The sequence below is a fragment of the Anabaena sp. CS-542/02 genome (assembly GCF_028331085.1).
In the GTDB taxonomy this organism is placed as follows: domain Bacteria; phylum Cyanobacteriota; class Cyanobacteriia; order Cyanobacteriales; family Nostocaceae; genus Anabaenopsis; species Anabaenopsis arnoldii.
The window spans coordinates 1-55881 of record NZ_JAQMTM010000172.1 but is presented as its reverse complement, the minus strand read 5'-3'; the positions used below and the strand labels follow the sequence as shown (position 1 = coordinate 55881).

Genomic DNA, 55881 nt, shown 5'->3' with positions numbered 1-55881 from the left:
TTTGAAGGAACATTGAATGTTTTTGTACCAATGGCAGCTGCTCGGGATGGAGCAAACAACGAGCTAGTACCGGCTCTCTTCACTACCTTGCTGATTCCTCAACCTCCTACCGGTGAACAAGGTCCCACCGGTCCACAAGGTTCCACCGGTCCAGACGGACAACCAGGCGCACAAGGTTCCACCGGTCCACAAAGTCCCACCGGTACACAAGGTCCCACCGGTCCAGACGGACAACCAGGCGCACAAAGTCCCACTGGTCCACAAAGTCCGGTAGGTTCCCAAAGTCCAGGAGGTTCACAAGGTCCACAAGGTCCGGTAAGTCCTCAATGTCCAGGAGGTCTTCAAGGTCCGGTAGGTCCGGTAGGTCCACAAGGTCCGGTAGGTCCCCAAGGTCCAGGAGGTCCAGGAGGTGAACCAGGCACTCCCGGACAACCAGGTACTGTAACTATCATCGACCAGAACACCAGAACACCTCTACAGCAACCCTTTGATACTTTCAAATTACCAGATTTAATCGTCAGCGACATCACACCTGCTGTCAGAGAAGTCAGTTGGGGAGAAACCCTTAACATCTCCTGGACAGTTACCAACCAAGGTAGTGGTAACACTACTAGTAGTTGGTACGATAATATCTACTTCTCAGTGGATGACAACTTTGACCCCAATGAAGATACATCCCTGGTAGGATATTGGAACTACAATAACCTAGTAGCGGGGTCAAGTTACACCACATCCACTACTGTTACCTTACCCAACAGTCCCATTGAGGGTGTGAATAGTGGTTACCTATTGGTAGTCAGTGATATTTATAATTACCAGTTAGAAACAGATGAGAATAATAATGTTTCTGCTGTAGCTATTGACTTCAAATTACCAGATTTAAATGATACCCCAACCTTAGTTAATCCCATTGACGACATCAGCACCCTAGAAGATGAAAGCTTTAACTTCACCTTAAGAGAAAACACCTTCAACGATATAGATACTGGAGATCACCTCACTTACACAGCTACCACACCAAGTTGGTTAAACTTCAATCCCGAAACTCGCACTTTTAGCGGTACACCGAGTAATGAAGATGTCGGTACTGTTGATATTACCCTCACTGCTACAGATACATCAGGTGAAAGTGTCTCTGACAGCTTTACCCTGACAGTAGTAGACCTGCTCAATCCCACAGATATTGATGGTAACGGTAGGGTGACCGGTGCTGATTTATTGTTCATTGACCAATATCTGCTGTTACGGAATAATCCTAACGTCGATGTGATTCTCCAAACTTCCTTTAATCTCTTTAGCACTGAAACCGTGGGAGCCACAAACACCACAGGTGCAGCTTTAAGGAGTGCGATCGCCGATGGGGTCAACAAATTAGCTTTTGACGTTGATAGTAATGGTCAAGTTACAGGAGGGGATATTTTCTTGATTCGTCAAGGATTGTTACTCAGGAATAATCCTAACGTCAATGCCATTCTGCAAACTACCTTTAATCTATTTACCACTGAACTCACAGGACAGAGAAACACGGGAGCCGAAATCAACGCTTTCATCTCGGACTTGCTACTGGGGTAAGAGCCGCTGCTAATGCTAACTTAAGAAGAAGTGAAAGTTATCAATTTCCAATGGCAAAGATGCGGGCGTTATTGTCTGGGTATTATGGTAAAGGTAATGGTGGTGACGAGGCTTTATTGGCTACCCTTTTGCAAATGCTACCACCTCATGTTACACCCGTGGTGCTTTCTGGCAATCCAGAGGAAACCCGCCATCGTTATCATGTAGAATCTCACAATCGCATGGCTGTTGCGCCTGTATTGCAAGCCCTCCGTTCCAGTGATATTTTCATTTGGGGCGGGGGGAGTTTAATTCAAGATGTTACCAGTACCATGAGTCCATTTTATTATGGGGGATTAATGGTATTCGCTCAGAAAATGGGTTTAAAAACTATTGCTTGGGCGCAAGGTCTAGGGCCGTTACTACGTCCACAAACTCGCTGGTTAGCAGAATACTCCTTCGGACATTGTAACACAGTTACCGTGCGCGATCGCACCAGTGGTGCGTTATTAGGAGATTGGCAAATTCCCTGTTTAGTCGCCCCTGACCCGGTGTGGGCTTTGCAAAGTAAGCCAGTACCAGGGCTTGAGGATTTACCAGCGCCGAGAGTGGCTGTAACTTTAAGAAATCACCCCCAACTCACAGAAAAACGTTTGGCTAACTTGACTCGCGCTTTAGTCGAGTTTCAAAAAGCTACCCAAGCCTTTATTTTACTGTTGCCATTTCACAAGAGTGAAGATTTACCGATTGCAACAGCCATTCAACCCCAATTACCAGATGTGAGCCAAATTCTGCTTTTAGAAGATCCGCAATTATTAAAAGGTGTTTATCAAGGTGTGGACATGGCTATTGGGATGCGTCTACACAGCTTAATCATGGCTGCGGCTGAAGGTTGTCGCTGCTTTGCTCTCAGTTATGACCCAAAAGTCAATCGCCTCATGGAAGAATTAGCCATCCCAGGGTGGGATTTAGCCACTTTACCAGATGACCCCAAGGTCATTACTAGAACTTGGCTACAACATTATGACCATGGTATTCCCCTATCATCTGAGCAAATTCAGTCTTTAGTAGATCGCGCTCTCATCCACCGCCACATCTTGACTAATGTATGAGTCTAGCTACCTATTAAAAAACCTGCCAGTCTTTAATCAAAAACTAGCAGGTTAGGTCTTGTGTTTATCGGAGCGGCGGGATTCGAACCCACGACCTCCACTACCCCAAAGTGGCGCGCTACCAAGCTGCGCTACGCCCCGATTCAGAATTATCATTCTACTGCAAATCTCTGGAATAATCAAGGGGTGAATTTAAAAAACTTTTAGCATCCCAGCTGCTTGCAATAACTCCGGCACTGCGACACTATCCCATTTACCTTCTACACCCCGTCCTGTATTGAGGATGAGGCGTAAACTGTAGCTATGGGGATAGCCTTCTACCTCCATCCATAATAAATCACTTTCGGCTTCACAGGCAATTTTCTCTTCATCCATTAATTCCGCCGCCAGTTGTTTCATTGTGTCTGCTAGCTGTGCCAATAGTCGGCAAAAATCATTTAACTCGGCTTCGGTTAATTCTATTGCCCAATCATCTGTACCTACTAATCCTTTGAATGTGGCTGCGTTGGGCTTCCAGCCAATTCGCCAACCAGCACCGCTTTTAATCAGATGTTCCATAGATTAATTGTTTTGAAAATCCCCGGGTCTATGGCCACGCCATGTAAGCTGTCAGACCGGGGAATGTCAAGATAAGATTAATATCCTGATTTCTCATCGCCAATGATATCTTCCTGGGTCAGTTCATCGGACATTTCAATAATTGCCCTCAGTACTGGCTTCATCATGATATCATCCGATGGGCTGTCAAAATCTTCATAACGCCGACGCTTGGCACGGTTTGCCACCTGAACTGTAATGCGGTAGCGATTGGAAGCCGCACTAATCAAATCTTCAGCACGGTACATGATTTGAGACTGGGTAGTCTCGAACTTGGAACGCTTTAGCATAGTCAGTGGTTCATGAGGTCATTACCCAGTTTAGCAGTACTAACAGTTCACTGGTTGGGATTTTAAGAGTTGAATTACCAGTAACCTCAATGGTTGCGGGAACTTAACCCAGAATGCAGCCAGTGCGTCCAGGAACAGTTAAGGAAAACTGCTCACCACACCACTCAAATTCCGCCGCACCATATACAACCTGGTTGGGTTGAGTCTGCAACCTGGTAATATCTAATTTTGCTGTTGTCTTTGCTGTCCCAGCGTTAACAGCAATGATGAGTTTGTCTGTGTCTAAAGTCCGGGCAAAAATATACAGTTCTCCCCGGGCGAAGATAACTTCGTAGTCCCCCGTGCGTAAGGCTGGGTGTTTGTGGCGTAAAGCAATTAATTGGCGGTGAATGTTGAGGATTTCTTGATTCCAATCAGCTTCTAAGGGAAAACCACGTCTTGAGTCAGGGTCAACACCTCCGGGTAAACCCACCTCGTCACCATAATAGATACTAGGCGCACCAGGAAAGGTGAGTAATAGTAAAGTGGCTAATTCCAGAGTAGCTTGGTCGCCGCCTGCAATGGTAATTAATCTGGCTGTATCATGACTACCTAATAAATTAAGTTGGGTGAGTTGGATTTCCCAAGGGTAAAGTTGGAGTAATTCCTGAATTTTGCTCCCGTATTCAGCAGCGAATAAAGGTGGGTAGGGTTGATACTCGCGGCTTTGTACCTGTTCTAAAACTACGCGATCGCCCGCGGTAAAGGCAATGGTCGGGACTGCGAATAGGTAATTCATCACGCCATCAAATTGGGTACCATCCAGCCATTCCCGGGAATCTCCCCAAACTTCCCCGACAATATAAGCTTGGGGATTAATGGCTTTGATACGATGGCGGAATTCTTGCCAAAACCCTGGTGTTTTGATTTCAAATGGTACATCTAAACGCCAACCATCAATGCCAAATCTCAGCCAATATTCGCCAATTTCCATGATGTATTCCCGTACTTCAGGATTATCATGATTAAACTGGGGCAAAGCCCGATTACCTGCCCAACTCTCGTAATTTGCCGGTAAATCTCCTGTATAAGCCGCCAGCGGCCAATCTGTAATTTTGAACCAATCCACCCAAGGGGAATGAGGGCCATTTTCTAAAATATCGTGGAAAAAGAAAAACCCCCGACTAGTATGGTTAAACACCCCATCCAGCACAACTTTAATATTCCGTTGATGGGCGGCCTCTAGTAGTTCCTTAAATGCTTGATTACCCCCCAACAATGGATCAACCTGATAATAATCGTGGGTGTGATAGCGGTGATTACTCGCCGATTGAAAAATGGGAGTAAAATAAATAGCGTTAATTCCTAAATCCTGGATATAGTCTAACTGCTCAATAATCCCCCATAGGTCACCACCTTTGTAACCCTGGAGTGTGGGGAGAGCTTCCCAATCTTCCCAACGGGGATTATGCAACAGTCCTTTGTGAGGCTGTTTGCTTCTGGCGAAGCGGTCTGGAAAGATTTGGTAAAAAACAGCGTCCTTAACCCAGTCTGGTGTTTGAATTTCCATGAATTATTTTTTTATCTTGACGCTTTCTCTCCAATGATAGGTAATGACCAGGCAAAAATTTGATAGTTTGATTGTAGGTTGGATCAAAAATTGCCAGCCCTTTTAAAACTTTGACCAAATACCATGAAACTGTTGTGGGAGCAACTATAGTTACTGACTCTGTTATGTAATTTAAAATACTTATATCGCATCAGCATAAAGAATTTGAATAACTTATAACACTGAATTGAGTATCAATTGAATGTGCCATAATTTATCAATATTTATCTACGCTGAGAGAAAATAAAACCTTGTTTTTAAGAGTTTTTGAGTATGCAATCAATCACAGCAATATTACCCTGATTAAGTAATATAAGTAACAAGCGATACATATTTACTAGGTAATTCATTCATTACCAAGAGAATTGTGTCAACTTAACCAATTATGAATCTGTGATCCCCCCTTACCAGCAGTCTCACACAGTCCTAAACTTAAGGTGATATTAAAAAGGCAGTCGGGAGAAACTCTGTGAAAAAAGTATTAGCAATCATTCTCGGTGGTGGTGCGGGTACTCGTCTTTATCCCCTAACGAAACTACGTGCCAAACCAGCAGTACCCGTGGCAGGAAAGTATCGTTTAATAGATATTCCTGTCAGTAATTGTATAAACTCAGAAATCTACAAAATCTATGTGCTGACACAATTTAACTCAACCTCCCTGAATCGCCATATAGCCCGTACCTATAATTTTACTGGCTTCAACGAGGGGTTTGTGGAAGTACTAGCGGCACAGCAAACCCCAGAAAACCCCAACTGGTTCCAAGGTACCGCTGATGCTGTGCGTCAGTACCTATGGCAATTGGAGGAATGGGATGCGGAAGATTATTTGATTCTCTCCGGAGACCATCTATACCGCATGGATTACCGCCTGTTTATCCAGCGCCATAAAGAAACCAATGCTGATATTACCCTTTCAGTTATCCCCATAGATAAAAGCCGGGCTTCGGACTTTGGTTTAATGAAAATCGACCAGTCCGGTAGGGTGATTGACTTTAGCGAAAAGCCCAAGGGCGAAGCATTAGATAAGATGCAGGTCGATACTACAGTGCTGGGATTATCACCAGACCAAGCCGAATTACAACCCTACATCGCCTCCATGGGGATTTATGTCTTTAAAAAAGATGTTCTGATCAAGTTGTTGAAAGAATCTTTGGAAAGGACTGATTTCGGCAAAGAAATTATTCCTGATGCCAGTAAAGATTACAATGTTCAAGCTTACTTATTTGATGATTACTGGGAAGATATTGGTACAATTGATGCTTTTTATCATGCCAATTTAGCATTAACTAAACAACCTTTACCACCCTTTAGCTTCTACGATGAAGAAGCACCAATTTACACTCGCGCTCGTTATTTACCCCCAAGTAAACTGTTAAATTGCACAGTCACAGAGTCGATTATTGGCGAGGGTTGTATTCTCAAAGATTGTCGGATTCAGCATTCAGTTTTAGGAGTGCGATCGCGCATTGAATCTGGCTGTGTAATCGAAGAATCTCTCCTCATGGGGGCAGACTTTTATCAACCTTTTGTAGAACGTCAATGTAACTTAGATAAAGGAAACATTCCCGTAGGTATTGGCACAGACACGATTATTCGCCGTGCTATCGTTGATAAGAATGCCCGTATCGGTCATGATGTAAAAATCATCAATAAAGATAACGTGCAAGAAGCAGAACGGGAAAATCAAGGCTTTTACATCCGCAGTGGCATTATTGTAGTGATGAAAAATGCTGTAATTCCCGACGGAACAATAATTTAGTGATTGGTCATTGGTCATTAGTCATGGGTCATAAATAATTACTCAATACTAATTGACCACTGACAACGGATGCAGAAAAAGTGACACAAATATTTGTACTAATTGGTCTTCCTGGTAGTGGAAAGTCAACTTTAGCGCAACAATTAATAGCACAAAGCCCCCAGATGCAGCTGATTTCAACGGATGCGATTCGGGGGCAACTTTTTGGTTCGGAAGCAAATCAGGGTCCGTGGCCGCTGATTTGGGGAGAAATAGAACGGCAATTCCAACAAGCAGTAACCGCCAATCAGACAACTATCTTCGATGCTACCAACGCTCGAAGACGCCAGCGCGGTGAAATTATCGCTTTAGCCCGGGGCGTCGGTTTTACGCACATTACAGGATTATGGGTGAGAACCCCTGTTTGGCTGTGTTTAGCACGCAATCAAAAGCGTCAGCGTCAAGTTCCCGAAGAAATCATTTTCAGAATGTATCGTCAAATCCGGGATGCGCCCCCTAGTCTAGAAGAAGGAATAGACCGGCTGATTTATTTTGTCTAAAAGCAGAGAGTACGGAAATTGCGCCGCTGGAGTGAGCGGGAACCACACTTGAATTGCCTTAATGTCTGTTAATTTAAAATCAGAGTTTTTTATCTTGGGGATTTTCCCGAGCAAAAAACCAATTTCACACTTTACGAAAAAAACATAAAAAAATTTTTATAGGAGGCTGGTAGATGGCTGCAACCGATTTCAAAGACTATTACGCAATTTTGGAAGTCAGTAAAACCGCCAGTCCAGAAGACATTAAACAAGCCTTTCGGAAATTAGCTCGTAAATATCACCCTGATGTCAATCCAGGGAACAAGCAAGCAGAGGCAAAGTTTAAAGAAGTAAATGAAGCCTACGAAGTTTTGTCAGATGTTGATAAGCGCAAGAAGTACGACCAATTTGGTCAATACTGGAAACAAGTGGGGGAAGGTTTCCCTAGCGGCGGTCCTGGTGTGGATATGGGTGGTGTTGACTTCAGTCAGTACGGGAGTTTTGATGAATTTGTCAACGAGTTATTAGGGCGTTTTGGTGGACCTAGCCCCCGTGGTGGAAGGCCTGGCTACTCTTATCGTACTTCGACGGGCAGACCCAGCGGTTATGGTGGCTTTAATGATGTTGGTTTTCAAGATGTTGCTAGGGGTGGAGGTCAAGATTCAGAAGCTGCAATTACTTTAACTTTTGCCGAGGCCTTCGCTGGTGTGCAGAAACGCTTTAGTTTAGGTAACGAAACTATTGAAGTTCGCATCCCATCGGGTGCTAAAACTGGGACTCGCCTACGGGTGCGGGGTAAAGGTCAATTGAACCCCATGACTCAACAACGGGGCGATTTATATTTAAAGGTTGAACTTCAACCACATTCGTTCTTCCAGTTTGAAGGTGATAATCTCCTGTGTGAAGTTCCCATCACCCCAGATGAAGCCACCTTGGGAGCTTCAATAGATGTCCCCACCCCCGATGGTTCTGTAAATGTCAAGTTACCCGCGGGAGTCCGTTCTGGTCAATCCCTGCGGTTGCGGGGGAAAGGTTGGCCTTTAGCTAAGGGGGGACGTGGTGATCAGTTGGTAAAAGTGGCGATTGTTCCTCCCAAGGATCTCAGCCCCCAAGAACGAGAATATTATGAAAAAATCCGGGCTATACGTACCTATAATCCCCGCAGTCATCTACAGCAGTTCAAGTTTTGAGCCTTCATAGGTAGAGACCTGCGGGCGAAACGTCTCCAAAATATACCCACCTGAATTACCGAAATCCGAACTGAGCTACTAGTTAACCAATTACGAATTATATTGGTGGGTAAGGGCAACCCATTCGTTTAATCGTTCACAGTCTATCACCTCAAAGCCGGCTTTATTTAAGGCTGTGGTGACATTTTCCTCATGGTCTGTGGTGAACCCGGATGTAATTAGTAGCCCTGGTTGGGTTTTATTATGACTTAGCGATCGCCTGAAGTCATCGGCAAGGGCAATGTTTACCCGTGCGAAAATATTGGCAACAATTAGATCAAAGGTGTCTTTTACTTCAGGGGATACATCCTTAACAGTGTTTCCACCCATCCAATGCCCCAGTTCACAGCCACAGCCCAGGCTACCTGACATTACCTTTACTTGTTGCTGTACTCCATTAAGAAATACTGTTTCCTGAGTTGCTTGTACAGCTATGCTGTCATTATCTAAGGCTAAGACATTCGCCCCCAGCTTGGCCATGGCTACACTCAAAATACCTGAACCTGAGCCGAAGTCCAACACGTCCATTTTAGGAGTTATGTGGCGTTCTAGCAGTCGCAGGCTGAGAATCGTTGCAGGGTGCAAACCGCTACCAAAGGCCAGGGTTTTCCGGAGTTTTAAGGTAATTTTGTCTGCTGGATCAGATTGAGCAGGTGTGTCGGAACTGACTATAATGAATTTATTCCCAATTCGATGCACCAGCGGCTCTGGCGCATATCTGATTTTTTTTTCAACCACAGTAGTCTCCATGGCTGTGGTCATTCCAGTGCGATGTAAAGGCGATAGCAGATTCTCAATGTTTTCTAAACGTGTCCGCGCAGTGACATCGTAGGGTAAATATAACCGGATTGTAAATTTCCAATCGGAGTTAGGCGAATCAGATTCCCTATATTCGGTAATATCAACATTATTAATATCAATACTTTCAGCCAGCAACGTACAAACCCAATCTACCGCTTCATGGGTTGTATTCAGTTTTAATTCTATCCAAGACATTATTTTGAGATGATTTTTTGTTTTCGACTGACCCAGGACGCAAACCCAATACCAGTGACAAACATCAATAAGCTATAAATAGCTGCGGGAATAGCCATTCTAGAATTATTCAGGAATGTAGGGGAAGAAGCGATCGCGATCGCTAGAGTTCCGCTTTGAATGCCTACTTCCACTGTAATTGCTATAGCGCTTTTTTCACCTAATTGGGTTAAAGTAGCGATGGTAAAACCCAAAGCCATTGTTACCACATTTAAAACCAGAGTCACCCAACCCACGTCAATCACATAGGAAATAAAATTATCTCGTTCACCCAGCAGCACCCCAGTAATCACCAGCGCCAGGAAAAATAAAGACAGCCACTTTACCGGTTTATCTGCTTTTGCAGCTATTCTTGGGGCATAGCGATTGATTAACATTCCTATTGATACAGGTACAAGGGTAATGACTGCAATTTGCAAAACAGTATTGATAAAAGGTAACTGTAGCGTTGTCCCCGTTCCCAAAAATGCTTGCATTGAAAGATTCACTACCAGAGGAATAGTAAAAACCGTAATTAAACTACTCATGGCTGTGAGAGTAACGGACAAAGCAACATCTCCCCCGGCCAAGAGTGTAATCATGTTAGAAGTAGGTCCACCGGGGCAAGCTACTAAAATCATTATACCTACGGCTAATGCTGGATCGAGGGGAAACAGTGACGCAATGGCAAAGCCGACAATTGGTAAAATGATTAACTGTGCAACTAACCCAATTACCACTGATTTAGGATAGATAACAACTCGCCGGAAGTCTTCTATGGTCAAAGATAATCCCATGCCCAACATAATAATAAATAAAGCTAGGGGCAGAAAAACAGTGGTGAGAAAATTTTCTTGCATCTGTATTGGTAAGGATCAAACTACGTCCGGATTATACATTGCTCACGGGTGCTTAGATGAGGAAACTTTTCTCAATAAGTTGGCTGGGTGAAGCAAGAATCCCACGTGATTCTATCCGTGGGAGTGTCAAGAGATGTCTATTGAGTTGATATCGTTAATACCTGGGGCGGTGTAGCATCTGGGGGATAGATCAAGTCTACTTCTACCAATCTGCGATCGCCTGGTGGCATATTTAATAATATCAAGGGTTCTCCAGGTTGACCCCGCCTTTGGACTAAATGGGTGAACTGAGTTTTGGCGTGACCTCGGTCATCTGTATAACGTAAACGTACTGACCCCCGGAAGAATACTTGGGGTGCTGTGGTTGTGAAGAAGCGTAAGCCCTGTTTTAGCAAATTCTCCTCTTTGATTGGCGTTTGTAGAGATACAGCAACTGTTTGAGTATTTTCAGTATTGTTATGCAGGGGAAAATGTAAACTATATTGAATACCATAGTTGCCATGAGCGCGATAGGCGGTATCAGGATAACGCACCAACATGGGGGCTGCTTGAATTTGACTAGTTCCTAAAGTACCGCCGTGCAAACTACTTATAGGATAGGAAAATGCTTGCCCACTTTTGGGAATTGTCAAATATCTAGCTTCTGCATGATCTAAAACTAAGGATTTCCACTGAGAACCTTGAGCCACTCCGGCGACACGCCCATAAATTTGGGGTTGTTTAGTTGCTTCTAGGGGTGTGGGGACTCTATCCCGTGGGGTTGATAATTCTCCACTTTTTAGTAAATTTTCCCACTCCTCTAAACTAGGCTCACCCTCAGTACCATCCTCATTTTGACGCCCAAATAAAGCCATACTAGCCGCATAAACTCTACCAATACTGTGTAACCGCATTAAGGTAGAGCGGCCATTTAAAGGTGGTGTCAGTTCCTTTACGGGAATAGGGAGATTTAATAACATCTGATTTTTACCCGGCGGAATGACAAGTTGGGCGGGGAAAATTTCTTGCCGCCTTCCTCTTAAGATATCAGATACAGCGCGATCGCCTGGGCCTGCAAAAATCTGACCTAAGATATTCTGACTCACAGATGGTAACTGAATAAATGGTGCATCTGGCTGACTCAAATAACTTGCTGCTTGCAAAATATTGACTGTTACTGGTTCAGTTCCGGGGTTATGCAGCATGATCCCTAGATAGAGCGCTCGTAAATCCTCTGGTGGTTCAGCCTTAGCAACATGGTGGGCAAAAACATCAAATCGCCCTTGAAACGGATAATTTAAATGTGCTGCTGGCGCTTTCTTGTCATCTGCGGGAAAAGTAGAAAGTAAAATTCCTTCTTTTAATACCAATTCTGGACTATTGCTGTTAAATACAGGCACAGTATCCAGTTTTCCCGGTAAAGGACGCACTTCTTGAAGCTGTATTGCTTCTGGTGCGGGTGCGGTAGTAGGTGTTGATTGGGCGATTATACCACTGAGTAAAAAATGAAGCATAGAAATCAGAGAAATATTGACCTTAGAGACGCTAAGGACTTGATAAAAGTGCCAAATTGTGAATAATTAATAAGAAATCAGCCAATATGAGGGGCAAATTATCTGGATTTAACACTGGAACATGGACAAAAATACATGGTGTTGCCAGTTGATTTTGACATAAGTAATGTAAAACTGAATAGTAAAGACTCTCACAAACAAATTTACCGCAGTCGTGGCTAATCTCAACTACTGTTGTACCTGCTACTATTTTCTCTAAATTAACAGTTGTCTGCAAAATACTTTCCCCACAGCTAGCAACCGCTTCCAGACTTAGTTTTGTCCTGCTAGCAGCCATACCACAACAAATAATGTAATTGGGTTGGAGTTGAGAAATTTTTTGCCTGACTTGGGAACTGGCCATATCTGCATCCACAGGTAAACGCCGTAAAAATTTTAAATCATGAGGAAGGGCGTGAACTTTGATCACTTCGATTAATAAATCATCAGAAGAATTTGACTGTTGATCACTCAACCAAATCTCAAAAGAAGTTAATAGTATTCTTTTCCGCATAAGAAATATTATTTAGAATAGAAACACCCTCCATAATAAACTTACAAGGAGCAGGTCAATGCCAGTCATTGCAGTCGTAGATTACGATATGGGAAATTTGCACTCAGTCTGCAAAGGTTTAGAAAAAGTAGGAGCAACTCCTCAGATTACTCATGCTGCTAAAGATTTAGAACTGGCGGATGCAGTTGTATTACCGGGGGTGGGAGCATTTGACCCCGCAGTACAAAACCTGCGATCGCTTGGCTTAGAACAACCCATTAAAGATACGATCTCGTCTGGTAAACCCTTCTTAGGTATCTGTTTGGGATTGCAAATTTTATTTGAATCCAGTGCGGAAGGAACCCAACCAGGGCTAGGAATTATCCCCGGAAAGGTGCGCCGATTTCAACCAGAACCAGGGATTACTATTCCTCATATGGGATGGAACCAACTAGAGTTCACCCAACCAAACAGCCTTTTGTGGGAGCATTTACCAGCCAGTCCCTGGGTATATTTCGTTCATTCTTACTATGTTGACCCCTGCGACCCCCAAGTTCGTGCGGCCACTGTGACTCACGGATCTCAGACCATCACAGCCGCCATCGCCCATGAAAACCTGACAGCAGTCCAATTCCACCCGGAAAAATCTTCTAATATCGGGTTGCAAATCCTGTCTAATTTTGTTGCACAAGTCCGCGAAAAAATTGCTGCATAATCCAACTGTAACTTTGAGATTTTGTCGTTTGTTGTTTGTCCTTTGTCATGATTTTTCCCTTGACTGTTGACCTATGACTTATGACTTATGACTCATGCATAACGAATAATGACACTGAGAATTTACGGGAATCGCCAAATTAAAACTTTACCAGGGCAAGCTACCAGACCCACTAGTGCGCGGGTCAGGGAGGCAGTATTCAACATTTGGCAAGGGGAAATTGTAGATTGTCGCTGGCTAGATGTGTGTACTGGTAGTGGTTCCATGGGTGCAGAAGCTTTGTGTAGAGGAGCCAGTTTAGTAGTAGGAATAGAAAAATCTAGCCGAGCCTGTGCCATCATTCAGCAAAATTGGCAGCAGGTGAGCCGTAGTGAACAAAAATGGCAAGTTTTGCGAGGTGATGTCATTCACCAGTTAAAAAAGTTATCAGGGAAACAATTTGAGAAGATTTACTTTGATCCGCCTTATGCTAGTGGATTATATGAGCCAGTTTTAGCAGCGATCGCTGATGACAATTTATTAGCTGTGAATGGTGAAATAGCTGTAGAACACAATCCCCAGGGTTGGAAGCCTCCAATGATTAGCAATTGGGAAATTTGCCGCCAAAAGGTTTACGGTAATACAGCGCTAACTTTTTATACAAATGTTAAATTGAATGCAATCCTTTAAAATTATATAGCATTTCCCATGCTCGTGAGGTACAAAGTTGTTTAGTTTCAGGGCATAGGGAACAGGGAATAGGCAATTGATGTGTACTTCATTAGCCTGAAAAAGGCTTTATGCTATTTAAATATGTTTCAGTATAAAATATAATTAACTTTATACAAAAATAGAGATGCGATTCCTCGCATCTCTACTGAGAACTATTAACCGCCCAACTCGGTGGGGCGCTTGTATTGCTTATAGGCAGCGTAAAATAGCCCGGAAAGGGTGACAAAAATCAGACCAAGGACAATACCTGACAGCAGGGGTTCAACCACTTTAAATCTCCTGTTAGCAAATGTTTGATATAGGATGCTGCTGTTCATTCTATCAAATTGAAGATGAATCCCGCCTTCGACAATGTTTTTAGTCCATAAATCATCAGGAAAAAATTATATTTAGTGCTTGCAGACACCATCAAGAAATTTTAAGCTATGTGTAGGAAATGCAAAACTTTTAGTAACCTCGACTTCTACGGCAAACTTTTTGGATAACCAGATTACCAAACCCGAAACTCAAATACAGTGGATCGCCTTGTTGGCTCTGGCGATACTACTAGCAGCTCCTTTGGGCATTTTTGGTGTTCAAATGGTTAGAGCTTCTGATCCTTATGTGAACAATGTCCTTTCCCTCAAAGGAAACCCAGTTCAAGGAAATGCTATCTTTCAGATCAACTGTGCTGGTTGTCATGGAATAGAAGCGGACGGACTAGTAGGACCTAGTTTACAAGGGGTTTCAAAGCGCAAATCACCATCCCAGCTAATTCACCAAGTAATTAGTGGCGAAACACCTCCAATGCCAAAATTTCAACCTAGCGATCACGAAATGGCAGACCTATTGAATTATTTGGAGAGTCTATAGTCAGATTGCGCCGATAATCCTAGACTTGACAGCTGTCTTCATGCTCCCACTGCTTGAAGCTGTGGGATTATTGGTTAAATGAGGTAAAATTAGCTACGATTTCCGGATAATTCGATATAGAATATCAAACTTAAAATCCAAAATTACAATGACAAAGCTAACTCCTAATTCTAGTTTTAGTGTTACCCTTCGGTTGCAAATTCCCAATCGTGTGGGAATGTTAGCATCAATTACCCAGGCCATCGCCATCAGCGGTGGTAATCTGGGACAAATTGATTTAATCGAACAAACACGCCATGAGTCTATCCGTGATATTACTGTAGATGCGGCTAGTACTGAACACGCTGAGACTATTGTGCAAGCGGTGAAAGCATTACCAGATATTCAGGTGTTAAGTGTTTACGATCGCACCTTTAACCTGCACCGTGGGGGTAAAATTAGCATTACCAGTCGCATTCCCCTGACGAGTGTTTCGGATTTAGCCATGGCCTACACCCCAGGAGTAGGTCGCATTTGTACTGCGATCGCCGAAGCTCCCGAAGAAGTTTACAATTTAACTATCAAACAAAATACTGTAGCTATTGTAACTGATGGTAGTGCAGTTTTGGGTTTGGGAAATCTCGGACCATCTGCGGCTTTACCAGTGATGGAAGGTAAAGCGATGCTGTTTAAAGAATTCGCTGGTATTGATGCTTTTCCTATCTGTCTTAATACCCAAGATACAGATGAAATTGTGCGGACGGTGAAAAACCTCGCGCCGGTTTTTGGTGGTGTTAATTTAGAGGACATTGCTGCTCCTCGTTGCTTTGAAATTGAACAAAGATTACGAGCAGAATTGGATATCCCAGTGTTTCATGATGACCAACATGGTACAGCCATTGTCACCTTAGCAGCCTTGTTTAACGCTTTAAAACTGGTAAACAAGTCCATTGCACAAATCCGCATTGTGATTAATGGTGCGGGAGCTGCTGGGGTAGCCATCGCCCGGTTACTTCGCAAAGCTGGAGCCGAAAAAATTTGGATGTGCGACTCTAAAGGAATTCTCTCGACTAACCGCACTGATTTGACCCCAGAGAAGCAGGAATTTGCCGTTAAAGCTCAGGGGACTTTAGCAGGTGCAGTGCAGGGCGCAGACGTGTTTATCGGTGTGAGCGCCCCGGGAGTATTGACAGTGGAAATGGTGCAAGCAATGGCTAAAGACCCCATTGTTTTTGCTATGGCTAATCCCATTCCCGAAATTCAGCCAGAACTAGTAAGTAAACTTGTCGCTGTGATGGCCACCGGTCGGAGTGACTACCCGAATCAAATTAATAATGTTTTGGCTTTTCCGGGGGTATTTCGTGGTGCTTTAGATTGTCGCGCCCGGTCTATTACTACCAGTATGTATTTAGAAGCAGCTAGTGCGATCGCATCTTTAGTCAAACCTTCAGACTTGAATCGGGAACATATTATCCCCTCAGTATTTGATCAACGGGTTGCTCCTGCGGTTGCTGCTGCTGTCCAACAAGCAGCTCGCCAAGAAGGAATTGCTCACAGTTAACAGGACTTACAGCACATTGCAGGTAGATAGGTAATCTGACATACTCCCGTAACTGAATTTCTTTGAGAAATTCAGTGTATGCTTCTCATCCAATCAAGCTATTGCTATTATGCCTACGCCACCCGCGCTATGGGAGGCTTAGACTTTAATAAACCACTGTTGGCGATACATGAGATAACTCACTGCTAACCAAAATAAGAGTGTGACTAGGGCGAATAGCAATGAACCGTTGAGCGCACCCGCCCAAGATGCGAAAATGTTTTGGTAAATCCAGTTGTAGGTGCTGATGGTGGTTTCATCTGTGCCGATTTTGGTTCTCACTAAGATTTTAATTAGTAAAACTGATGCTGTGAATAGGGCGATCGCATTTAATCCCATGATTTCAAAGGGTTTACTCCAGCGTCGAATTAGCCTTACTTCTATCAATTCATAACAAGCTGCTAGGAATATTAAAGCCCAACCCGTGCTAAACATCACATAGGAACTTGTCCACAGTTTTTTATTAATGGGAAATGTCAACCCCCACACCCAACCAATCATTAAGCAACCAATACCAAATAATCCCAATCCTATTGTTGTACGTGTTTTTATTGGCTGTTTGCGTATCCATTTACCTGTAAAGTACCCAGCCATAACATTAACGATGGCGGTAATGCTGCTAAATAGTCCCTCTGGATCTCCCAAATTCTCATACCCATCACCTGCATATAGGTGGACTGGGGGAATAATTAAGCGGTCAATATATGCGCCAAAGTTACCGGTGCGAGTCAGTATACCCCTCCCATAATCGGGAACTGGGACATACATGATGATTAGCCAATAGCCGATGAGTAACACAACTGCTAGTATCCACTGTCCTTTGGCTGGTAGTTTGAGGACTGCAAGGGCGGCGAGCAGGTATGTTAAACTAATGCGCTGTAATACTCCCATGATGCGGATATTACTTAAATCAAAAGTCCAAATCCCCTGATTCCAAAAGCCGTTTAGTAGTAAGCCTAGGAGAAATAGTATGGCAGTACGACGCCAGATGCGCCAGTAAACCCCTGCGGTGTACTTTGACAAGGAAAATGACATTGCTGCACCGACAATAAACAAGAAAAAGGGAAATACTAGGTCTGTCGGTGTGCATCCGTGCCAATCAGCATGAGCTAGGGGAGGATATACTTTACCGGCTACTCCTGCCATGTTGACTAAAATCATAGCAGCAATGGTGATACCGCGAAACACATCCAGTGAGAACAGGCGCATAGGGTAGATTTTATATATGAATATTTGATTTTTTACAAGCTAGACTAGCAGAAGCTACAAGTAAGTTAAGATGCAGTTAGCTCCCCTATTCCCGTTGTTTTATCGTATTCTCCAACCCAGTTTTCCTAACTGTCTTTGGAGTGGTAATCTTGATTATAAAGCGATCGCTCTGACTTTTGATGATGGACCTCACCCGGAATACACACCGCAAGTATTGGCAGTATTAGACCGCTACAATATCAAGGCCAGCTTTTTTTGCTTGGGTGCTTGTGTTAATCGTTCCCCAGGTATTGCCAAAGCCATATGCGATCGCGGACACTGGATCGGATTACATGGTTATGATCATCGTTCTTTTCCCACCCTCTCTCCAAATCACCTACAAGAAAGTTTAAAAAGAACTCAAGCTGCGATCTACAATGCTTGTGAATTGACACCCGAACAAGTGTGTGATGTTCGACCCCCCAACGGTTTGTTTACACCCCAAACTTTACAATTATTCTTTAAATGGAATTACCGCCCAGTTATGTGGAGTGTTGTACCAGAAGACTGGGTAAGGCCGGGAGGAGCTACTGTAGTCCGACGAGTTCTTAAACAAGTGCGGAACGGTTCACTAATTGTTTTGCATGATGGTGCTTGTGGTGGACAAGATGTTGCTGTCACTATCCAAGCACTGATTCCGCCATTAATAGATCAAGGCTATGAATTTGTGACTATTGATACTCTTTGGGAGCAAAAAAACAACCATGACTTCACAGCCAAGAATTCAGTTTGACAGTCTCAGGTCTAAAGATACTGAGATTCTGCTGACAGAGTAACTTTAGGCAAAACCCACAGTCTTACTCTCGCTAAGATCGTCAAACACCCTCTACCCAGTCGGCTAAAGTCTAAGCCTAGCTTACTGGCTACTTTTGACCAGAAAAGACAACGGTGGTTTTAACCACCAAGTCGCTTCCCTCTCAGGGCTAAAGCCGCCGAGTTTCCCGCTTACCGCGATATTTTTATGAACTTAGGATACGAAGCCAACTATTTCCACTTGGCTGCGTCCTCTTCACTAAGAGGATAAGAATTTGGGTATGCTGAGTCTTGAGTACCCAGCAGATTATGGATTTCACGTAATGAATTTGGTTGATCTGTAAAATTGTGAGGTGAATCACTCCCACGTTCAATTAGGTCTTCAACTTGGCAATTCAAAGCTTTGCAAAACCTAATAATTCTTTCAATATGCTCTATCCCAGTTCTACCGCTTTCCCAGTTCTGGATCGTGCTTTCAGTTACGCCTACAAGACGAGAGAGTTCGAGTTGAGTTAGCCCTGCTTTTTCACGGAGCGAAGCTATCCTTGGTTTTGGCTTCTTTTTCACAGCTACGGCACTTTTATTTTATCTATATCAGTCGTATATTCTATCACCAAAAGAAAATAAAGCCTAGAAAATTACTAATTTTTTTTCTTTACACTATACATACTTAATTGTTTTTGCTGAGACTATCTATAAATTTTTTGATAAAATATACACAAACATAGTCTACCGTAAATTTCAGCGGTAATGGATAAGTAAAATCAACAGTTTTGCAGCTATGAGAGCGGGAAACCCACTCCTTATAGGCGTGGGACAAATGCACAGATTTAATTACTGCTTCTCTTAACTGGAAAAGTTATCTACCCTGACATCCTTCCAAATATCGGAAACTTGCCAACCTGAGTTACCAAGAGATTGGACTATGGGATGAGTACGTACAGGAATGTAGTTAATCTCTCCATTCTCTATATATTCCGGATATTCCTCAACCACAGGTTCTGAGACATTAACAGTGTCTGCTGGAAAACCTTGTTCTTCTGCTTCCTCCATCAGCTTGATTTTATCGAGGAGAAGCTTTTCAGATTTTTTGATTAGTTTCATATTAAGTTCAAGAATTGGAAACCTGGACAATAAAAAAACGAAAATCTTGATATTGATTTTGAAACAGACTATTGTAGCCTTTCAAAAATCTTTAGAGAGATCCGCAAAAAGTTATTATTAACTTTGGGGTAAAAAATTTACTTGACAATTACTGATATAAGCAATTGCAGTTAAAAGCACTCTCCCGCGCATTAATCACGGGGGATTGTGGGTTAAATCAATAATCACAGGCATTACTCCTGCTACATTGCCTCACCCATTCGACAACGTCTTACCCAAAAAAGGCATTCTAGCATTAATGGACTGATAAATTCAACCATCTACTGATATCCGCCGGCTAGAAATCACTTGCTGATTGAGGTTACCGCATGGGGTTGACTTAGAAGCAACACCAGAGGCTGATGTTTCTACACTATTAACTGAACCCGATTGAAAATTATTCCACCGTCACACTCTTAGCGAGATTCCGCGGCTGATCGACATCCAAACCACGACGGGCAGCAATATGATAAGCTAACAATTGCAAAGGAATCACGGTGAGAATCGGCGATAACAACTCGTCTACATCAGAAACGGGAAGCAAATCCTTAAATATTTCCCCAGCTTCGCCATCATGGATGGGAGTTACACCAATTAAGCGGGAATCTCTGGCTTTGGCTTCTTGGGCATTAGAAAGCACCTTTTCATAAACACTACCAGGAACAGCGATCGCTACTACAGGAACTTTCGCTTCCAATAAAGCAATCGGTCCATGTTTCATTTCCCCCGCTGGATAACCTTCAGCATGAATATAGCTGATTTCCTTTAATTTTAAAGCTCCTTCTAAAGCAATGGGAAAGTTGATCCCCCTCCCCAAAAAGATAAAATCCTTGGTTTCAGCAAAGTCATGTGCTAAGTTTTCGGTTAAAGTTTCCTGACTTGTCAAAGTCCCCTCAATTTGTTGAGGAATTTGCTGCAACCCGTGAATAATTTCTGCTAATCTCTCTGGCGAAACTGTCTGAAAACGAGCTGCTAAATCTAAGGCTAAAGCGTAAAATGCCATCAGTTGGGCGACAAAGGTTTTTGTTGCCGCCACCCCAATTTCAATTCCTGCTAAGGTATTGATAATATGGGGAACCATTAACCCCAGGCTGCTTTCTGGACGATTGGTAATACCTAAAAGTCGGGCTTGATATTTGTCTTCTTTCCCTTGGCGACGCTCTTTTTCCATACCTAATGCTGCCAGTGTATCCGCAGTTTCACCTGATTGGGTAACACCAATAATTAACGTATTCGCTGTTAAGGGTGAAGGTGCATAGCGATACTCAGAAGCATAATGTACTTGAGTAGAAATCCCTGCCAGTTGTTCAATTAAATATTTGCCGATTAATCCTGCGTGCCAACTCGTACCACAGGCAACAATATTAATTTGTTCTAGGTCTGTGTAAAATTCATCAGGTAAGTTGAGGTTAATTGGTGACCTTGATTCAGTCAAATTAGTATCAGTATGAAAGTAAGCGGCTAAACTAGCTCTAACTACCCCTGGTTGCTCATGGATTTCTTTGAGCATAAAGTGTTTGAATCCCTGCTTTTCTACCATCGTGGGATTCAAATTCAGCAACCGTGGTTGTTTTTTCAACCTATCCCCGGCAAAGTTATAAATTTCTACGCCTAATGGTGTCAGTCGGGCGATTTCGCCGTTTTCTAGTGGTAAAACGGCACGGGTATGAGCCACAATGGCTGGAGTGTCAGAAGCGCAAAAGAACTCACCTTGACCAAAGCCAATCACTAAGGGGGCTTGTTGACGCACTACAATCAACTCATCTGGGTAGTCAGCAGAAATAACTGCGATGGCAAATGCACCCTGAAGATGGTTAACCGCTTGGCGAATTGCTTCTAATAAAGGAGATGGGGAAGTAGGGAGATGGGGCGTTGGGGGATGCTTTAGAAATTGGGCTATGAGATGGGGAATTACTTCGGTGTCAGTTTCGGAAACAAACAGGTGTCCTTTTTCTTTAAGTTCTTCGCGCAATTCCCGGTAGTTTTCGACAATGCCATTTTGTACCACCGCCACACGCATGTTATTGTCCATATGGGGATGGGCGTTGTGTTCTTCCGGTTTACCATGAGTCGCCCAGCGGGTGTGACCAATACCAATTTGGGCAGGAGTTGCTATTTGTTCGAGTTTAGAACGCAGGTTGTGTAGTTTGCCTTTGGCGCGAACACATTTTACCTCATCTTCCCACACGGTGGCTATACCGGCGGAGTCGTATCCCCGATATTCTAGTTTTTCTAGCCCTGCCAGTAAGATATCTGTTGCTGATTGAGTGCCTATATACCCAACAATTCCACACATGACTGACACCACCTGGTTTCAATATACTGCAATCTAGTCTAGTTGCCAGCAGAAGAGTGGCATTCTCTCCTAAAAAAAAAGGAGCAATTAGCTCCCTATGCTACCAGCTATGGTAATGGTTTTTTACTTTTCCTAAAAAAAATAAAAATGTTGTAGGGTGGATATGTTCACCCTACAATCCTAAATTGTCAACCAAATCAGGAATTTAAAGTCAATTCCTTAATAAGCTAGACCCATACTGCGAGTCGTCTCAGCCCCTAAATAGACTCGAATGCTTAAAAAGTCAGTAGGGCAGGCTGTTTCACAACGCTTACATCCCACGCAGTCCTCGGTGCGCGGTGAAGAGGCAATTTGAGCGGCTTTACAGCCATCCCAAGGCACCATCTCCAACACATCTGTAGGACAAGCGCGGACGCACTGGGTGCAGCCAATGCAGGTATCGTAGATTTTTACGGTATGAGACATTGAAAAAAGGCTCCTTTCCAGTGTTCTTCTCTGCAAAAGAATCATATATCAAAGCATAGTTTACAGCAGTAGCTTATCGTCCGTAATCAAAAGGCTACATAACTTTAAACAATGTAATAGCCACTGGGGAAATTTTATATTTGCTAAATCTCTCTATTGCCTGTATATCAATGAGAATCAATGGGTGTATTTACCTTTATGCCGGATCAAAGCCCTGCTATTTGTAAACTTATATGAACTGAAAGTCAACACAGATCAAGTCAATGTGGGATTTCTCCATAGTAATTATAGACTATTAGAGCAAAGCAAATAGTGATGAAATATTTGCCGGCGATCACCAGCGATCGCGGTGATTTGGTCAGCTAGAGTAGTTTACTGCGATAGGATTTGTATAATGTAAATCACATCACATAAATTTATTTATGGAGCCAGAGTCTTTAGCAACTGAGGTGATTCTGACACATGGTCACCAGTCACTCGGTAGAGTTCAACTTGATTGGATACCCCAACCTGGAAACTATGTCGATTTTGAAGGTAAAACTTATGCGGTATTAGAACGCCGCCACAGATACCAATTTAAATCGGGACGTTACCACTTGCGGAATATAGCCCTTTACGTACAGTCAGCCAAAAGACCAACAGAGAAAACCTTAGTCAAGGGACGTTGGGTAATAGGTGATGCTACCTGTATCTATAATGCACAGTCAGAAATCATCCGCTGTGCTGTCAACCCCGAAGGACTGTGTGAGTCTTGTCGTTTCTACGAAAAAGTAGAAGTGAGAAGTTAGGTGTCAACAATTCCCTAATACTTCGCCTACAATTAAACGGTTACCATTGACAAAATCCCATCCCGACTGCGGACGTTTGCCGGCTAAGTGAACCTCTCGTAAAAGTAGCAACCCCTCACCAGTTTGGGCAATAGGGCCAATTCCCTTGGCGATGCTTACCACTTCTCCTATACTCCCTGATCCGGTTGATAAATCAGGTAATTTTTCGTAAATTTCTGTTATTTCAGGTGTCGGATCGTCACAGTAAGCATCCCCAATGGGAATAGAGGCAATAATTTTTATTCCTTGATCACGAAAGGTGGTTGTACAATTGGGGTAAAAGCCTCTAATTTGGTTGTGTAATTGAATAGCAGTCTTTGACCAGTCTAATGTGTAGTTGTGCTTTGTAATCAAAGGCGCGTAAGTCGCCTCTGAGTCATCTTGAGGAACAGGTTCAATTTCTTGATTTTGCCAATGGAATAAAGTTTCTACTAATAAATCTCCGCCCATTACAGATAGCCTCTGAGCTAAATCCTGGGAATTATCTAGCAATGCAATCGGTGTGCTTGCCTTCAATAACATAGCTCCGGTATCCATTCCTACATCCATTAACATTGTGGTGATCCCCGTTTCCTTTTCACCGTTATACAGAGACCACTGAATTGGTGCTGCACCACGATACTTAGGTAAAATCGAGCCATGGACGTTAATACAACCTAACCTGGGTATATGCAATATTTCTGCTGACAAAATCTGTCCATAGGCCACCACCACAAAGACATCTGCATCACACTGTTGAAGTTGGGTTAAAGTCTCAGTATCCTTTTTAATCCGTGGTGGTTGCCATACAGGCAAGTTATGGTCAATAGCAACGGTTTTGATGGGGGAAGGGATTAATTTATTTCCCCGTTCACGACGTTTATCAGGTTGGGTGACAACTGCTAGAATCTCAAACTCTGGTTGATTTAGTAATTTTTCTAGGGTAGGAACGGCGAAGTGAGGTGTTCCAAAAAATACGATTTTCATTAGTTATTACTTATTACGTAGGTCATCTGAAATGATTTGTCTTTCCCCCAGGACAAAATACAAATAAAGTCCTGAGTCAAAACCAATTTAGATAATTCTATAGGATTTTCGCTCACTGACGTACTCAGTAGTAATTGCGTACTACATCAAAACAAGGATAAATAAGCAGGGGTTAAATGTCCTCATAAATCATCCCATTCCCGCCAGTACACTGTCCATTAACCAAGCTTATTGGCAGTAACACTGCAAAATGAATTTTTTTGATGTTAAAGTGGTTTCATATTGGCGAAAATCAAGGTTCCTTGATAGACTATATATCGTGGGTTAAGCAGCTAATCAGTTGGTGTAAACTCTGGGCAGTATTAGTCTTCCTATTTGGCTATGTTTCACAACCAGTCATTTTAGGTTTACTAAGTCAATCTCTGTGATGGGTTTAACCCCTATTTTGCTAAGAGTTTAGTTGTGTTTATCGAACTCATGAGATTGCGATCCCGCAATTTTTCCAGAAATATGAGTTTCTATCTTAGGGTAGATGGTCAAGCTGTTTTCTTAGTTTTATTGAGTTGTGCATCATCTTTCTCAACTGTTGCAGTAACGCCTGACTTTTACCTTGATCGGGGTCTGCTTTCTTGTGGCAGGAATCAATAGGGTAAAGACCTGTAACATATTTTATGTAGCTAGTAACTATAGAGTTAGTCTGGATGAGTTTTTGATGGCAACCCTCCAGGAATACAATCATAATCTCTCAGTAAACAGGTGCAAATTATGATACTAAACTTTTGTCAAGTTCTGCAAAGTTTCAACAAATTATTCAGTTTAAATCGTTAAATGTAGAAATTTGTGGTTATATCTTTAATTATCTAATTATCGTCTGGTTCCTTGCTGCCTAGGTATTGCTCTTCACACAGCACCCCCTCCTCCCTAGAGAGTCCACATATGCTCAAACCCTTCTTGCTATCAGGATGGTTCCGCCTCCAACCATTTGTCAATTATGTTGTTCTGGTGATGCTGATCACCCCCTTAGTCGCTGTATCGGTTCACTCTACCTCAGCAAAACAATCAAAAGCAGTCACAAATATGGCTACTGCAGGGTCAGAGTTTGACTCTGCTCCATTGAAAGTGGCTAGTATAAATGAACCTTATTTAGTTGAAGTATTAACAACATCTCCCATCATCTCTTTGACGGCAAAATCTCGCACTATGCCATTGTTAATGGCTTCTTTGGGGGAACAGTCAAGATTACAAAACGGGGTTGACTCTTTGCTAACAGATATTGATGCCCATCATGTTTCACCGTTCATAGGAGGAGAACTAGTAGTAATTCCAGAAACTCCTGTGAGTAAATTTAATTTAGGGCAACAATTCCCACAGCCTGCGCATACCCTTCATGGAAAGTTCCCCAATGAATTGCTGATGGCTAAATCATTGAGAAAAACTCCTCAACAATTGCCAGAAATTTTCAGGCGAGAAACACCTGTGATCGAAGAACTGGATGCAGCGCAAGTAGCAGATATTGATCCCATAGGAAGCCCCCATCCCATTCCTTGGAAATGGATTGTCGCTACCCATGAGGCGATTAGTGCTAACGGCGGTTCGGGGGTTCGCTATTACCGCAGTGTGCCTGTGAGTTCTCCAGATGGTAGATATATTGTTTACAGTAGGGTGCAGCTAGAAGTAAAACCAGAAATGTATAACAGCAAAGTTACCAGTGTGATGTTTCTGCAAGATACGCAAGCTAAAACCTTGCGGGTGATGCTTTCAACCGGTCCTATGAGCGATCCTTTGTTGAACACAAAGGACTCATCAGTGGTAGCCGATACTGGTATGAGTGGTCAAATTGGGGTTTTAGTTCCTGTTAGCTGGTCAGAAAAAGGCGATCGCTTTTTAGCACGTAAATTTAAAGGTAAGTTCAACACAGGCGATTCTACAGACCATGCAGTCATTTGGGATCTGCAAAAAAATTACATTAATACTGTTGCTCCGGCCCGTGAGGCACATGAGCATGAGAAGATAGCCGTATTATTGGGTTGGAGTAAAAACAAACCTGATCATGCACTTTTCCGTTCAGGAGAAATGGGAGAAGAAAACTGGCCTTTGGTGCAAGTTACTACCGATGGTCAGACTTTAGATACAACAGATGCAGATCAGCCTATTACTTTTGGTCAAAAAATTACACAAGTTTGGCCAGGTCCACAATTTGCTTCTCGATAGCTTCTAAATGGTCAGCCTTACTCCCGTTGTCATATAATAACAACGGGATTTTTTTTACAACAATTAAAGCTATAGAATAAATTTTTCTATTTACTGATTTACCTAACTGCTACTATTCTAACTTTTCACTGTTTTCTAATTGATTCAGGGTTTCTTTGACGCGACGGATAGGTAAATTAGCAATCAAGGCTGTGGTGCGTTGGTTGCTTTCTAAAGAAAACTCTAGCCCCTCTGCCTCAATTTCCACATAGCGACAAACTATCTCTAGAATTTCCTGTCGCATTTTTTCTAACTTTTGCGGGTCTAAATCAACGCGGTCGTGAGCAATCACCAGTTGCAAGCGACGTTTCACTTGTGTGCGACTGCTGTCAGGACTACGTAAAAATAATCGTTCTATAAGTTCGAGAATCATTGCCAATAGGTTTGCGGAGACTGGAACATGAGTTAAACAATCTTTGTCCATAACAACCTTCGCAGACGGGCGAAGAGGCTGTCGTGGGGTGAGTCCAGATCAAGAAAATCGACCTTTTCTCCTTCCAATCTACGGGCAATATTATCAAAGGCTATGGCAGCTAAACAGGGGGTCTCCCCTAATACTAAAGGTTCGCCGCGATTGGTAGAGACAATAACACGCTCATCATCCGGTATCACCCCGATGAGGGGTATTGCCAGAAGTTCCTGAACGTCTTGCACAGACATCATATCATTTGCTCGCACCATTGCCGGTCTGATGCGGTTAATGATTAAATGAGCACGCTTAATTCCTTGTGCTTCTAATAACCCCACTACTCTGTCAGCATCGCGAACTGCGGAAATTTCAGGAGTAGTGACAATTAGGGCTTCTTTTGCCGGGGCGATCGCATTTTTAAACCCATTTTCAATACCAGCCGGACTGTCAATAATCACGTACTGGAACTTTTGGGCTAGTGCATTCACTAGCAATTTCATTTGTTCCGGAGTGACTGCGTCTTTAGAACGATTTTGCGCTGCTGGTAGTAATACAAGATTGGGCTGTCGCTTATCTTTAACCAAGGCCTGTTCTAATCGACACTCCCTAGCCAGAACTTCCACCGCAGTATAAACTATGCGGTTTTCTAGTCCCAGTAGCAAATCCAAATTTCTCAGACCAAAATCCGCATCAACTAAAGCTACTTGACGCCCCATTTTGGCTAAAGTCATGCCTAAATTTGCTGAAACTGTGGTTTTACCCACTCCTCCTTTACCGGAGGTAATGACAATAATCCGAGTCATGATAGAGTTGCGCCCGATGAGGGTTCAGGAAATATAGTAAATACTTATAGCACCTGATTTAACCTATTTAATTGGTTTCTGGAAAAATCATTAGCCCTGGCGATGCGAATTCCTTCGGAGGTAATGTGAGCCACTTCTGGAAAAGTCGGCATTGGTGATTTCTCTGGAGACCTAGCTACAGCATCCGCGATCCGCAACTGGGTTGGTTCCATTTGCAAGGCCATAATCAGACACTGACGATTACCTCCGGCACCCGCATGAGCAATTCCACGTAATCTTCCCCATACTACAATATCTCCTTGTGCAACTACGATACCACCTGGATTTAAATCTCCTAAAATAACTACTGTGCCAGGATGACGAATTTCTGTCCCGGAACGTACTGTCATTTCTAGATATAGGGCATCTGCTGAGGTGGGTATAGCAGTTTTAGACTGGGAATTGAGAGAACTTTCTGGTGACATCTGTTCGACTGAATAACCAGAGGTGACAGCGGCGATCGCCGTTTGCCGACGACTGGTGGCTACAGATTTCAAATCCAGTTGCGCCTCACCCAAAGCCTCAGCGAATTCTTGTAGTTGTCGTCCATCTAACAAGCGGTCTTTAGCGATTAAATGTACTGGTCTGCTGGATCTGCGAAAGCGTTCGCTGGCATTTAAGCGCAACTTTAATTGTTGCCAAATCTCAGACCAGGCGAGTTCTGAAGCTGGTATTTGAGATTCATCTGGCAAAATTACCAACAGTCTTTCTCCCTCACTTTTTAACTGCACTTGGATATGGTTTTTTAACCTATTCTCTGCTGTTAATGACTCAGGAGGGTCAGTATCCAAATCTATATCATCCAACTGAGACAGAGAATCTACATCAGTGGGAATAGAGTTTGAATCTAGATCATCCGATTCAGAATTTGACTGTAAGTAAAGGATAACAGAATTTAGCTCTGCATCCGGGATAATATTATCAGAAGGAGTCTCAATATTACCAGACTTCAACGACCCACCCTCTGCAAAGCTAGGATTTACCTCTAAATCCGAAATATGAGACGTTGATCCTGCATCAGGGAGTGCAGAATTTGACTCTAAATTGGGGATATGAGAATCAGAAGTCATGCAGCACCAACCAAAAGATACACCGAGTAATTATCAATATTAAGTCAGTTGTAAAATCCAAAAATTTTTTTACCTATGGCTTTCTAGTTAATCTTGTGTAAATTGTCGCCAAGGCATCAGCATCGCCGACATTACCAGGAAACAGCACCACTGGTAAATTGGGGAACTGAGGGTGTTCCGCAGTGGTGATTACCATTGAACAACCAGCTAAAATTTGTCCCAGTAACCGGGCTGAATTTAAACACAGTCCAGTACTTAAGACATCGTTGGAAGTTATCCCACCCTTGCTGATTAAAAATCCGATATCAGATGGTAAACCCCGGACAATATCCATCAATAAACCCGAAACTTTCAGCCCAAATTCTAACCTACTGTTGATATCCTGAAAAGTTAGTTCCTGACGACTGGTATAAACTACTGGTGTTTTCCCACCATTATGTACCGCTTTTGTAGTTTCCACAATCTCGGTTAGCAGTTTAGCAGATTCATTCACCCCATTATCCAGTAATCGCGCTACATCTACTTCAATTCCCACCGTCCCCTCCACTTGCAATAACGACTGCAACTGCTGAGTGGTCTTTTTAACGTGGGAACCGACAATTACTGCACCCGGTTTTCCGTCCCGCACATATTCCGCCATGTTTTCAGCGGCAATGGGTTGAGGAGGTAAGCCCGCCAAAGCTGTTAGAATACTGGCAGCACTGCGAAACAAAAAGCGTTTTCCTTGACTTGCTGCTGTTAGCACATCTACAGCAAAGGAGTTGAGATCCGCTTGTGTCTCACCATCTACCACTGCGCACTGATTATTACTCAATCCCAATAAGCGTTCTAAACTACCACGGCGAATATCCTCCAGTAAAAATCTGGTTACAGATTCCGCACTAATGCGCCCCTGAGTCTTTTCATCTACATAGTTGGGTAAGTAACTGTGATGGTAGCTGAATACCGAATCACGGGCAAATTCTGTTTCATGTACTGGGGTAGGTATACCATCAATCATCAGGTAGTGTACGCTGTCGCGGGTGATCCGACCACCTTCAAAAAATGCCGGGACAAGAAAATGAGCGTCAAACGGTCCGAGTTCTTGGGCGATCGCATCCGTTTCTATGGGATAATGTCCCCGCAGCGTTGAGTCGGAACGGCTAACAACTAAAAAGTCAGTTATATTTTCCTCTCTTAACGCCTGTTTTAACTTTTGACAGACTTCTCTAGTCACAGCAGCTGCTGACTCCGGCGGTAAGGATCTGGTATTTGTCAGGACAAAGAATATTGGTGAATCATCTCGCAAGCCGAGGCGTAAAGTGTCTACATCCCACTGCATCAACAGTAAGCAACTGTGGACTGTTTGTGAGCCTGTGGGGTCATCATCTAAAACAATAATTTTGGGTCTATTATTCATAAATGTGTTTTATTTACAGGTATTTTTTTATTATCCCGCAAAATGCGTTAGCAGTAACTTTTACTGATAGAAGATTTATTTAACCACATATCAACACAAATGAACACAGATACCTCATATTACATTCTGGATGGGTACTCTAATAATCTTATAACTTCTGTGGGGGGATTCCTGCGGCACTATTGTAACTCACTTAAATAAAAGTTGCTGTGATAGTACGGAGTTTGGCTATTTACTATTAAGGTTGTTTTATTTGCTGGTATTTTTTTGATCTTCGAGATTTCTTGACCCACAGATAATAATACAGCATTTATCAGTTTTATTATGAAGCATGAAAAATTCATTTGATCACATTTATGGTTTGCGTAGCTTAGTAGTTTATACGTACCTTGATCTGAAAGATTTTTTTCAATCTTCTGAGAAGATTTGCATATCCGAATCAGGCTAATAAATAATTTTATGATTTAATAATTCCTTATATAAGTATTTGTTAATGAATTAAAAGATTTTGAATATCTTATGTGGTATATGATTTATGCTTTCGGTTTTTTAGTAAAAATGTTAGCTAAAAATAAATGTATTTTGTTAGTATTTTTAACACGACTATCATATGATATTGCTAATAAATTGTTTTGTCCCAATATTGCTCATGCAACTAGAAATAAAACCATTTACTGTCAATAAAAGGTTTCCCTTGACTATTAGTCGCGGAACAACATCCCAAACAACAAACCTATGGGTAAAGATTTTACACGACGGCATTGAGGGTTGGGGGGAAGCATCGCCATTTGGTGTAGGTAATCATGCCCAATCTACTGTTCTTATTAAACAGCATTTGCAGGAACTAGCACCAATATTAAAAACATTCAGCCCGTTACAACGACAGCAAATTGAGATAATTTTAACACAACGGCAGGCTCCCTCATCGGTGAGGGCAGCGCTGGATATGGCTCTATGTGACTGGCTAGGTAAGCTTGTGGAATTACCTCTGTGGCAAATTTGGGGATTTGACCCTAATGTTATAGTTCCAACTTCTGTCACAATTGGAATTAATTCACCAGCCGCAGCCAGGGCGAGGACGCGGAACTGGTTAGAATTTATGGATGTTCGCCTTTTCAAAGTAAAATTAGGTAATCCTGATGGTATCGAGGCTGATCGGAAAATGCTGTTAGCAGTGCAAGAAGAAGCACTAAATTTAGAATTATTCGTAGATGCAAACGGGGGTTGGAGTTTAGAAGATGCCATTTATATGTGTAATTGGCTAGCTGATTTGGGTATAAAATATGTAGAACAACCATTACCACGAGGGCAAGAAACAAGTTTAGCCTCACTCAAAGAAAAATCCGCTTTACCAATATTTGTGGATGAAAGTTGCTTTAACAACAGCGATATTCCTGATTTAGCAAACTATGTGGATGGTATAAATATCAAACTCATGAAATCAGGGGGACTCACAGAGGCTATGCGTATGGTACATACAGCCCGAGCTTATGGGTTACAAGTGATGTTCGGTTGCTATTCTGACAGTACACTAGCAAATACAGCCGCAGCACAGTTAGCACCATTAGCTGATTATTTAGATTTAGACAGTCACCTTAACTTAATTGATGACCCCTTTACCGGTGCATTGCTGCAAGAGGGGAGAGTTTTACCAAACGATTTACCTGGCTTGGGAGTACAATACAGTGCGTTTGCTGCTTAATCAAAAAATAGCAATTCTGCTACATGAAGGAATTACGGGAACTCAGGGTAAAACCGGGCTATCACTTTTACGCTACTGTCAAGCCCCCATCGTTGCCTTGATTGATCGCCAATGTGTGGGCAAATCTTTGTTAGAATTAACTGGGATCAAGAACAATGTGCCAATTGTATCATCATTAACCGCAGCACTCAAGTACAAACCGGAAGTACTAGTAATTGGTATTGCTCCTAAAGGTGGGGCTTTACCGGATGATTACTGGGAAGACATTAAAAATGCTTTACAAGCTGGGATGTCTTTGGTGAATGGTTTACATACACCATTGGCAAATATACCAGAGTTAAATGCTCTGCTCAAACCGGGACAATTAATTTGGGATGTGCGTCAAGAACCGGCTAATTTAGGCGTTGGTAGCGGTTTGGCTCGTACTCTTCCCTGTCGGCGGGTGCTGACTGTGGGAACTGATATGGCAATTGGTAAGATGTCCACTAGCCTAGAATTACACTGGGAGTCACAGCGACGGGGGTGGCGTTCCCAATTTTTAGCTACAGGTCAAGCTGGGGTGATGTTAGCGGGGGAGGGGATACCCTTAGATGCTGTGCGGGTAGATTTTGCGGCCGGTGCTGTGGAGCAAATGGTGATGGGTTGTGGTAACGACTACGACATTCTCTATATTGAGGGACAAGGTTCATTGCTGCATCCCGGTTCTACTGCTACTTTGCCTTTAATTCGTGGCTCCCAACCAACACAATTAATTTTGGCACATCGGGCGGGACAGGCTCAAGTACGTAATCATCCCCATGTTGTGATTCCCTCTTTATCCAAGGTAATTCGCCTGTATGAAAGTGTCGCTAGTGCAGCAGGTGCTTTTGGGGATGTTCCTGTGGTGGGTATAGCTTTGAATACGGCTCATCTAGACGAGTTTACAGCTCAAGATGCGATCGCGCAAACCACAGCCGAAACTGGTTTACCTTGCAGTGACCCCGTGCGTTTTGGGGCTGGTATTTTGTTAGATGCGATTATGAATAATTAAGGAACTAGAAATTTAAATATTAAAAACAATTTTATGCCTAGTAGCACCTGGAATCGTCATCACGTTCTTTCCCTGGCTGACTTCACAACCAATGAATACGATACAGTTTTACAAACTGCTGCTAGTTTTCAAGAGGTGCTGTCACGGCGGACAAAAAAAGTACCAAGTCTACAAGGACAGGTGGTGGCGAATTTATTTTTTGAACCCTCCACACGCACTCGCAGCAGTTTTGAACTGGCCGCTAAACGCCTGAGTGCAGATACGCTCAACTTCACCGCAGCCAGTTCTTCCATGACTAAGGGAGAAACAATTCTTGACACAGCCAAAACCTATTTGGCTATGGGAACTGATATTATGGTCATCCGTCATCGAGAAGCAGGAGTACCCAATGCGATCGCTCAAGAAATGGATCGTCTGGGAGTAAGAGTTAACGTGCTCAATGCTGGTGATGGTCAACATGAGCATCCTTCCCAAGCACTGCTAGATTTATTTACTATCTGTACATTGATTGACCCCAGTCATCCCCGACTAGAACTCTTAAAAGATAAAAAAATTGCCATCGTCGGAGACATTTTACATTCCCGCGTAGCCCGATCCAATATCTGGAGTTTAACAGCCAGTGGCGCTCAAGTGCATCTGGCATCACCCCCTACCCTTCTACCTCAGTTATTCCAAGACTTTGTTTTAGAAAGCGGTCAAACTGACCCATCCCCAAAACTTAACCGTCAACTATTTTTACATTGGGAATTAGAACCAGCCTTAAAAGATGCAGATTTAGTCATGACCTTGCGCCTGCAAAAGGAACGCATGACAGCTCACCTACTCCCAAGTTTACGAGAATATCATCAGACCTTTGGCATTACACGCAAAAAACTACAACTGTGCCAGCCTCATGTTAAAGTCTTACATCCAGGGCCAGTCAACCGTGGTGTAGAAATCAGCTCAGATTTGATGGATGATCCAGAATTTAGCCTAATTCAGTCCCAAGTTACCAGTGGTATCGCTATTCGCATGGCACTGTTATATTTATTAGGTAGTGGTAAAGATTCAGCTTAATAGTGGGGGACTTAAGTCCCCCACTGATGGCAAAGTAATATACTACCACCCAAGAGAAGAGGCTGATCAAAAACCCATAACTTCCCTTAACTGTTACTCTCCAGTAATAGAAAGTCCGTCAACCCAAATTTTGGGACAAACCCCACCAGGGGTAAGCTCGACTTCTTTTTCCACATAAACTATCGACTTCAGGAGTTCCAAGAAATCACCCGCAACAGTGGCTGATTCAATACTAGTTCTCACACCGTTATTAACTAACCAGCCATCAAAAGGCAGAGAAAACGAACCTTGTAAAGATTTAACCCCTGCATGGAGAGCTTGTAAATCATCAATCAAAACCACATTTTCTGCAGTTTCTAAGCTCAACTCCTGTGCGGGTGATGTAGCTGCAAAAACATGATAGAAGTTAGGACTAACGCTGACTTTTGCCCCAATACTAGCATTACCAGTCGGCTGGGTATTCATTCTTTTCGCAGTACCCGCACTGTGAAGAAAACTTTTTAGAACGCCATTTTCAATCAGCGACACCTGGCGAGTCGGAGTTCCTTCACCATCAAAACTTTCCGCACCCACGTTAGCTGGGTGTAGTGCATCATCATAAACTGAAAGCAAAGGTGAAGCAATTTGCTTACCTAAATCATCGGCATTAGACAAGCTTTGATTATCCAGAATACTTTGAGCATTAAACAGGTTAGAAAAAGCACCCAATAAACTTAAAAAAGCATCAGGAGAGAAAACAACTAGATATTTACCAGACTGGATTTTTTCATAGTTCAGGTGGCTAATAGTTTTCTCGGCTGTTTCCTTGACACAACCATTAATGTCGAGACTATTTAAACTCCGCTCAACTCTAAAAGCGCTACCACTCCGTGGTTTTTTGCCATCTTCCTCAGTTTTGCTGTAAAGATAAATCGATGCTAAAGAATGAGATTCAGTTCTAGTAGCACCGTCACTATTGACATAGAACCTATCAATATCTCTTTGAGCTAAACCATTATAAGGAACACCCTTAATTGCCCCATGAGCCGCTAAAAGTTCCTTTTCAGCCGCCAGTAGACTGTTAATCAACTCAGCCACAGGTGCTTGGGGCGCTTTATCATGAGGTGTATAGCCAATAGGAACAGTGGACTCTGGACTAAAATCCGGGACATTTTCCTTCACACCAAAAAAACTCGCCTCGTAGGCAGTTTTTAAAGCTAATTCTAGCCCTTTGGGATCTACATCCGTGGTGCTGGTAACACCCATTGTATTCTCATCATTCCAGACGCGAACAGTTACCCCAGAACGATTTGAGGCTTTTACTTGTTTCGGCTCACCTTGGTCTACTTGGACGCTAGTTTCATCTATTGTTGAGCCGTAAATGTCAAATTTTTTAATACCAAGTTTACTAGCTTTTTCCTTGGCGTTATTGGCAATTTCTGTAATATTCGGCATAGTCAAAGGATTTCGTATTTGAGATTATGTTGCGCCAAAAGTTTGGTTTGTGATTTTGTGCCTTGGTGGTGTATTCCATGTTGTAATGAACACGAAAACACCAAGACACGCAGGAATTTCTATCTGCCGCCAACGGTGATAGAATCAACCTTAATGTGCGGTTGTCCAACCGTGGTGTAGATACTCCCACTAACAGAACCGCAGAAGCCGGGAGCTAGTTCCAAATCTTGAGAACACATGGAAATCTTATTCATAATTTCCTTGGCTTCACCAATGAGAATGGCTCCTTTTAGTGGTTTAGTGATTTTGCCATTTTCGATTAAATAAGCTTCATCTACACTAAAGTTAAATTGACCTGTAGCGCCAACGCTACCGCCACCCATCTTTTTACAGTAAATACCTTTATCAACAGAGTTAAATAAATCTTCAGTGCTGTAGTCCCCAGGAGCAATATAAGTATTACGCATCCGACTAGCAGCAGCAAAAGTATAACCTTGGCGGCGGCCGCTTCCGGTTCTAGGGTGTCCAGTGCGAGAGGAGCCTGTTCTGTCTGCTAAGAAGTTTTTCAGAACACCTTTTTCAATTAATAGGGTTCTTTGAGCCGGCATACCTTCATCATCCATGTCAATGGTGCCAAAGGCATTTTCTGCCCGTCCCTCGTCCCAAGCTGTAAGACTTTCGTGGGCAATTTTTTCGCCTTTTTGGTCGGCGAATGGGGTAGTTTTACGTTCAATTTGGGTAGTTTCTAGCAGATGTCCACAGGCTTCGTGGAAAATTACCCCACCGAAGTGATTCGCCATGATAATGGGGTAAGTACCCGAATCTACATAATCTGCATAGAGCATTTTTCCAGCAGATTCTGCTATTTGTTCGGCTGCTTGTTGATAATCCCAAGTTCTCAAGAAATTAGCATCACTGGTGTTACCAGCGCGTTCCCCAATGGAGGCGCGATTAGCACCGTCAGCGCACAATAGGTTAAACCCCACCGATTGAGTCAGGCGAATGTCACGAGCAAATGTGCCATCACTAGCAGCAACTAAGACTTCTTGCCAATCTCGGAAATAGGAAGCCCGGCGCGATTGTACATGACTAGCTTTTCGCTGCAGTTGAGCAGTACCATCTAAAAGCACTTCTCCCATTTCTCGGATGGAACTACACAGGGGTAACCAACCATCTTTGCCTCTTTTGGTGGCGTAGTCTCTGAGTAACTCTAGGTTAATTTCTGGGATAAAAGCATTATGAATAGGTAATTCTAGTCCCAGAATAGAAAGACCTTTTTCTAAGGCTGCTTTTAAACCCCCAAATGATAGGTCATTGGTGCTAACGTAGCAGTCGGCTGTACCGCGAAATACCCTCACCCCTGCACCTGTGACTAAACTGGGTGAAATGCTGGTAATAGCGTCGTCTTCTGCTAGACAACTAATGTAGTTACGACGTTCTAAAAAGAATTCGATCAGGTCAGCACCGGCGGCGCGTCCTAATCCTAGGAGGGTAGCCAGAGGGGCTTCCCAGGTCTCATCGAATCGCTCTGGAGTTGAGGAGTATTGTAGTGTGGGAATTTGGTTGGACAGAAGTAGTGTACTTGTAAGCATAGATAGCCTCGTCTGCTGGCGTTATCAGAGATTTGACTGAAAAACCTCTGGTGCCTTAACTCTAGCAAAATTCTGGGATTGGGGAGATGATGCTGCGGGGTTGTTAAACCCCTGTGAACACCTAGACAAAATTCGGATTTTTTGTGGGCAGTTATTGCTCTGAGTGTAAACTGGAGTTACTCAGGGGTAAATATTTAATTATACTCAGGATTTACTTATGAATTTCTCGTCAGCTAGATTATATTTTTACCAGGAAATTCAGGAGCATGAGGAGGCTATTGACCTAGCCAAGGCAGCCTTGTATATAGCTCAGGAAGAATATCCTCACCTGGATATTGCCGAATACCTCAATACCCTGGATATAATGGCTGGCGAAGTTCAAGAACGCTTACCCGCTTCACAATATCCTCTGCGAATTATCCAAACTATTAATCAGTATCTCTACGTTGATTTAGGATTTGCTGGTAATCAAAAGGAGTACTATGACCCCCGCAACAGCTTTTTCAATGATGTCATTGACCGTCGTTTGGGGATCCCCATTACTTTGGCGTTGGTTTATCTAGAAATTGCTCGTAGGATTGATTTTCCTATGGTAGGTGTGGGAATGCCAGGACATTTTCTGATTCGCCCTGATATTCCAGATATGGAAATTTTTGTGGATGCGTTTAATGGGGGTGAGGTGATGTTTGTAGAGGATTGTGAAAAAAGATTATCTCAAGTGTTTCAGCAACCTGTGAGTTTACAGCCTGAGTTTTTAGAACCGGTAAGTAATCGGCAATTTTTGATGCGGATGCTCACTAATTTGAAATATATTTACCTCAAACAACAAAATTTAGCGAAAAGCTTGGCGGCTATAGAACGAATCTTGTTCCTGTTTCCTGGGATGATTTTAGAAGTGCGCGATCGCGGTTTGCTCTATTATCAACTTGGTGAATATGCCCAAGCTGCTGATGATTTGCAAAGTTATTTGGATAAGGTTCCTCATGCTCAGGATGCGGTGGTAATTCGCACCTTACTGGCTGAGTTGGACAAGGATTAGCTAATCACTAATGACTCTGCTACTTGTTTGAGGCGACTTAGTTGGGCTTGCATATCTTTTTGAGTCCAAGATGCGGCAAAGTTATTGAACCCCCAACTGACCAAAGGATTAGGAATATTGAACTCAAAGCGGTTGACAAGAAGTGTTCCTTGTGGTAAAGGTTGACATTCCCAGCGATCGCGTCCTTGAAAGAATCCCTGAAATTCCCAAACCACTAAACCTGGTTCTCGTTCCACAACAACGCTGTATAAGCTGGGTTTAAGTAGGGGAACTTGAATAATAAAGCGACTTTCACTACCCACATCAGTACTCCAAACTTCCCCCACAGGTTCACAACACAGAGCAGGATTAAGCCAACGGTGCATGAGTGTTAAATCAGTAATGCAGCGTTCCACCGCTGAAGCTGTGGCATTAATTTGAATAGATTGTTCAAAAGCTCGGGACATTCTCAATTTCTCATCCTGTAGCTGCACAACAGCTTATCGCAAAACTAGACATAGCTGATTTAAGGTTTTACTTTCAGCTTTTGTTGTAATTCCTCCTTAATGCGGTTGAGGATAGATTGCTCGTCTAAGTTTGCCAAAATCCGACTAATAACTGCTTTGGGTCCTTCATCTCCCCAAGTAGCGCCATGGGCTAAATAAACCTTAGTAACTTGTCCAATACCATAGGAAGAAACCCCAGCCACCCCAGCTTGGGTGAGTGCTACTGAAATGTAAGGCGCAAAGGTCGCGCCAGCGGTAGCTGATGCAGAAATACCCAGCAGAGTTTTTAAGCCACTTAAGCCTAAATTTGCGAGCAACTCACTCAAACCGATACCGCCCATACTCAGGGCAATTTTTTGGAGCAATTGTACAGCACCACTTTCGCTCATAGGGATGCCATAGAGTTTAGATAAACCCAAAATCAAAGAAATATCAATTACTATACTACTGAGTATATCCACAACAGTAACCGGATTGAGAGCGATCGCTATTGCCTTAGTCATCACAGCCTTCCAAATCAACTGATTAGCATTTTGCTCCCTAATCATCAGTTTTCGCTCTACCAACTGCTCATTGACATTATCCGCATAAAGCATAGTATTGAGAGCCACTAAAGCCTTACCCTCACGCTGTAAAATCTCCAGAATTTTTAGTTTCAGTTCTTCAACCCGGGCTGTACTGCTACGTAACTGCACCCCCCTACTACCATCAGGGCGAATAATCGCCGTCCTCACCAGTGGTGATGCTGCTGTCATGACAATTTCCAGGGGAGTGAGTAACTCCCTCACCCGTTCATCTCGGATTTTGCGATAAATTGCCATGCGGTCGGATTCGGGATATTGGTCTACCTTGTTAAATACCAGAATTATAGGTTTACCCGCTTCCCGCAACTGAGAAAGGGCTTGATGTTCTATTTTTGTCATGTCCCCGGCAATCACAAACAAAATTAAATCTGCTTGCTTTGCTACCTGTTCAGCTAATGCAGCACGAGTATCACCATCTACTTCATCTAACCCAGGAGTATCAATTAGTTCCACCTGACATTGACCTTCCCCAGATAAAGTTACCCGTAAGGTAGGTTCATTGTCCCCGATTTTTTCTTCACTAATAGTCCAGTCAACTCTTTGGGCATTACGGGTGACTCCATGGAGAGGTCCAGTTTCAAACACAGTTTGTCCCACTAAGGCATTGAGTAGGGAGGACTTACCGCGTCCCACCATGCCAAAAGCAGCAATTTGTACTACCATACTGTCCAACTTACCCAGCATAGTTTCCAAATCAGCCAGTTCAACTTCCAAACCGCGTTTTTCCTGGGGGGTCAGGTCAAGATTGGTAACTAAGTTTCGCAGTGCTGTTTGTGCTTGTTTATAGTTGAGTGACTTTTGAATATCTTCAAAACTGAAAATGGCACTATCAAGTTCTGCCTCCCAGTTAGGCGAGTCGCTGTGATGAGGTTCAGGCAAAGGCAATGTAGAAGTCATATCAATTTGAAATTGGCGATTTGGGATTTTATCCCGATATTCTTATCCTAGTTATTTTTAGCAGGAGATTGGGTGAATCAGTAGGGGTGCGCAGGAGAAGTTTTTCCCAATTACTAATGAGCAATGACCAATGACTAACAAAACGTCCTAAACTGAAAAATGCATCTATTAGCGTTAGAATCTTGACTAAATCACCTGTGCGGAAAATAGTTATAGCCGGTAACTGGAAAATGTTCAAAACCCAGGCAGAAACCCAAGATTTTTTACAGGGATTTCTGCCTCATTTGGAGGAAATACCCCAAGGGCGGGAAGTGGTATTGTGTTCTCCTTTCACTAACCTAAACCTGTTGTCCAAGAGTTTGCATGGTAGCCTCATCCAGTTGGGGGCGCAAAATGTTCACTGGGAAGAAAATGGAGCCTATACGGGCGAAATTTCTGGACCTATGTTGACGGAACTTGGTGTACGTTTTGTAATTGTCGGTCATAGCGAAAGACGACAATACTTTGGAGAAACAGATGCAACGGTCAATTTACGCCTCAAAGCGGCTCAAAAGCACGGTCTGACACCGATTTTATGTGTAGGCGAAACTAAAGAAGAACGAGATGGTGGGGAAACTGAATCAATAATTACCGCCCAGCTAGATAAAGACCTCATAGATGTCGATCAGGATAATTTGGTGATTGCTTACGAGCCTATTTGGGCAATTGGTACTGGTGATACTTGTGAATCCACTGAAGCTAATCGGGTCATCGGTTTAATTCGTAGTCAGTTGAGTAATCCTCATGTTTCGATTCAATACGGTGGTTCAGTGAAGCCGAATAATATTGATGAGATTATGGCTCAACCGGAAATTGATGGCGCTCTTGTGGGGGGAGCCAGTCTGGAACCCGCAAGTTTTGCTCGCATTGTCAATTACAAGTAATTTTATCTATAACGCTTTTTCCCTGGCCGGTCCGGGGAATGCGTGTATTGATTTTATTCTTAATGTTTGTTTTTTAACTGAAAATGTCTATATGTCCAGCCAGTTAATAATTCGCGATCGCTGTTTTGTGTGGGGACAGCGAACTTATTTGATGGGTGTTTTAAATGTTACCCCCGATAGCTTTAGCGATGGTGGTCTGTTTAATCATAGGGTTGGGGCTTTAGCACAAGCACGAGCCATGGTAGCTGCTGGCGCTGACATCATCGATGTAGGTGGTCAGTCAACTCGACCGGGAGCGGAGCAAGTCAGTCTTGTAGAGGAACTGGATCGGGTACTACCCATCTTGGAGGCTATCCGACCAGAAATTAGTGTGCCCATATCCGTAGATACAACTAGAGCGAGTGTAGCCAGGGCATCTATAGAAGCTGGTGCTGATATAATTAATGATATTTCTGGTGGTACATTTGATTTAGAGATGCTACCTACAGTTGCTAGTTTAGATGTGCCGATTGTCTTGATGCACATGAGGGGAACGCCCCAGACAATGCAACAAATGACTGATTATGAGGATTTGATGGGAGAAATTTCTAGTTTCTTAGCAAAACAAATTCTAGCAGCAACTAGAGCAGGGGTTGACCTCGAAAAAATCATCATTGATCCCGGGATTGGTTTTGCTAAAAATCATGAGCAGAACTTAGAAATTTTGCGCCGATTGAGTGCATTCAAAGCTCTAAATTGCCCTATTTTAGTAGGAGCATCCCGGAAAAGTTTTATTGGACACATCTTAAACCAACCAGACCCCAAAGCACGGGTCTGGGGAACAGCAGCAGCTTGTTGTGCAGCTATTTCTCATGGTGCTGATATCTTGCGAGTTCACGATGTTCAGGAAATGCGAGATGTGTCACTGGTAGCTGATTTACTATTGCGATAAAAATGGTAATTGTGGTTTCTCCTTATGCAAACTGCTGTCATCACCTAGCTGTTACTTTGTTGGTGAGTTATTGCTACTACCTTCTTGAGCTATGGAGTCGGCAATCAACTGGTTATAGACTTCATTAGTTTTACTGGGGTCTATGAAGACAATTTTAGCATTATTACTCTCACCAAGTTTTTGGCTAGCCACGACATAATCTTGAGCAACAAGATATCTAAGAATTTCCCGGCTTTCAGGATGAGAACGTAAAGCTTCAGAAATTATCTGCATTGAGGTTTGAGTTCCCTGGGCTCTCTTAATAGCAGCGTCCCGTTCCCCTTCGGCTTCAAAAGCCAGGGCCCGTTTTTTAATTTCTGCTGCTCGCTCTTCTTCCATTGACTTTCGCACACTTTCAGGCGGTGTAATGCTTTGAATATCCAAGCGCAGAATCTCGACTCCCCAATTTTGTGTTGTTTGATTTAACTGATTTAAAATGGCTGTGTCCATTTCTGCACGGGAGACATTGGTTTCTTCCACAGTGTTTTGGGCGATGATTTCCCGGAGTGTAGTTGTGGCTAGTTGTCTGAGAGACCCTTGAAGATCATCGATTTCGTAGAAACTTTTCACTATATCTCTAATGCGCCAAAACAGAACAGCATCAACTTCTAGGTAAATGTTATCTCTAGTGATCACATTTTGAGGTTTGATGTCTATAAACTGCTCGCGTATGGTATCCTCCATCACAATCTGATCTACCAAAGGAACAATAAAATTGAGTCCAGACCCAAGTTTGCGGTGATATCGCCCCAAGCGTTCTACTAGGGCTTCGTTACCTTGATTAATCAATTTTGCAGATCCTAAAGCATAGGCTATGAGTGCTAAGACTATGGCAATAATTGGCTCCATATGTTCTCCTATTCAGCCTTTGGGTAAATTTAGTGTAAATCATATGGTACTACCTTAGCCTGAGATTTGAGTTTTCATGTTGGGTATGTAATTTTATTAACAGGAATTATGTGATTTAATTGACATTAATAGGGTGAGGGTGATTATTTGGTGAGGGAACTTAGCCAAGGTTTGATATTTTCTGGTAAATCAGAATTCAAACGGAGGGGGAGTGCTACTGTAGAAAGAGATTGGGCGTAAGCTGGTGTGAGAAATGGTTGGTAAATTTGGGCTTGTGGTGTGTGTTGTTTGATAAATGCTAAGGTGACACCGCGAATTAACTGACGTAATGAGTGGGTTTCTTCCCCTCGCTTTTCTCTCACGATCTCAGTGGCCCCACTCATGGGATATGCGGGGTCATGAATACTCAAGTGAGTACCACCAATGGCTGTTAACAGGTACTTAGAACCCTGGAGTTGGTTAAAGGGTCTGATTTGATGGGTTAAGGCTGGGGTAAGTACATCTTCAGTTCCCGCTAAGATTAATACAGGGTTGGCAATTTTAGTCAGGCCGTTTGTACCGAAGAGTCTACCAACCAGGGGATTGAGTGCGATCGCGCTTTGAACTCGCCGATCTTGTAAATCTAGTTTATTCTCTTTTAAACTAGCTGCTGCACACTGTAACCAATCACCCGGTGATTCGCCAAAGGAAAGAGAAGTTCTGCAGAACTGTTGTAATTCTTTGAGGTTGACTTCTCCACCAACTAAGGCTAAAGCAGTGTACCCCCCTAAAGAGTGACCAATGACAGTTACTTGGTTTGTATTCAGTTTTCCTTGAAGTTGTCCCGATTGAGTATTAAGTTTTTCTAATTCGTTGAGCAAAAAGCTGACATCTTTGGGCCGCTCAATAAATTCAGTAGCTGGTAGTAGTTGAGCCAAATTCATGTAATTTTCAGCCCGACTGATGGCTACAGAGTTACTACCAGGATGCTCAATTGCAGCAACGGTAATTCCATGAGAAGCTAGATGATGTGCTAAATAGCTCAAGAATTGACGGTTGGCTCCAAATCCGTGGGAAATGACAACCAGTGGCACTGGGGTGTAACTTTGACTCGAATAAATGTCTACAGGAATGCTGCGATTTCGTTCTCTGTCTTGTAGGATCAGGGTTTGCTGCTCAACTGCATTTTTTCCTTTACTAGCGGGGTCAAAGGTTGGTTGGAAAAGCGTATGATTTTTTACTAATAATTGTCGTTCTAAGAAAAGCCCGAGGACTTGACTTTGTAATTTGTTAGCGTTTAGTTCTAATGCAATTTGCAGTGCTGAAGTTGCATCAACAGTAATATTTTTTTGGGGATAGGCGCGCAAAAAACCAATTGCACTCAAACCGTTGACTTGACGTACAGACAGGTAGAGGGCCGATTGAATTGTTTCTATGGTGCTATCTGGTATTGCTGTTCTCAAAGAAGTAATTAACTGTCTACCTTGTGGCGATCGCAATAGCTCCTCAACAAATTTATCTGCAAAAGCTGGATCTAATTCCAACCTTCTCTCCAGTAATTTACCTACTTCTGGCGTTAACACAAAGCTATATAGCTGTAAGTGTTCTGGTAGTTTCCCAGATTTAGCAAATTTCTCTAAGTCTGCGATCGCTAGTGACTGTTGAAAGACACCTAAACGGATAGTAACGGTTTCTGCGGCTGTGGCCAAGGGAATACTCACACCCCAACCCAGAGCGAGAGTGAAACTGCATAGTAACCCATTAAGGAAGGATATTGGAGGTGGATGTTTCCTGAACCACGAGGACATAAGATAATCCCATTCAAAAAGTAGTTCAAATAATTGACTACCAATATCGCTTTAAAGTTGCGCCCCAGGACCTAAAGCCCTGGGGAACACCACCCAATTGGCTTAAAAGAAACCGAATATAGCCCTGAAGATTCCCAACAAACCACCTAAAGGATTAAGTACTGCGCCAACACTGTCACCAGTTCGAGCCAAACCGGAACGGTTGACGATGACAACATCATTATTGCGGAGTATGGGATTACTCTCCTCATTAATTCCCGCAGACAAATCAACGTTGACTTCCCGCTTAGTCACAGAACCATTAGGGTTAAGGCGAACTAAATCTACCGTATTGGTTCTGGCTCTAGCATCATTGAATCCACCTGCAGCCAACAAGGCCTGATTCAAGGAGCTATTAGGCTGAATACTTACGGCTCCGGGTCTTTTCACTTCCCCGACCACACCAACTTGAATTGTTGCGGGAGATAAAGTACTGGTAGCCAATTGCGTAGCTTCCGCAGTGTTTATCTCAGTTGCAGTAGGAATAAAAATTGTATCTCCGTCCTGGACAATAATGTCCTGATTAATATCACCACTCTGCAATAATTTCCAGAGGTCGATATCTATATTTTGATCTGAGCCTGTCCTTGTCGGTCGGCGCAGCTTAAGATTCCGAACATCAGCTTCTGATGTAATTCCCCCGGCCAATTGCAGCGCTCTCATCACAGTAGGTACAGCACCGGCTCCTTCGCCACCGGGTCCAACCACATATGAACCGGGACGATTGACAGCACCAATGATGGCTACAGTCCTTGGTGTAGTAGGGCTGGCGGCAAAGTTCGCTGCAAACAGATTACGTGCTTCTGCGATGTTAAAATTGGTTGCAGTTGGCACGACAATAGTATCGCCATCCCTGAGAGTAATGTCCTGATCTATCCGACCTGTCTGGATTAGTTGCTGTAAATTCAGGTTGACAACTTGCTCAGAAGAACGTCCTCTTTTACGTATTAATTGCACTTGAGTAACATCTGCTGCCAAGGTTACACCCTGAGCTGTGGTCAGTGCAGCTAAGACAGTGGGGTATTGTACACCGGGATTATTGCCAGCGCCTCCTTGTAAATTCAGGGTATAAGCTCCTGGCCTTGTCACTTCTCCGGCGACCAAAATGTTGATTGGACGAGGTGATAAGAGATTAACTGAAATGAGGGGACGCTTGAGAAAGCGAGAATACCTCCGTGCTATTTCATCAGCAGCCTGTTCGGTTGTTAGACCGAGAACAGGTACACTGCCAATTAAAGGTAGGTTGATTGAACCTCCGGGTGGTACTTGATATTCGCCAGTATATTCTGGTACTTCAAATACGTTGACGCGAATTAGATCGCCGCCCCCCAAAGTATAATTAGTATCTATTTGTATAGATGGTGATACTTGCTGTGCTGTGGGAATTATTCGTTCTTTATCCGCTGTTCCTGATTGTACCGAAGGAAAGATTGGTTGTGTTGTTTGTGATACTATTTGTCCCTGAGCTAGGCTCGCACTCGGCGCAGCAACATTGACAGTGGTTAATAAAGCCACACCTAACAATGGCTGGGTGAGGAATTTCAGCAAACCTTTGTTCATCATATTCACCTGAGACTCTGAGACTATAATTGCCATAGTACTGTGTAAATATTTGAATCTTGACTATAGTTAATTATTGAATTTCCTCAATTTAATTGCCTTAACATTCTCATTTTCCTAGAAGAGTGTACTTTTCCGGAGGCAGATTATTTTTTATCGTTAAATTTTCGGTTAAGTTAACATAAATTATTTGGAGAGGCAACTCTCCAAATAGTGTGGAATATCTTGGATTTTAAGGTTTTTTGAGTAGTTGCTGCTCTAATCTGAGTAATTCTTCAACTCGTGCTTCTGTAGCAGGGTGACTAGAGAATAAGTTACCCATAAACTGACCGGAAATTGGATTAATAATTAATAACGGCTCAAAAGATGGGTTAGCATTTAAAGGTAGCTGTCTGGCTATGGATTCTAACCTTTGCAGCGCCCGAGCTAAAGCGCGGGGATTCCGAGTCAATCTAGCAGCACCTGCATCGGCGGAAAACTCTCGTGTACGAGAAATTGCTAGCTGTATGATTGTAGCCGCTATGGGGGCAAGTAATACCGTTAACAAAATACCTAAAGGATTTCCACCTCTGTTATTGTCTCGTGAACCAGCACCACCGAACCATAAACTATAACTCAGCATTTGTCCCAGAAACGATATAGCCCCGGCAATTGTGGCAGCAACAGCTTGTGTGAGGGTATCACGGTTAACAATATGAGTCAATTCGTGAGCAATCACACCTTCAAGTTCGTCATCTGGTAACATATTCAAAATACCTTCGGTCACAGCCACAGCGGCGTGTTCTGGATCTCTTCCGGTGGCGAAAGCGTTGGGAGTTTGGCTAGGAACAACGTAAATTCCCGGCATGGGAATGTTGGCGCGATCGCTCAATTTGCGTACCGTAGCATAAAGTACCGGTGCTTGAGCCTCAGTTACGGGCTGGGCGCGGTAGACTCGCAGAGCAATCTGGTCTGACTGATACCAGGAAAACAGGTTTGTTGCTGCTGCTAACCCAATTCCGATCATTAAGCCGCCAGTACCGCCAATTATCCAGTAGCTAATGGCAATCAATAAACCACTCAGAACAGCCAGCAAAGCAACGGTTTTTAATTGATTGTTCATAATTTTGCTCTCCCGCTCATGGTACATGAGTTTCTTTTAGACCACAGCATGACTTAGGTCGCACTTTAATTGTATCCAGCTCAAATGAGATTTTGATGCTGAAAACCCCATCTCTACTTGCATTTTAAGAAGTCATGGAAATGTTAGCCAGTGTATTATGGATTTTGCTCATGGGCTTTTTTGTCGGTCAACTGGCCCGGCGTTTAGGCGCGCCCCCTTTAATTGGGATGATGTTAGTGGGGATAATTCTCAGCCGCCAAGTGCTAAATTTTATTAGTCCAGAGATGCTGAATGCTGCTCCTGTTTTCAGAACTTTAGCAGTGATGATTATCTTGATGAAAGCAGGACTGGGGTTAGACCGCGACAAATTAGCTCAACAGGGAACAGTGGCGCTGCGGTTAGGTTTTCTACCAGCTACAACTGAAGCGATCGCCATTGCTCTTGCTGCTATGGTAATCTTTAACTTTGACTTTCTCACTGGTTTACTCTTGGGTTGTATCATTGGTGCAGAATCTCCAGCTGTCATCGTTCCGGGAATGCTGAGGCTAAAAAGTTTAGGCCGGGGCGTTACTAAAGGCATACCCGATGCGATTTTAACTGGTAGTGCTTTATCTGATGTGCTGTTATTGCTAGTTTTTAGTCTATTGCTGAGTTTCTTGGGCGAGGGGGGCGTAATCGAGGTTCTTCCTGGGGGCTTTACCCTCACTCCCCTGCAACTGCTTCCACTGCAAATGATCATGCAAATATTACTGGGAATACTATTGGGTTATTTAGCAGCGCGGTTATTAGTTGTGGTGTTAGTCAAGCAGAATTGGACTCAAAACGCCGTTCAAGATACTGTAATTACTGCCAGTATTGCCTTATTTCTAGTAATTGCTGCTGAGGTATTACCTTACTTTTCTGGTTATTTAGCAGCCATGAGTATGGGTTTCTTTTTAATAGAACTGGATGCACCCTTGGCTAGAAAGTTACGCGGTGGTTTTGACAGCTTATGGATAGTAGCTGAGATTTTTTTGTTTGTTTTATTGGGTGCAACTATTCAACTCCAAGTATTAGGAAAAATTCTTCTCCCTGGGATATTAATTTTAATTATTGGTTTACTTATCGGTCGGTCGTTAGGCTGGTATCTTTCCACACTGGGTAGTAATTGGAATTGGCGGGAACGACTGTTTTTATTACCTGCAAACTCACCCAAAGCCACAGTACAAGCAGCCATTGGAGCAATTCCCTTAACTCAAGGGATTGCCGGAGGTGAGATTATTTTAGCGATCGCAGCCTTATCAATTTTAGTGACAGCACCTTTAGGCGCTTGGGCAACCATGACCTTTGCACCTAAATTATTACAAAGGGGAGAAGTTGATCCCACAAAAGTTACAATTGCAACACCAACGTTACTACTAGCAGCAGTTGATACATCAAGTTTAGCTACAGCAGTTTTAACCAAAGTAGCAGATTTAGCACGAAGGACTAACGGTGAAGTCATCGTCCTGCATATAGTTAATCTCCCCAATCAACAAGAAATCATAGAACTAGAGTTAAAAACTAAACAATTATTATTGGATATCAGACATAAGTTTATAACTGTGACGGGAACAGTTCCCGAGGAAATTATTCGCATCGCCCAAGAGTATAATAGTACTGCAATTATCATGGGAAAAAGAGGACATCAACCTTGGGAAAAAGTTCTTATTGGCTCAGTATCACAAACAGTATTAGAAACCAGTCACATACCTGTAATTTTGGTGGAAAATAATATTAAAAGTTAGTAATATAGACAACATATCAATCACCAATGAATGTATCTGCTCAATTATGGGAAGCAAATCAAGATTTAGCACAAGCTTGTCTAAATCATCCTTTTATCGAAGCTATCGCCAATGGTACTCTGGAAAAAGCCAAATTTGCTGATTATGTTAGACAAGATGCTTTTTTCATGAACTACCCACAGTTGGCTTCGCCTGAACTGTGGGTTTCTACCTCCCTCAGTTCGTTTTTAGCAAAACTTTCTGTAGATTTTTGTCGCTTCTTTGCCCCTAGTTGCCGCATCGCTCCAGCTTGCTTACGCTTACTGGTAGATGTGGTAGAGCTAGGCGACTCTGCGACTACGAAGCCAGTTCCCGGCTCCGGTAGAATTCCTTTTGCCCAGTAAAGCATTACTTGTGCAGCAGCAATGTCTCTGTCTTGTGTATAACCACAAACAGCACAATTATGCACCCTCATATCAAGTGTTTTCTTGTGTTGATGACCGCATTTAGGACAGGTTTGGCTAGGTTTTACTTTCTTGGTGGGAACTTCTACAAATACACCACCAATCTGCTCAACTTTGTACTTGATGGTACTGCGAAGCATCCCAAAACCAACATCTAGTATTGACTTATTCAAACCTGCTTTTTGTTTCTTACCCTTGCTTTTTTTAGCTTTACTGGTCATGTTCTTGACTTCTAGTTTCTCAGTTGCAACGAAGCTATGACCGCATACAATGTCTGTTGCAACTTGATGTACCCAATTTTGACGCTGGTTAGCAACTTTACGAATTAGTTTACTAACCTTTGATTGGGCTTTTTTCCATCTCCTAGAAGCCTTATTTTTTTTAGTTCTATTTGGCGGGCGTTTTCCTCTTTTATTCTTGGATGCTTTCTTGATTTGATGTTCAGTGTTTCTCAAAAACTTAGGAGCCTCAATCTGTTGATGATTCTGACCATCAGTAATTGACAACGCTGCATTGCACCCTATATCGATGCCAACAGCACCAGTTGGTAAAATTTCTGGCTTGAGAATTTGATCTAAAACGTCTACAGTTATCGATGCGTACCATTTACCATGACGATAAACAATGGTGCAAGTACTGGGAGTTCCCCAATATTTAGCTTTACCCCGCATCTGAATGCGTCCAATTTTAGACAGATTCAAATACCCATTTTCACCGCACGATTCTACTGAGTACCCAGACTTAGCCGGATATGTCCAACCTGAATAATGTCGAATAGATTTGAATTTAGGACGTTTACCTAAGCATTTGAACCAGCGTTGAAAGGCATAATCTACACGTTTTAATGTGGCTTGCAGAGCTTGAGAGTTGATTTCCTTATATTCTGTCCACACTTCTTTGAACGCAGGTAAACAATTTTGTTGCTCAAAATAATCAACCTTATGGTTGAATTTTTGATATTGAGTAAATCTGTTATACACAGCAGCGTTATACAAGTCCTTGTGAAGCTTTCGGTGATACCTCAAAGACTCCTCTATCTGCTTATTTGGGTATAGCCTAAAAGTCATCCGCCTTGTCGCCACTAATTGATTTTCCTCCTCTATGTATTTTGATATATTATATTATATGTTTAATAACCAAGTGCGGACTAATTTAATTTTCAGGAGAAGTAGACCATGTTCATCTGCTAGTTGATTTTCATCCAGATAACAATTGAGCTTCTTTTGTAGGTAGCTTGAAATCAGCATCCAGTAGGATTCTCCAAAAAGAATTTTCAGAATATCTATCTACTTTTTATAGAAAACATGTTTTTTGGTCGAGTTCATATTATGTTGCTTCTACTGGTGGCACACCAATTGAGAAAATCAAGCAATATATACAATCTCAAGATGCGCTGCTTCGCAGCAAGGTAGGGACTTTCGTGTTAGCGTTAAAAGCTTTTGCCCGTGCCTACAGTATAGCCGCAGTCAGAGCCAAGGAATGGGAAGACTTTACCACATTTCACGCTTTAGCTGATGGAGTTTTGGCAGAACTCAAGCTACATAAGAGCTATGCTACTAACTGGGGAGTAGATTTAAGTACGATAAAACCTGGAAATGCTACTCGTCGCTATACTGATTTTTTACTAGCTACAGCCTGGAGTACTGATATAGGTGTGATAGCTGCGGCTATGTCACCTTGTATGCGTCTTTATAGTTTTTTGGGACAACAGTTAGGAGCTAATGGTATTCCTCATCATCAATACGCTGATTGGATTTCAACTTATAGTAATGCTGAATTTGAAGCACTGACACAACAATTAGAAAGTTTGGTAGAAAAATATGCTGCTGGTAATACCTCACTCTATCCAACTTACCGTTACGCCATGTTTTGCGAGTTAGACTTTTTTGAAGCCGTTTGGGCCAAATAACTGCTAAACATTTCTCAAATATGCTATGTATACATGGGAAAATTAAGTAATACAATCGCAATACCAGCGATAATGGCACGGAAGGAAAAATATGTCAGATAATTTAAGAAGCCAAGTTGTCACCCAAGGAGTGCAGCGATCGCCTAATCGCGCTATGCTACGTGCGGTTGGTTTTCAAGATGAAGATTTTAATAAAGCCATTGTGGGGATCGCTAATGGCTACAGTACCATCACTCCCTGCAATATGGGAATTAATAAACTGGCGCAAAGGGCAGAAATTGGCGTAAAAAACGCCGGCGCTATGCCCCAAATCTTCGGTACAATTACCATTAGCGATGGGATTTCTATGGGAACTGAGGGGATGAAATATTCTCTGGTATCCCGGGAAGTTATCGCTGACTCCATTGAAACCGCCTGTACTGGGCAAAGTATGGATGGTGTCTTAGCTATTGGTGGTTGTGATAAAAATATGCCTGGGGCTATGCTAGCCATGGCCCGCATGAATATTCCTGCTATTTTTGTTTACGGTGGCACAATTAAACCTGGTCACTACAATGGTAAAGATTTAACCGTTGTCAGTTCCTTTGAAGCAGTAGGGGAATACAGCGCCGGTAAAATTGATGATGATGAACTGTTAGCAGTAGAACGTCAGGCCTGTCCCGGTGCTGGTTCCTGCGGTGGGATGTTTACAGCTAATACCATGTCCTCGGCCTTTGAAGCTATGGGTATGAGCTTACCTTATTCTTCCACAATGGCAGCCGAAGACGCAGAAAAAGCCGACAGTACCGAAACATCAGCTTTTGCTCTCGTGGAAGCTATACGTAAGCAAATATTACCCCGGCAAATTATCACCCGTAAATCTATAGAAAACGCCATTTCAGTAATTATGGCGGTGGGTGGTTCCACAAATGCGGTTTTGCACTTTTTAGCGATCGCTCGCGCGGCTGGTGTAGAACTAACTCTAGATGACTTTGAAACTATCCGTGGACGTGTCCCTGTTATCTGTGATTTAAAACCTAGTGGTAGATATGTAGCCACAGACCTACACAAAGCTGGTGGAATTCCTCAAGTCATGAAAATGTTACTAGTGCATGACTTACTCCACGGTGACTGCTTAACTATCACAGGTAAAACCGTCGCCGAATTATTGGCAGATATTCCAGCAGAACCACGCAGTGACCAGGATGTGATCCGTCCTTGGGATAATCCTATGTATGCTCAAGGACATTTAGCCATCCTCAAAGGTAATCTGGCTACAGAAGGGTCTGTAGCTAAAATTACCGGAGTCAAAAAGCCCATCATTACCGGTCCAGCACGGGTATTTGAGTCAGAGGAATCCTGTTTAGATGCCATCCTCGCGGGAAAGATTCAGGCGGGTGATGTTCTGGTGATTCGTTATGAAGGTCCTAAGGGTGGCCCCGGTATGCGAGAAATGTTGGCTCCCACATCCGCGATTATTGGTGCTGGATTGGGTGATTCTGTGGGTTTAATTACTGATGGGCGTTTTTCTGGTGGTACTTACGGGATGGTAGTTGGCCATGTAGCGCCAGAGGCTGCGGTTGGTGGTGCGATCGCTCTTGTGGAAGAAGGTGATAGTATCACTATTGATGCTTCCCAGCGGCTATTGCAGTTAAACGTACCAGATGAAGAACTAGCCCGCCGACGTGCCAACTGGCAACCCTTACCCCCCCGTTATACTAAAGGTGTACTGGCTAAATATGCCAAGTTGGTATCTTCTAGCAGTGTAGGCGCAGTCACTGATTTAGATTTGTTTCATGATTAGTGATTAGTTACAGCTAGATGAGAAAACAATTCAGATTGTTTTCTCATCTAATAACTGTTCTGTGCATTCTGCCCATATTTGTTGACTAAACTAGATAATGAAAGACACTGTAAATCCTCCCGGAAGTTTTGGTTTACCGGTCATAGGCGAGACATTTTCCTTCATTCTTGACCCCGCCAATTTTGTCACCCAGCGCTACCGCAAACATGGGTCTATATTTAAAACTCATCTTTTGGGTAAACCGACTGTGGTGATGGTAGGGCCAGAAGCAATTGAGTTTCTCTTATCGAGTCACAGGGAATATTTTTCCTGGCGTGAAGGCTGGCCTGATAATTTCAAGACCTTGTTAGGTGAATCACTTTTTCTCCAAGATGGAGAAGAACACCAAAGAAATCGTCGCCTCATGATGCCAGCGCTACATGGTGTAGCCCTCACTAATTATGTGAGTACTATGGAGAGTATAACATATAATTATTTGAAAAAATGGGAAAATCAAGGGGAATTTACCTGGTTTACAGAATTTAAAAAGCTGACCTTTGATATTGCTAGCCAGCTATTATTAGGTACTGATTCTGTTTCCCAAAATAGTCGATTCAGTCATTTATTTACAGAACTAACCAATGGTTTATTTGCCATTAATCCACTCATTTTACCATTTACTAAATTGGGAAAAGCTGTAGCAGCCCGCGATCAAATTCTACAGCATTTGGCGCAAGTTGTTAAAGCACGTCAGCAACATCCTGGCAAAGACGCTATTAGTTTGTTAGTTCACTCAAAAGATGAGGATGGTAATAGTTTAAGTGAAACAGAACTTATTGCCCAAGCAGTACTGCTACTGTTTGCCGGACATGAAACTACCACCTCAATGCTAACTTGGTTATGTGTAGAATTAGCTCGTCATCCGGAAGTATTACAACGCGCCAGAGAAGAACAATTCCAACTTTTAAGTAAAGGTGCTTTGAATTTAGAAGAACTTGGACAAATGCCCTATTTAGATCAGATTTTATCGGAGGTTGAAAGAGTTCATCCGCCAGTTGGTGGTGGCTTTCGTGGTGTTGTCAAGGATTATGAGTTTAATGGATTTCATGTTCCTGCAGGTTGGCAAGCTTTATATTCTATATTTGCAACTCATCACCTCGAAGCAATTTACCCCAACCCAGAACGGTTTGACCCAGACCGTTTCAGTCCCCAACGCCAAGAACACAAACAGTATCGTTATAGTTTAATTGGTTTTGGCGGTGGTCCACGGGTTTGTATTGGCATCGCCTTTGCCAAAATGGAAATGAAAATAGTTGCTTCTCATCTTCTGCGTAGCTATTATTGGGAAATATTACCTAATCAAAGTTTGGATGTGGTGAGAATTCCTACCAATCGTCCCCAAGATGGATTACGGGTTCGGTTCTGTCCCTTGTAGAATAGCCACCAACCCAGCATTCCTAACGCCCAGGGGACAACTGAGTAATAATTTGATCTTTTTTACCAGCGACAAAATCGGCAAAGCGCCGCGCTAAAGGCGGTATAATTACCAATGGGTTACTAAAACCGGAAAAAACATGAATACCCTCAAATCCTGGAATAGCACCAACTAAGGGTAGGCGATCGCCACTAAAAGCCACTAAGCAATGATGCCAAGTTCCTGGTAAGTTGGCTAATGGAGGTAGTACTTGCTGAATACTTGTTCTTAGCCAGTTTTCGCTTTGCTGTGCATTTATTTGGGCAAAAGGGTCTGTGAGGGATCGGCTAATTTGACCCAGGCGCAAACTACCATCTTGAAATTGAATCGCACCTACATCTAAAATCGGCGGCACTGGTTCTTTGGTTGTGTCTTGCCACAAAGCTTCTATTTTACTAGATTCCGCTTCTAAGTCAAACCTTTGTAAATTTGCGGGCATTACTAAGGTGTTTAATTTCAAGTCAACAGGTGCTGTTTGAATTACTTCTGCATGGGTAAAATACAGCTTGATGGGGATACCTGCTAACTTTAGCAGTTGTCGGCTGAAGCCCCCGGCACAAATTACCACGTTGTCACAGTGGTAAGTTTCAATAGTTGTGCGGACACCTGTCAACTTAATTCCGGTGTCAGCAGATGAGATGGTCTGGAAATCAATCACCTGCGCAATTTCCATTTCACCCCCAGCACGGAGGAAGGCTTGAATATAAGCTTGGGTTGTTTTGTGGGGGTTAATGTGACCATGTTTCACAGTTAGAGCACCAGCGATGGAGTGTGGGTTAAGTACTGGTTCCAACTCGCAAGCCTGTTTGATATCGAGTAACTGAGGGGGAATAGCAACATGACTATAGGATGCAGCGGTTGCTTTTGGGTCTTGATCGGCGGCGATGGTTAGTAATAAATCTATTTCCCGCAACTCGGTTTGAGCTTCTAATTCCTGGTTCAAATTCTGGTAGACGGCGATGGACTCTTGACATAGTTGGCGCGTTAGGGGTGTAGTCCCAGACCAATAAGCCAGCCCACCATAACTATAGCGAGTGGCATTCTGGGCTGTTTGGTGTTGCTCTAACAAAAGCACGCTCGAGCCTATTTTACGCAGTTCGTAGGCGATCGCCGCCCCCGTAATTCCCCCCCCGACCACAATCCAGTCATAGTTATTCATGGATTAAAACCTGATTTTGATTGTCAGTCATATATATAGTCATCCTATTTGACTTGAGAAATTATCAGTGAGGAAAGGGAACAGGGAACAGGGAACAGAAATTGTTCATGAATCATTTAGGATTGCTATATATATAGCAATCGCCAAGGAGGTTAGGACGCAAAATGCAAGACATCCTCAATGGCATCTCGTAAACAATTAAACTGGTCTAACTTTTTGCGGATTCGACTTTTTAACCAAGACCAGCATTT

The 55881-nt window shown here is 42.9% G+C and carries 50 protein-coding genes, 1 tRNA gene and 2 pseudogenes; 24 read left to right on the top strand and 29 right to left on the bottom strand.

The window, feature by feature from the left end:
- Both PN447_RS18000 and csaB read left to right on the top strand, forming a co-directional pair.
- Positions 1-1572, top strand: a 1572-nt coding sequence (locus PN447_RS18000; RefSeq protein ID WP_271764376.1) for a putative Ig domain-containing protein, incomplete at its 5' end; no start/stop codon positions are given.
- Positions 1573-1631: 59 nt separating this feature from the next.
- Positions 1632-2663: a polysaccharide pyruvyl transferase CsaB gene (gene csaB, locus PN447_RS17995; RefSeq protein WP_271764382.1), complete on the top strand. Its 1032-nt coding sequence runs from the start codon at positions 1632-1634 to the stop codon at positions 2661-2663.
- A gap of 67 nt (positions 2664-2730) precedes the next feature.
- On the opposite strand, the gene PN447_RS17990 is transcribed toward csaB, so the two are convergent.
- The 4 genes from PN447_RS17990 to PN447_RS17975 all read right to left on the bottom strand — a co-directional run bounded on the left by PN447_RS17990 (position 2731) and on the right by PN447_RS17975 (position 5099).
- Positions 2731-2804 (bottom strand) — tRNA-Pro (locus PN447_RS17990).
- Between the two features lie 51 nt (positions 2805-2855).
- Positions 2856-3221, bottom strand: a complete 366-nt coding sequence (locus PN447_RS17985; protein WP_271764375.1) for a DUF1818 family protein — start codon at positions 3219-3221, stop codon at positions 2856-2858.
- Positions 3222-3298: 77 nt separating this feature from the next.
- The gene (locus PN447_RS17980) at positions 3299-3550 is read right to left on the bottom strand and encodes a DNA-directed RNA polymerase subunit omega (protein WP_271734981.1); all 252 of its coding nucleotides are present in this window, start codon (positions 3548-3550) and stop codon (positions 3299-3301) included.
- A gap of 103 nt (positions 3551-3653) precedes the next feature.
- Positions 3654-5099: a glycoside hydrolase family 13 protein gene (locus PN447_RS17975; protein WP_271764374.1), complete on the bottom strand. Its 1446-nt coding sequence runs from the start codon at positions 5097-5099 to the stop codon at positions 3654-3656.
- 508 nt (positions 5100-5607) lie between these two features.
- Here PN447_RS17975 and PN447_RS17970 point away from each other — a divergent pair.
- From PN447_RS17970 to PN447_RS17960, 3 genes are all read left to right on the top strand, one after another.
- Entirely contained in the window at positions 5608-6897 is a 1290-nt protein-coding gene (locus PN447_RS17970; protein ID WP_271764373.1) for a glucose-1-phosphate adenylyltransferase, read from the top strand.
- An 80-nt stretch (positions 6898-6977) separates the two neighbouring features.
- Positions 6978-7436, top strand: a complete 459-nt coding sequence (locus PN447_RS17965) for an AAA family ATPase (protein WP_271764372.1) — start codon at positions 6978-6980, stop codon at positions 7434-7436.
- Positions 7437-7609: 173 nt separating this feature from the next.
- On the top strand, positions 7610-8605 hold the full coding sequence (locus PN447_RS17960) for a DnaJ C-terminal domain-containing protein (RefSeq protein ID WP_271764371.1): 996 nt from the start codon (positions 7610-7612) through the stop codon (positions 8603-8605).
- A gap of 90 nt (positions 8606-8695) precedes the next feature.
- Here PN447_RS17960 and PN447_RS17955 read toward each other — a convergent pair whose 3' ends face one another.
- The 4 genes from PN447_RS17955 to PN447_RS17940 all read right to left on the bottom strand — a co-directional run bounded on the left by PN447_RS17955 (position 8696) and on the right by PN447_RS17940 (position 12564).
- Positions 8696-9640: a 50S ribosomal protein L11 methyltransferase gene (locus tag PN447_RS17955; RefSeq protein WP_271764370.1), complete on the bottom strand. Its 945-nt coding sequence runs from the start codon at positions 9638-9640 to the stop codon at positions 8696-8698.
- The gene (locus tag PN447_RS17950) at positions 9640-10518 is read right to left on the bottom strand and encodes a bile acid:sodium symporter family protein (RefSeq protein ID WP_271764369.1); all 879 of its coding nucleotides are present in this window, start codon (positions 10516-10518) and stop codon (positions 9640-9642) included. The genes PN447_RS17955 and PN447_RS17950 overlap by 1 nt, the downstream gene beginning before the upstream one ends.
- Before the next feature lie 137 nt (positions 10519-10655).
- Positions 10656-12011 carry a DUF3370 domain-containing protein gene (locus tag PN447_RS17945; RefSeq protein WP_271764368.1) on the bottom strand — a complete coding sequence of 452 codons (1356 nt, stop codon included), beginning with the start codon at positions 12009-12011 and terminating at the stop codon, positions 10656-10658.
- A gap of 31 nt (positions 12012-12042) precedes the next feature.
- Positions 12043-12564: a peptidase C15 gene (locus PN447_RS17940; RefSeq protein ID WP_271764366.1), complete on the bottom strand. Its 522-nt coding sequence runs from the start codon at positions 12562-12564 to the stop codon at positions 12043-12045.
- 58 nt (positions 12565-12622) lie between these two features.
- Between PN447_RS17940 and hisH the strand changes: the two genes are divergently transcribed.
- Both hisH and rsmD read left to right on the top strand, forming a co-directional pair.
- A complete protein-coding gene (gene hisH, locus PN447_RS17935) occupies positions 12623-13258 on the top strand; it encodes an imidazole glycerol phosphate synthase subunit HisH (RefSeq protein WP_271764365.1) in 636 nt (211 codons plus the stop codon).
- Positions 13259-13366: 108 nt separating this feature from the next.
- Positions 13367-13927: a 16S rRNA (guanine(966)-N(2))-methyltransferase RsmD gene (rsmD, locus tag PN447_RS17930; protein ID WP_271764364.1), complete on the top strand. Its 561-nt coding sequence runs from the start codon at positions 13367-13369 to the stop codon at positions 13925-13927.
- A gap of 197 nt (positions 13928-14124) precedes the next feature.
- On the opposite strand, the gene petG is transcribed toward rsmD, so the two are convergent.
- The gene (gene petG, locus PN447_RS17925) at positions 14125-14238 is read right to left on the bottom strand and encodes a cytochrome b6-f complex subunit V (protein WP_013191177.1); all 114 of its coding nucleotides are present in this window, start codon (positions 14236-14238) and stop codon (positions 14125-14127) included.
- A gap of 208 nt (positions 14239-14446) precedes the next feature.
- Between petG and PN447_RS17920 the strand changes: the two genes are divergently transcribed.
- Together PN447_RS17920 and PN447_RS17915 are read left to right on the top strand one after the other, a co-directional pair.
- Positions 14447-14821 carry a c-type cytochrome gene (locus PN447_RS17920; protein WP_271764363.1) on the top strand — a complete coding sequence of 125 codons (375 nt, stop codon included), beginning with the start codon at positions 14447-14449 and terminating at the stop codon, positions 14819-14821.
- A gap of 148 nt (positions 14822-14969) precedes the next feature.
- Positions 14970-16361: a malic enzyme-like NAD(P)-binding protein gene (locus PN447_RS17915; protein ID WP_271764362.1), complete on the top strand. Its 1392-nt coding sequence runs from the start codon at positions 14970-14972 to the stop codon at positions 16359-16361.
- Between the two features lie 138 nt (positions 16362-16499).
- Here the strand turns inward: PN447_RS17915 and PN447_RS17910 are convergent, their stop codons facing one another.
- Positions 16500-17609 (bottom strand): acyltransferase family protein, encoded by a 1110-nt coding sequence (locus tag PN447_RS17910; protein WP_271764361.1) that lies wholly within the window; start codon positions 17607-17609, stop codon positions 16500-16502.
- Positions 17610-17679: 70 nt separating this feature from the next.
- On the opposite strand from PN447_RS17910, the gene PN447_RS17905 reads away from it, so the two are divergent.
- On the top strand, positions 17680-18381 hold the full coding sequence (locus PN447_RS17905) for a polysaccharide deacetylase family protein (RefSeq protein ID WP_271764360.1): 702 nt from the start codon (positions 17680-17682) through the stop codon (positions 18379-18381).
- Positions 18382-18632: 251 nt separating this feature from the next.
- On the opposite strand, the gene PN447_RS17900 is transcribed toward PN447_RS17905, so the two are convergent.
- The 4 genes from PN447_RS17900 to psaC all read right to left on the bottom strand — a co-directional run bounded on the left by PN447_RS17900 (position 18633) and on the right by psaC (position 22305).
- Positions 18633-18968 (bottom strand): helix-turn-helix transcriptional regulator, encoded by a 336-nt coding sequence (locus PN447_RS17900; RefSeq protein ID WP_271764359.1) that lies wholly within the window; start codon positions 18966-18968, stop codon positions 18633-18635.
- A gap of 279 nt (positions 18969-19247) precedes the next feature.
- Positions 19248-19505 (bottom strand): hypothetical protein, encoded by a 258-nt coding sequence (locus tag PN447_RS17895; RefSeq protein WP_271764358.1) that lies wholly within the window; start codon positions 19503-19505, stop codon positions 19248-19250.
- A gap of 436 nt (positions 19506-19941) precedes the next feature.
- On the bottom strand, positions 19942-21840 hold the full coding sequence (gene glmS / locus PN447_RS17890) for a glutamine--fructose-6-phosphate transaminase (isomerizing) (protein WP_271764357.1): 1899 nt from the start codon (positions 21838-21840) through the stop codon (positions 19942-19944).
- Between the two features lie 219 nt (positions 21841-22059).
- Entirely contained in the window at positions 22060-22305 is a 246-nt protein-coding gene (gene psaC, locus PN447_RS17885) for a photosystem I iron-sulfur center protein PsaC (RefSeq protein ID WP_012411495.1), read from the bottom strand.
- Positions 22306-22727: 422 nt separating this feature from the next.
- Between psaC and PN447_RS17880 the strand changes: the two genes are divergently transcribed.
- Positions 22728-23093, top strand: coding sequence for a DUF6464 family protein (locus PN447_RS17880; RefSeq protein WP_271764356.1), 366 nt, complete (start codon positions 22728-22730; stop codon positions 23091-23093).
- 3 nt (positions 23094-23096) lie between these two features.
- Here PN447_RS17880 and fmt read toward each other — a convergent pair whose 3' ends face one another.
- Positions 23097-24098 (bottom strand): methionyl-tRNA formyltransferase, encoded by a 1002-nt coding sequence (gene fmt / locus PN447_RS17875; protein WP_271764355.1) that lies wholly within the window; start codon positions 24096-24098, stop codon positions 23097-23099.
- A gap of 936 nt (positions 24099-25034) precedes the next feature.
- Here fmt and PN447_RS17870 point away from each other — a divergent pair.
- Positions 25035-26309, top strand: coding sequence for a hypothetical protein (locus PN447_RS17870; RefSeq protein ID WP_271764354.1), 1275 nt, complete (start codon positions 25035-25037; stop codon positions 26307-26309).
- A 112-nt stretch (positions 26310-26421) separates the two neighbouring features.
- Here the strand turns inward: PN447_RS17870 and minE are convergent, their stop codons facing one another.
- From minE to PN447_RS17850, 4 genes are all read right to left on the bottom strand, one after another.
- Entirely contained in the window at positions 26422-26721 is a 300-nt protein-coding gene (gene minE, locus PN447_RS17865) for a cell division topological specificity factor MinE (RefSeq protein WP_271764381.1), read from the bottom strand.
- A 32-nt stretch (positions 26722-26753) separates the two neighbouring features.
- Positions 26754-27560, bottom strand: coding sequence for a septum site-determining protein MinD (gene minD / locus PN447_RS17860; RefSeq protein ID WP_271764353.1), 807 nt, complete (start codon positions 27558-27560; stop codon positions 26754-26756).
- A gap of 44 nt (positions 27561-27604) precedes the next feature.
- Positions 27605-28669: a septum site-determining protein MinC gene (gene minC, locus PN447_RS17855; RefSeq protein WP_271764352.1), complete on the bottom strand. Its 1065-nt coding sequence runs from the start codon at positions 28667-28669 to the stop codon at positions 27605-27607.
- Between the two features lie 73 nt (positions 28670-28742).
- Entirely contained in the window at positions 28743-30068 is a 1326-nt protein-coding gene (locus tag PN447_RS17850) for a four-carbon acid sugar kinase family protein (protein ID WP_271764351.1), read from the bottom strand.
- A gap of 649 nt (positions 30069-30717) precedes the next feature.
- On the opposite strand from PN447_RS17850, the gene PN447_RS17845 reads away from it, so the two are divergent.
- From PN447_RS17845 to PN447_RS17835, 3 genes are read left to right on the top strand one after another with little or no spacing between them, the layout of a single operon-like run.
- Positions 30718-31770: a dipeptide epimerase gene (locus PN447_RS17845; protein ID WP_271764350.1), complete on the top strand. Its 1053-nt coding sequence runs from the start codon at positions 30718-30720 to the stop codon at positions 31768-31770.
- Positions 31754-32800: a DUF1611 domain-containing protein gene (locus tag PN447_RS17840; RefSeq protein WP_271764349.1), complete on the top strand. Its 1047-nt coding sequence runs from the start codon at positions 31754-31756 to the stop codon at positions 32798-32800. Before PN447_RS17845 ends, PN447_RS17840 begins: the two co-directional genes overlap by 17 nt.
- 33 nt (positions 32801-32833) lie before the next feature.
- On the top strand, positions 32834-33856 hold the full coding sequence (locus PN447_RS17835) for an aspartate carbamoyltransferase catalytic subunit (RefSeq protein ID WP_271764348.1): 1023 nt from the start codon (positions 32834-32836) through the stop codon (positions 33854-33856).
- Positions 33857-33949: 93 nt separating this feature from the next.
- Here PN447_RS17835 and PN447_RS17830 read toward each other — a convergent pair whose 3' ends face one another.
- A complete protein-coding gene (locus tag PN447_RS17830) occupies positions 33950-35290 on the bottom strand; it encodes a TldD/PmbA family protein (RefSeq protein ID WP_271764347.1) in 1341 nt (446 codons plus the stop codon).
- A gap of 119 nt (positions 35291-35409) precedes the next feature.
- A complete protein-coding gene (locus PN447_RS17825; RefSeq protein WP_271764346.1) occupies positions 35410-36882 on the bottom strand; it encodes a TldD/PmbA family protein in 1473 nt (490 codons plus the stop codon).
- 217 nt (positions 36883-37099) lie between these two features.
- Here PN447_RS17825 and PN447_RS17820 point away from each other — a divergent pair, with 217 nt between their 5' ends.
- The gene (locus PN447_RS17820; protein ID WP_271764345.1) at positions 37100-37921 is read left to right on the top strand and encodes a SirB1 family protein; all 822 of its coding nucleotides are present in this window, start codon (positions 37100-37102) and stop codon (positions 37919-37921) included.
- Here PN447_RS17820 and PN447_RS17815 read toward each other — a convergent pair.
- Complete coding sequence (locus PN447_RS17815; protein ID WP_271764344.1) at positions 37918-38367, bottom strand: SRPBCC family protein; 450 nt, start codon at positions 38365-38367, stop codon at positions 37918-37920. The genes PN447_RS17820 and PN447_RS17815 overlap by 4 nt on opposite strands.
- Positions 38368-38426: 59 nt before the next feature.
- Positions 38427-39887 (bottom strand): GTP-binding protein, encoded by a 1461-nt coding sequence (locus PN447_RS17810; protein ID WP_271764343.1) that lies wholly within the window; start codon positions 39885-39887, stop codon positions 38427-38429.
- A gap of 197 nt (positions 39888-40084) precedes the next feature.
- Between PN447_RS17810 and tpiA the strand changes: the two genes are divergently transcribed.
- Both tpiA and folP read left to right on the top strand, forming a co-directional pair.
- Entirely contained in the window at positions 40085-40810 is a 726-nt protein-coding gene (gene tpiA, locus PN447_RS17805; RefSeq protein ID WP_271764380.1) for a triose-phosphate isomerase, read from the top strand.
- 91 nt (positions 40811-40901) lie between these two features.
- A complete protein-coding gene (folP, locus tag PN447_RS17800) occupies positions 40902-41741 on the top strand; it encodes a dihydropteroate synthase (protein ID WP_271764342.1) in 840 nt (279 codons plus the stop codon).
- A gap of 51 nt (positions 41742-41792) precedes the next feature.
- Here folP and PN447_RS17795 read toward each other — a convergent pair whose 3' ends face one another.
- The 4 genes from PN447_RS17795 to PN447_RS17780 all read right to left on the bottom strand — a co-directional run bounded on the left by PN447_RS17795 (position 41793) and on the right by PN447_RS17780 (position 47117).
- Positions 41793-42629 carry an SPFH domain-containing protein gene (locus PN447_RS17795; protein ID WP_271764341.1) on the bottom strand — a complete coding sequence of 279 codons (837 nt, stop codon included), beginning with the start codon at positions 42627-42629 and terminating at the stop codon, positions 41793-41795.
- A 143-nt stretch (positions 42630-42772) separates the two neighbouring features.
- The gene (locus tag PN447_RS17790; RefSeq protein WP_271764340.1) at positions 42773-44416 is read right to left on the bottom strand and encodes an alpha/beta hydrolase; all 1644 of its coding nucleotides are present in this window, start codon (positions 44414-44416) and stop codon (positions 42773-42775) included.
- A 102-nt stretch (positions 44417-44518) separates the two neighbouring features.
- Complete coding sequence (locus PN447_RS17785; protein ID WP_271764379.1) at positions 44519-46018, bottom strand: polysaccharide biosynthesis/export family protein; 1500 nt, start codon at positions 46016-46018, stop codon at positions 44519-44521.
- A 229-nt stretch (positions 46019-46247) separates the two neighbouring features.
- On the bottom strand, positions 46248-47117 hold the full coding sequence (locus PN447_RS17780) for a zinc metalloprotease HtpX (RefSeq protein WP_271764339.1): 870 nt from the start codon (positions 47115-47117) through the stop codon (positions 46248-46250).
- 140 nt (positions 47118-47257) lie between these two features.
- Here PN447_RS17780 and PN447_RS17775 point away from each other — a divergent pair, with 140 nt between their 5' ends.
- Together PN447_RS17775 and PN447_RS17770 are read left to right on the top strand one after the other, a co-directional pair.
- Complete coding sequence (locus tag PN447_RS17775) at positions 47258-48883, top strand: cation:proton antiporter (RefSeq protein WP_271764338.1); 1626 nt, start codon at positions 47258-47260, stop codon at positions 48881-48883.
- A gap of 26 nt (positions 48884-48909) precedes the next feature.
- Positions 48910-49053 (top strand): annotated as a pseudogene (locus PN447_RS17770) (TenA family protein); the annotation flags it as partial.
- Positions 49054-49055: 2 nt separating this feature from the next.
- On the opposite strand, the gene PN447_RS17765 reads toward PN447_RS17770, so the two are convergent.
- Positions 49056-50393: an RNA-guided endonuclease InsQ/TnpB family protein gene (locus tag PN447_RS17765; protein WP_271764378.1), complete on the bottom strand. Its 1338-nt coding sequence runs from the start codon at positions 50391-50393 to the stop codon at positions 49056-49058.
- Between the two features lie 89 nt (positions 50394-50482).
- Here PN447_RS17765 and tnpA point away from each other — a divergent pair.
- The 4 genes and pseudogenes from tnpA to PN447_RS17745 form a co-directional block, all read left to right on the top strand.
- A pseudogene (gene tnpA / locus PN447_RS18770) lies at positions 50483-50719 on the top strand (IS200/IS605 family transposase); the annotation flags it as partial.
- A 27-nt stretch (positions 50720-50746) separates the two neighbouring features.
- Positions 50747-51235, top strand: a complete 489-nt coding sequence (locus PN447_RS17755) for a TenA family protein (protein WP_271764377.1) — start codon at positions 50747-50749, stop codon at positions 51233-51235.
- Between the two features lie 91 nt (positions 51236-51326).
- Positions 51327-53018 (top strand): dihydroxy-acid dehydratase, encoded by a 1692-nt coding sequence (gene ilvD / locus PN447_RS17750; protein ID WP_271764337.1) that lies wholly within the window; start codon positions 51327-51329, stop codon positions 53016-53018.
- A gap of 97 nt (positions 53019-53115) precedes the next feature.
- On the top strand, positions 53116-54432 hold the full coding sequence (locus tag PN447_RS17745; protein ID WP_271764336.1) for a cytochrome P450: 1317 nt from the start codon (positions 53116-53118) through the stop codon (positions 54430-54432).
- A 22-nt stretch (positions 54433-54454) separates the two neighbouring features.
- Here PN447_RS17745 and PN447_RS17740 read toward each other — a convergent pair whose 3' ends face one another.
- Positions 54455-55630, bottom strand: a complete 1176-nt coding sequence (locus PN447_RS17740; RefSeq protein WP_271764335.1) for an NAD(P)/FAD-dependent oxidoreductase — start codon at positions 55628-55630, stop codon at positions 54455-54457.
- Positions 55631-55881: the final 251 nt, after the last annotated feature.

Coding starts and splice junctions, on each gene's coding strand:
- csaB (WP_271764382.1), top strand. CDS start 1,632: ATGCGGGCGTTATTGTCTGGGTATTATGGTAAAGGTAATGGTGGTGAC.
- PN447_RS17985 (WP_271764375.1), bottom strand. CDS start 3,221: ATGGAACATCTGATTAAAAGCGGTGCTGGTTGGCGAATTGGCTGGAAG.
- PN447_RS17980 (WP_271734981.1), bottom strand. CDS start 3,550: ATGCTAAAGCGTTCCAAGTTCGAGACTACCCAGTCTCAAATCATGTAC.
- PN447_RS17975 (WP_271764374.1), bottom strand. CDS start 5,099: ATGGAAATTCAAACACCAGACTGGGTTAAGGACGCTGTTTTTTACCAA.
- PN447_RS17960 (WP_271764371.1), top strand. CDS start 7,610: ATGGCTGCAACCGATTTCAAAGACTATTACGCAATTTTGGAAGTCAGT.
- PN447_RS17955 (WP_271764370.1), bottom strand. CDS start 9,640: ATGTCTTGGATAGAATTAAAACTGAATACAACCCATGAAGCGGTAGAT.
- PN447_RS17950 (WP_271764369.1), bottom strand. CDS start 10,518: ATGCAAGAAAATTTTCTCACCACTGTTTTTCTGCCCCTAGCTTTATTT.
- PN447_RS17945 (WP_271764368.1), bottom strand. CDS start 12,011: ATGCTTCATTTTTTACTCAGTGGTATAATCGCCCAATCAACACCTACT.
- PN447_RS17940 (WP_271764366.1), bottom strand. CDS start 12,564: ATGCGGAAAAGAATACTATTAACTTCTTTTGAGATTTGGTTGAGTGAT.
- hisH (WP_271764365.1), top strand. CDS start 12,623: ATGCCAGTCATTGCAGTCGTAGATTACGATATGGGAAATTTGCACTCA.
- rsmD (WP_271764364.1), top strand. CDS start 13,367: ATGACACTGAGAATTTACGGGAATCGCCAAATTAAAACTTTACCAGGG.
- PN447_RS17915 (WP_271764362.1), top strand. CDS start 14,970: ATGACAAAGCTAACTCCTAATTCTAGTTTTAGTGTTACCCTTCGGTTG.
- PN447_RS17910 (WP_271764361.1), bottom strand. CDS start 17,609: ATGCGCCTGTTCTCACTGGATGTGTTTCGCGGTATCACCATTGCTGCT.
- PN447_RS17905 (WP_271764360.1), top strand. CDS start 17,680: ATGCAGTTAGCTCCCCTATTCCCGTTGTTTTATCGTATTCTCCAACCC.
- PN447_RS17895 (WP_271764358.1), bottom strand. CDS start 19,505: ATGAAACTAATCAAAAAATCTGAAAAGCTTCTCCTCGATAAAATCAAG.
- glmS (WP_271764357.1), bottom strand. CDS start 21,840: ATGTGTGGAATTGTTGGGTATATAGGCACTCAATCAGCAACAGATATC.
- psaC (WP_012411495.1), bottom strand. CDS start 22,305: ATGTCTCATACCGTAAAAATCTACGATACCTGCATTGGCTGCACCCAG.
- PN447_RS17880 (WP_271764356.1), top strand. CDS start 22,728: ATGGAGCCAGAGTCTTTAGCAACTGAGGTGATTCTGACACATGGTCAC.
- fmt (WP_271764355.1), bottom strand. CDS start 24,098: ATGAAAATCGTATTTTTTGGAACACCTCACTTCGCCGTTCCTACCCTA.
- PN447_RS17870 (WP_271764354.1), top strand. CDS start 25,035: ATGCTCAAACCCTTCTTGCTATCAGGATGGTTCCGCCTCCAACCATTT.
- minE (WP_271764381.1), bottom strand. CDS start 26,721: ATGATTCTCGAACTTATAGAACGATTATTTTTACGTAGTCCTGACAGC.
- minD (WP_271764353.1), bottom strand. CDS start 27,560: ATGACTCGGATTATTGTCATTACCTCCGGTAAAGGAGGAGTGGGTAAA.
- minC (WP_271764352.1), bottom strand. CDS start 28,669: ATGACTTCTGATTCTCATATCCCCAATTTAGAGTCAAATTCTGCACTC.
- PN447_RS17850 (WP_271764351.1), bottom strand. CDS start 30,068: ATGAATAATAGACCCAAAATTATTGTTTTAGATGATGACCCCACAGGC.
- PN447_RS17845 (WP_271764350.1), top strand. CDS start 30,718: ATGCAACTAGAAATAAAACCATTTACTGTCAATAAAAGGTTTCCCTTG.
- PN447_RS17835 (WP_271764348.1), top strand. CDS start 32,834: ATGCCTAGTAGCACCTGGAATCGTCATCACGTTCTTTCCCTGGCTGAC.
- PN447_RS17830 (WP_271764347.1), bottom strand. CDS start 35,290: ATGCCGAATATTACAGAAATTGCCAATAACGCCAAGGAAAAAGCTAGT.
- PN447_RS17825 (WP_271764346.1), bottom strand. CDS start 36,882: ATGCTTACAAGTACACTACTTCTGTCCAACCAAATTCCCACACTACAA.
- PN447_RS17820 (WP_271764345.1), top strand. CDS start 37,100: ATGAATTTCTCGTCAGCTAGATTATATTTTTACCAGGAAATTCAGGAG.
- PN447_RS17815 (WP_271764344.1), bottom strand. CDS start 38,367: ATGTCCCGAGCTTTTGAACAATCTATTCAAATTAATGCCACAGCTTCA.
- PN447_RS17810 (WP_271764343.1), bottom strand. CDS start 39,887: ATGACTTCTACATTGCCTTTGCCTGAACCTCATCACAGCGACTCGCCT.
- folP (WP_271764342.1), top strand. CDS start 40,902: ATGTCCAGCCAGTTAATAATTCGCGATCGCTGTTTTGTGTGGGGACAG.
- PN447_RS17795 (WP_271764341.1), bottom strand. CDS start 42,629: ATGGAGCCAATTATTGCCATAGTCTTAGCACTCATAGCCTATGCTTTA.
- PN447_RS17790 (WP_271764340.1), bottom strand. CDS start 44,416: ATGTCCTCGTGGTTCAGGAAACATCCACCTCCAATATCCTTCCTTAAT.
- PN447_RS17785 (WP_271764379.1), bottom strand. CDS start 46,018: ATGATGAACAAAGGTTTGCTGAAATTCCTCACCCAGCCATTGTTAGGT.
- PN447_RS17780 (WP_271764339.1), bottom strand. CDS start 47,117: ATGAACAATCAATTAAAAACCGTTGCTTTGCTGGCTGTTCTGAGTGGT.
- PN447_RS17775 (WP_271764338.1), top strand. CDS start 47,258: ATGTTAGCCAGTGTATTATGGATTTTGCTCATGGGCTTTTTTGTCGGT.
- PN447_RS17765 (WP_271764378.1), bottom strand. CDS start 50,393: ATGACTTTTAGGCTATACCCAAATAAGCAGATAGAGGAGTCTTTGAGG.
- ilvD (WP_271764337.1), top strand. CDS start 51,327: ATGTCAGATAATTTAAGAAGCCAAGTTGTCACCCAAGGAGTGCAGCGA.
- PN447_RS17745 (WP_271764336.1), top strand. CDS start 53,116: ATGAAAGACACTGTAAATCCTCCCGGAAGTTTTGGTTTACCGGTCATA.
- PN447_RS17740 (WP_271764335.1), bottom strand. CDS start 55,630: ATGAATAACTATGACTGGATTGTGGTCGGGGGGGGAATTACGGGGGCG.